The sequence below is a fragment of the Pseudobutyrivibrio ruminis AD2017 genome (assembly GCF_000424305.1).
GTDB classification, from domain to species: Bacteria; Bacillota; Clostridia; order Lachnospirales; family Lachnospiraceae; genus Pseudobutyrivibrio; species Pseudobutyrivibrio ruminis_B.
The window spans coordinates 634,387-678,684 of record NZ_KE384162.1; the positions used below are offsets into that span (position 1 = coordinate 634,387).

34 protein-coding genes, 2 pseudogenes, 1 riboswitch and 1 other annotated feature (1 of these 38 only partly in view) are annotated in these 44,298 nt (G+C 39.5%); of the genes and pseudogenes, 4 read left to right on the forward strand and 32 right to left on the reverse strand.

The window, feature by feature from the left end; translation table 11 throughout:
* From cobK to G611_RS0113245, 19 genes and pseudogenes are all read right to left on the reverse strand, one after another.
* A protein-coding gene (gene cobK / locus G611_RS0113155; RefSeq protein ID WP_028244022.1) for a precorrin-6A reductase crosses the window boundary here: on the reverse strand, positions 1-1,331 show its 5' portion. Its footprint begins 715 nt before the window's first position; the window shows 1,331 of its 2,046 coding nt (coding positions 1-1,331); the start codon lies at positions 1,329-1,331; its stop codon lies off the left edge, out of view.
* The gene (gene cobJ / locus G611_RS0113160; protein ID WP_028244023.1) at positions 1,328-2,083 is read right to left on the reverse strand and encodes a precorrin-3B C(17)-methyltransferase; all 756 of its coding nucleotides are present in this window, start codon (positions 2,081-2,083) and stop codon (positions 1,328-1,330) included. The genes cobK and cobJ overlap by 4 nt, the downstream gene beginning before the upstream one ends.
* Positions 2,071-3,084 carry a cobalt-precorrin 5A hydrolase gene (locus tag G611_RS14985; protein WP_051195266.1) on the reverse strand — a complete coding sequence of 338 codons (1,014 nt, stop codon included), beginning with the start codon at positions 3,082-3,084 and terminating at the stop codon, positions 2,071-2,073. Before G611_RS14985 ends, cobJ begins: the two co-directional genes overlap by 13 nt.
* 65 nt (positions 3,085-3,149) lie before the next feature.
* Entirely contained in the window at positions 3,150-3,905 is a 756-nt protein-coding gene (cobM, locus tag G611_RS0113170; protein WP_028244024.1) for a precorrin-4 C(11)-methyltransferase, read from the reverse strand.
* 71 nt (positions 3,906-3,976) lie between these two features.
* Complete coding sequence (locus G611_RS0113175) at positions 3,977-4,330, reverse strand: endonuclease domain-containing protein (RefSeq protein ID WP_028244025.1); 354 nt, start codon at positions 4,328-4,330, stop codon at positions 3,977-3,979.
* Positions 4,331-4,364: 34 nt separating this feature from the next.
* Positions 4,365-5,552, reverse strand: a complete 1,188-nt coding sequence (gene cbiD / locus G611_RS0113180) for a cobalt-precorrin-5B (C(1))-methyltransferase CbiD (RefSeq protein WP_051195278.1) — start codon at positions 5,550-5,552, stop codon at positions 4,365-4,367.
* A gap of 4 nt (positions 5,553-5,556) precedes the next feature.
* The gene (locus G611_RS0113185) at positions 5,557-5,916 is read right to left on the reverse strand and encodes an endonuclease domain-containing protein (RefSeq protein ID WP_028244027.1); all 360 of its coding nucleotides are present in this window, start codon (positions 5,914-5,916) and stop codon (positions 5,557-5,559) included.
* A gap of 95 nt (positions 5,917-6,011) precedes the next feature.
* Positions 6,012-6,638 carry a precorrin-8X methylmutase gene (locus tag G611_RS0113190; protein ID WP_036949248.1) on the reverse strand — a complete coding sequence of 209 codons (627 nt, stop codon included), beginning with the start codon at positions 6,636-6,638 and terminating at the stop codon, positions 6,012-6,014.
* A gap of 39 nt (positions 6,639-6,677) precedes the next feature.
* Positions 6,678-8,150, reverse strand: coding sequence for a cobyric acid synthase (locus G611_RS0113195; protein ID WP_028244029.1), 1,473 nt, complete (start codon positions 8,148-8,150; stop codon positions 6,678-6,680).
* Positions 8,151-8,209: 59 nt separating this feature from the next.
* Positions 8,210-9,001, reverse strand: a complete 792-nt coding sequence (locus tag G611_RS14990; RefSeq protein WP_051195267.1) for an ABC transporter ATP-binding protein — start codon at positions 8,999-9,001, stop codon at positions 8,210-8,212.
* Positions 8,994-10,010 (reverse strand): FecCD family ABC transporter permease, encoded by a 1,017-nt coding sequence (locus G611_RS0113205; protein WP_155942295.1) that lies wholly within the window; start codon positions 10,008-10,010, stop codon positions 8,994-8,996. Before G611_RS0113205 ends, G611_RS14990 begins: the two co-directional genes overlap by 8 nt.
* A 3-nt stretch (positions 10,011-10,013) precedes the next feature.
* Positions 10,014-11,534: an ABC transporter substrate-binding protein gene (locus tag G611_RS0113210; protein ID WP_028244031.1), complete on the reverse strand. Its 1,521-nt coding sequence runs from the start codon at positions 11,532-11,534 to the stop codon at positions 10,014-10,016.
* A gap of 496 nt (positions 11,535-12,030) precedes the next feature.
* Positions 12,031-13,212 (reverse strand): annotated as a pseudogene (locus G611_RS0113215) (sirohydrochlorin cobaltochelatase); the annotation flags it as partial.
* A 138-nt stretch (positions 13,213-13,350) separates the two neighbouring features.
* Positions 13,351-13,538: riboswitch (cobalamin riboswitch) on the reverse strand.
* A gap of 42 nt (positions 13,539-13,580) precedes the next feature.
* Positions 13,581-15,743, reverse strand: coding sequence for an EAL domain-containing protein (locus G611_RS14995; RefSeq protein WP_051195268.1), 2,163 nt, complete (start codon positions 15,741-15,743; stop codon positions 13,581-13,583).
* A 112-nt stretch (positions 15,744-15,855) separates the two neighbouring features.
* Positions 15,856-18,423, reverse strand: coding sequence for a translation factor GTPase family protein (locus G611_RS15000; protein WP_081657054.1), 2,568 nt, complete (start codon positions 18,421-18,423; stop codon positions 15,856-15,858).
* Positions 18,423-19,289: a YitT family protein gene (locus G611_RS0113230; protein ID WP_028244033.1), complete on the reverse strand. Its 867-nt coding sequence runs from the start codon at positions 19,287-19,289 to the stop codon at positions 18,423-18,425. Before G611_RS0113230 ends, G611_RS15000 begins: the two co-directional genes overlap by 1 nt.
* Positions 19,279-20,601 carry an RsmB/NOP family class I SAM-dependent RNA methyltransferase gene (locus tag G611_RS0113235; protein ID WP_028244034.1) on the reverse strand — a complete coding sequence of 441 codons (1,323 nt, stop codon included), beginning with the start codon at positions 20,599-20,601 and terminating at the stop codon, positions 19,279-19,281. Before G611_RS0113235 ends, G611_RS0113230 begins: the two co-directional genes overlap by 11 nt.
* Entirely contained in the window at positions 20,601-22,361 is a 1,761-nt protein-coding gene (gene argS, locus G611_RS0113240) for an arginine--tRNA ligase (RefSeq protein WP_028244035.1), read from the reverse strand. The genes G611_RS0113235 and argS overlap by 1 nt, the downstream gene beginning before the upstream one ends.
* A 13-nt stretch (positions 22,362-22,374) precedes the next feature.
* Positions 22,375-22,878, reverse strand: coding sequence for a QueT transporter family protein (locus G611_RS0113245; RefSeq protein ID WP_028244036.1), 504 nt, complete (start codon positions 22,876-22,878; stop codon positions 22,375-22,377).
* Between the two features lie 118 nt (positions 22,879-22,996).
* Here G611_RS0113245 and G611_RS0113250 point away from each other — a divergent pair, with 118 nt between their 5' ends.
* Positions 22,997-23,374, forward strand: a complete 378-nt coding sequence (locus G611_RS0113250; protein WP_028244037.1) for a thioesterase family protein — start codon at positions 22,997-22,999, stop codon at positions 23,372-23,374.
* 45 nt (positions 23,375-23,419) lie between these two features.
* On the opposite strand, the gene G611_RS0113255 is transcribed toward G611_RS0113250, so the two are convergent.
* The 3 genes from G611_RS0113255 to G611_RS0113265 are packed head-to-tail and all read right to left on the reverse strand — an operon-like array spanning position 23,420 to position 27,118.
* Positions 23,420-24,676 carry an ABC transporter permease gene (locus tag G611_RS0113255; RefSeq protein WP_051195269.1) on the reverse strand — a complete coding sequence of 419 codons (1,257 nt, stop codon included), beginning with the start codon at positions 24,674-24,676 and terminating at the stop codon, positions 23,420-23,422.
* Positions 24,676-25,404 carry an ABC transporter ATP-binding protein gene (locus tag G611_RS0113260; RefSeq protein WP_196801575.1) on the reverse strand — a complete coding sequence of 243 codons (729 nt, stop codon included), beginning with the start codon at positions 25,402-25,404 and terminating at the stop codon, positions 24,676-24,678. The genes G611_RS0113255 and G611_RS0113260 overlap by 1 nt, the downstream gene beginning before the upstream one ends.
* On the reverse strand, positions 25,382-27,118 hold the full coding sequence (locus G611_RS0113265; RefSeq protein ID WP_028244040.1) for an efflux RND transporter periplasmic adaptor subunit: 1,737 nt from the start codon (positions 27,116-27,118) through the stop codon (positions 25,382-25,384). The genes G611_RS0113260 and G611_RS0113265 overlap by 23 nt, the downstream gene beginning before the upstream one ends.
* Before the next feature lie 181 nt (positions 27,119-27,299).
* Between G611_RS0113265 and G611_RS0113270 the strand changes: the two genes are divergently transcribed.
* The gene (locus G611_RS0113270; RefSeq protein ID WP_028244041.1) at positions 27,300-28,010 is read left to right on the forward strand and encodes a response regulator transcription factor; all 711 of its coding nucleotides are present in this window, start codon (positions 27,300-27,302) and stop codon (positions 28,008-28,010) included.
* The gene (locus tag G611_RS0113275) at positions 28,007-29,359 is read left to right on the forward strand and encodes a sensor histidine kinase (RefSeq protein ID WP_028244042.1); all 1,353 of its coding nucleotides are present in this window, start codon (positions 28,007-28,009) and stop codon (positions 29,357-29,359) included. Before G611_RS0113270 ends, G611_RS0113275 begins: the two co-directional genes overlap by 4 nt.
* Here G611_RS0113275 and G611_RS0113280 read toward each other — a convergent pair.
* The 9 genes and pseudogenes from G611_RS0113280 to trpD form a co-directional block, all read right to left on the reverse strand.
* Positions 29,352-30,158, reverse strand: coding sequence for a hypothetical protein (locus tag G611_RS0113280; RefSeq protein WP_028244043.1), 807 nt, complete (start codon positions 30,156-30,158; stop codon positions 29,352-29,354). The two genes, G611_RS0113275 and G611_RS0113280, sit on opposite strands and share 8 nt — an antisense overlap.
* Positions 30,148-34,347 carry a S8 family serine peptidase gene (locus tag G611_RS0113285; protein ID WP_028244044.1) on the reverse strand — a complete coding sequence of 1,400 codons (4,200 nt, stop codon included), beginning with the start codon at positions 34,345-34,347 and terminating at the stop codon, positions 30,148-30,150. The genes G611_RS0113280 and G611_RS0113285 overlap by 11 nt, the downstream gene beginning before the upstream one ends.
* Positions 34,348-34,627: 280 nt before the next feature.
* Positions 34,628-35,194, reverse strand: a complete 567-nt coding sequence (locus G611_RS0113290) for an anthranilate synthase component II (RefSeq protein ID WP_028244045.1) — start codon at positions 35,192-35,194, stop codon at positions 34,628-34,630.
* Positions 35,191-36,720, reverse strand: coding sequence for an anthranilate synthase component I (gene trpE / locus G611_RS0113295; RefSeq protein ID WP_028244046.1), 1,530 nt, complete (start codon positions 36,718-36,720; stop codon positions 35,191-35,193). The genes G611_RS0113290 and trpE overlap by 4 nt, the downstream gene beginning before the upstream one ends.
* Entirely contained in the window at positions 36,710-37,486 is a 777-nt protein-coding gene (gene trpA, locus G611_RS0113300) for a tryptophan synthase subunit alpha (protein ID WP_028244047.1), read from the reverse strand. The genes trpE and trpA overlap by 11 nt, the downstream gene beginning before the upstream one ends.
* Positions 37,479-38,708, reverse strand: coding sequence for a tryptophan synthase subunit beta (gene trpB, locus G611_RS15005; RefSeq protein ID WP_051195279.1), 1,230 nt, complete (start codon positions 38,706-38,708; stop codon positions 37,479-37,481). Before trpB ends, trpA begins: the two co-directional genes overlap by 8 nt.
* Positions 38,703-39,272: pseudogene (locus tag G611_RS16055) on the reverse strand (phosphoribosylanthranilate isomerase); the annotation flags it as partial. The gene trpB and the pseudogene G611_RS16055, both read right to left, overlap by 6 nt.
* A gap of 1 nt (position 39,273) precedes the next feature.
* Positions 39,274-40,053, reverse strand: a complete 780-nt coding sequence (trpC, locus tag G611_RS0113310) for an indole-3-glycerol phosphate synthase TrpC (protein ID WP_028244048.1) — start codon at positions 40,051-40,053, stop codon at positions 39,274-39,276.
* A gap of 9 nt (positions 40,054-40,062) precedes the next feature.
* Positions 40,063-41,130: an anthranilate phosphoribosyltransferase gene (trpD, locus tag G611_RS0113315; RefSeq protein WP_028244049.1), complete on the reverse strand. Its 1,068-nt coding sequence runs from the start codon at positions 41,128-41,130 to the stop codon at positions 40,063-40,065.
* 72 nt (positions 41,131-41,202) lie between these two features.
* Positions 41,203-41,446, reverse strand: a binding site (T-box leader).
* A gap of 206 nt (positions 41,447-41,652) precedes the next feature.
* On the opposite strand from trpD, the gene G611_RS0113320 reads away from it, so the two are divergent.
* Positions 41,653-42,549 carry an Rpn family recombination-promoting nuclease/putative transposase gene (locus G611_RS0113320; RefSeq protein ID WP_028244050.1) on the forward strand — a complete coding sequence of 299 codons (897 nt, stop codon included), beginning with the start codon at positions 41,653-41,655 and terminating at the stop codon, positions 42,547-42,549.
* Between the two features lie 1,535 nt (positions 42,550-44,084).
* Here the strand turns inward: G611_RS0113320 and G611_RS15925 are convergent.
* Positions 44,085-44,298 (reverse strand): hypothetical protein (locus G611_RS15925; RefSeq protein WP_207636298.1); only part of this gene is annotated, 214 nt, incomplete at its 5' end.

Below are 44,298 nucleotides of genomic sequence, written 5' to 3' on the forward strand. Positions count from 1 at the left end.
TTATCTTCTAATTCATTTAGGATTTCTCCTATGATTCTTACGTCCTTTCCACCAGATGTAAGGGTGAAAATTTTATCAGAATACTTTGCAGCCTCTATTAGCTTTGGCCTCCAAGCCTCCTCTTTCACGCCGTGGGTGCTCATTATTACAGCATCCTCATAGCTTTCGCCGATTTTGGCTGCAAGAGCTGCCACCGATGAAATGCCAGGCATGATTGTAGTCTTAAATCTACCGTCGTTTTTCAAGGCTTCATATAGCTTTTTTGTGCCACTGTAAAATCCTGTATCTCCTGAAAATAATACAACTGCATTACAGGTTCCATGTGTGATTTCCTTTGCCTTTTTATCAAGAACAGGCAAGATATCATCTGCTAAATAATATGGATATTTTTTCGCAGATGTCTCTACGTAGGTAAGCATTCTGGCTGCTCCAAAAATCATATCCGCATTTGCGATACTTTCCTTAACCTCTTCTGTAATGGTTCCAAATCCCATTCCAAAAGCAGCAAGACTAACATTTATTTTTACATCTGGAGTGATTTCGCTAAATCCTTTTTTTGAAATGTTAGTAGTTAATATTCTATCTATTTCCATGGCAGCCTCATCAAAGGTTAGGCCCTCCATATTGTTTATTGGTCGATTAATAACAAAGCATTTAATGCCTTCTAATCTGGCAGCTTCAATTCTCTCGGCTTCACCACTGCCCTTGCCGCTATTTTTCAAAACAACGACAGAAGCTTTACATTCTCTAATTTGTGCTCTATTCATGGTAAGAGAAAATGGACCCTGCATAGCGATAATCTGCTTGCCACTAAGTCCACTTTCATTGCAAAGATTAAGGCTTTCCACACTTGGTATAACTCTTGCGATAATCCTTTTTCTAACCTCTTCGTTTTCACAAAATGTGGCAAGCTCCTTGCTTCCTGTGGTAAGGAATATATTTCCCGATGTATTCTGAAGGGCCTTTGCGCAGGATTTGGAATCATCGAAAAATGTGCAGTTGCTTAAATCTGCTTCAACTGATTGTCTGATGACTCTTACAAAAGGCACAGCACCAGCCTTAAACAATGCATTGTCGATTTCCTTCTTAACGATTTCAGCAAATGGATGAGTTGCATCGATAACAACATCAGGATTTTCCATGCCAAACAAATCTCTCATTTCGTCTGAATCCATTCGGCCAATCCTGACATCCAGCCCCTCTCTATCCTCAATAGGCTCCTTGCCATATTCTGTTGCAACGCAGTAGACTACCTTCACCTTCTGATCTAAAAGAAGGTCACTAAGCTTTCGTCCCTCTGTTGTTCCACCAAAAATAATTGCTTTTTTCAAATCTGATATCCTCGCTTTGTAACAAGCTTTCCCTTTATGATTTCACTTTTTGAATTTCCAATAAATACTGTGGTAAACATATTTACCTGGGCTTCTTTTAGCTCACCAAGTGTAAGTGTCACAGAATGTGTACCTGCTCTTCCTATATTTTCCACATAACCACAGGCTCTGTTTTCATCTGCCCCAGCCTCAAGCATTATCTCACAGGCCTTCCTTAAATAATCATGTCTTTTTTTGCTGGAAGGATTGTAAAGGGCAATGGCAAAATCTCCCATTATTGCAGCCTTAAGTCTCTTTTCTATTACCTCCCATGGAGTTAGCAAATCGCTAAGACTGATTACGCAAAAATCGTGATTAATAGGTGCTCCTAAAACTGCCGCTCCAGAAATTGCTGCTGTCACACCTGGAAGCACCACAATGTTATCCTCTGTTATATCAGAATCCGCATTTACGTATTCTGGCAGAAGCTCATACATTGGTGCAGCCATGCCATAAACCCCAGCATCTCCGCTGCAGATGAAGGCTACATTTTTGCCTTCCTTTGCAAAATCATAGCAGGCTCTGCAGCGCTCTACTTCCTGTCTCATTGGAGTGGTGAAAAACTCCTTTTCAGGGAAAAGATCTTTTACCAAATCCACATAAACTGTATAGCCTACGATAACATCTGCATTCTCCATAGCCTCAATTGCCTGGGCCGTCATCATACTTTTGTCCCCTGGCCCCATTCCAACTATATATATTATTCCTGCCATTTAATACTCCTTAAATCTCTGATTGCATACGCCTTTGTCATTCCATCACTTGCCTGCTTTTTAGCTATAAGCTTTGCTCCAATAGATACTGCTGCTCTCTCGCTTACATTTCCAGTTCCAACCTTTTCCTTTACAAAATCCGATTCTGTAAAATCTCCTTTTGCGGATTCTAACTCTTCTGCTGTAAATGTAATGAATTTGGTATGTAAATATGCACAAAGCTTCAGTAACCCTGGCTCATCTGCCTTTTTATCAATGGAGCAGATTGCATACAGATTATTCCTAAGCTCCTCTTCGTTATAATCCTTAAGAATAAATTCAAGCAGGTCCTCAAAGCTCTTTCCCCTTTTACAACCCATGCCCAGCACTAAGGTTTTAGGTGTTAAAATCAGGGCATCTGCATTTTCATTCTCGTTATTTGAAAATATAAAATCTGGCTTTACAGCTTCAGCCACTGCCTTTATATTTTTTGGCTCTTCATCTTCAAATGAAAGCTTTTCAATATCATTTTTGTAATAAACCATTTGGCCATTTAATAGCTTCATGGAAACATTTTTGATTTTTGATTTATCTAAAATTCGAAATCCATTTTTTGCTGCGAAGGAATCTATGGCATACACATTTTCTATATCAGTTGCTGTTGTAATGATGGCATTAGCATTAATCCTTTCGGCAATCATCTTTGCCAAATCATTTCCCATGCCATAATGCCCCGACAAAATAGGAATAACATTCATCCCTCTTTCATCAATGACGATCACAGGAATATCCGAAAGCTTGTTATCTATAAAGGGCGCAATAGTCCTTACAGCAATCCCCACAGCCCCAATAAAAATAAGCGGAATATGCCCCTCAAAGCATTCCTTTGCAAAGGCCTTTAAAGAAGTGTTGTCATCCTTCACTTCAAAGGTAGCATTGTCAAATGCCTTTACAAGCTTTGCGCAAACGCTCTTTCCTTCCTCCGTAAAATATGTAATTCTAATTAAATAGTTTTCAATCATACAAACTCCAAAGCCTTCCCCCTCTGGGGGAAGGTGTCAGCGCAGCTGACGGATGAGGGCGACCATCATCTACTCTTCCTAAACTCCGTCTCAAACTCCGCATCATATAACTTCGACAACGAATACCCCGACTTCGAAATCACGTCCCCTACAAGCACCACAGCCAAATTCTTTATGCCATGCGCCTCAGCCGTTTCAGCCAAAGTCCCAACAGTACAAATATATTTTTCCTCATCAGGCCAACTAGCCTTGTACACTATAGCTGCTGGCGTATCCTTGGAATAACCACCATTGTAAAGAGCTCTTGAAAGCTTCTCCATCATTCCACTGCTTAGATAGATTGCCATGGATGCATTGTGGGCTGCCAGCTTTTCAATAGATTCTTTTTCTGGCACTCCGGTGCGGCCCGCCATTCTTGTAATAATTAAGGTCTGGCTAATATCAGGAAGTGTGTATTCCAGATTAAGACTTGCTGCTGCCCCAAAGCATGCACTTACACCTGGGCAGCTTTCATAAGGCACTCCATTGGCCTCCAATATCTGCATCTGCTCTAACACTGCCCCATAAATACTTGGCTCGCCAGTATGAAGTCTTACAACCATCTTCCCCTGTCTTGCCGCCGCAATCACTACTATCATGACCTCTTCCAGTGTCATGGTAGCGCTATTGTGAATCTCACAATGCTTCTTGGCATAATTCAAAAGCTCCGGATTCACCAAAGAACCTGTATATACAATCACATCTGCCGCCTTCAGCAGATTCATACCTCTCACCGTAATCAAATCCGCCGCCCCACAGCCAGCTCCTACAAAATAAACCAAAGGCTTCTCCCTTTGGGAGAAGCTGTCACCGGAGGTGACTGATGAGGGTGTATGTAAATTATTATTCATAATTAAATCCTCTCTTTAATCTTGGCATCTATATCTTCACAAACTGCCACAAAATTATTGTTTATATCATAATTAGAATATCTTAAAATCTTTATTCCCAAATCAGCTAAATATTTATCTCTAACTAAATCAGCTTCATGTCCTTCTTTTTCATAATGCTGACTTCCATCTAGTTCTATTACTATTTTGGCCTTAGCGCAATAAAAATCTACTATATATTTTTCAAAGACTTTTTGTCTTTTGATTGTAATTGAATATGATTTTAAAAAGTCATACCAAAGATGTTTTTCCTCTTTAGTCATTTCTTTTCTTAAATTTCTAGAATACTTTTTAAGAGTTGAGTCTAGTCTTGGCATGGTGCGCCTTTCTGCCTTTAGGCTTAGCTTATATTTATAAGTTCATACCCTCATCAGTCAGCTGCGCTGACAGCTTCCCCCTACTAAGGGGGAAGCCTTTGGATTCTGCTAATAATCCAAATTCGTTAGAATATAATATGCACTCTATTTTTATTTTACCTTGAGCTCTAAAATCCAGGTAAAATAAAATTCTTTCTAAGACAATATCCATGGTAGGTCTAAGTAAGCCTGCATCTTCTATGTGATGAAGTGCTTCTTCAGTGTTTAGGCAGGCTAGAATCTTTCTAGCAAGCTCAGTGTCTGCCCCTGCTTTGATGGCGCAGGCTGAAAGGATTTCCATTCTGGCATCGGCCTCGTGTGAATGGGTATTCATGATGCCGCCAGCTACCTTAACAAGCTTTCCAATGTGGCCTGTGATGACAAGAGTTTCAAAGCCCATCTCACAAACCATGTCTACAGTCTCTCCTATGAAGTTAGAGCACTTTACACTTTTATCTAAATCATAGTCATAATTATCCTTCATAAATTTCAGGCCGTAGTTGCCTGGGGTTACGAAGGCTGTTTTAAATCCTAAGGCTTTCTTCTGGGAAAGCTCAACTCTTATTGTATCCACCAATGCTTTTGCACTCATTGGCTCAACGATACCTGTTGTTCCTAGTATGGAAATGCCTCCTACAATTCCAAGACGAGGATTGAAGGTGTGACTGGCAAGCTCCTCCCCCTCAGGTACAGAGATGATTACACTAAGCTTTCCGCAAAAATCAAAAAGCTTGCACACCTGTAGCACTTCCTTTTCAATCATTTCTCTTGGCACATGATTGATTGCAGCATTTCCCACAGGCTGATCCAGCCCTGGCAATGTTACCCTGCCTACACCAAAGCCCCCATCTATGATAATAGTACAATCTCCTGTATCACAGGATTCAACCATACTCACTGTTGCCACCACATGGCTTCCAGTAGTCACATCAGGGTCATCTCCGCCATCCTTTATAACAGCGCAGCTCACCTGTGACTCTTCTCGTTTAATATCTACAATATCCGCATTAAACATAATCCCTGCAGGAGTTTCTATTTCTATATTCAGTTTTTCCTTTCCTGACAAAAGCATGTAGGTCGCCGCCTTCGCAGCCGCCGCCCCACAGCTCCCCGTGGTAAAACCTTTTCTTTTGGCTTCCCCTTGAGGGGAAGCTGTCACCGCAGGTGACTGATGAGGTGTCATATTTTTATTCATTAGAACACTCCATATTTTTTAGAATATCCTCACATACAGCTATAAAATTTTTGTTTATATCATAATTTGAATATCTTAATACCTTTATTCCCAAATCAGATAAATACTTATCTCTAACTAAATCAGTCTCATGTCCTTCTTTTTCATAGTGCTGACTACCATCAAGTTCTATTACTATTTTTTTACTTGCACAGTAAAAATCTACAATATAGTTTCCTATGATTTGTTGTCGCTTTATTGTGTACTTTAATCCCTTCAAGAAATCAAACCACAAATGTCTTTCTTCTTTTGTCATGTTCTTTCTCAGTTTTTGAGAATTCTTTTTAAGATTAGGATTATATGTTTCATTCATAATAGAACACCTCATCAGTCAGCTTCGCTGACAGCTTCCCCTCAAGGGGAAGCCTTAATCAAAGTTTTCCAATGCCAATTGGAAAACTACCTTTTCTACATGCTGTAAAGTAACGCATTTACGATGGCGGCGGCGATGTTGCTGCCGCCTTTGCGGCCTTTGTTGATGATGTGTGGAACTGAGGAGTTAAGGAAAAGTTCCTTGGCTGCCTCTACGTTTACGAAGCCAACTGGTACGCCGATGACAAACTCTGGTGTGAATTTGCCTTGCTCCATCATTTCATAAAGGGAAATAAGGGCTGTTGGTGCGTTGCCTATGGCAAAAATTACTGGCATAGGCAGAGCTGCTGCTCGCTCCATGGATACAGTAGCCCTTGTAACCTGTCGTTCCTTTGCTTCCTTTGCTACGTCTTCATCTGCCATGAAGCAGTGTACCTGGCCACCGAAGGATGCCAATTTCTTTTTGTTGATGCCGGCTAATGCCATGTTAGTGTCAGTAACTATGTGAGCTCCGTTTTTTATTAATTCTTTCGCAAGGTTAATTGCACCTTGCGAATAACACATTGTCTTAGCATAATCGAAATCAGCGCTGGTGTGGATTACACGCTTGGTGATTGGAGCTTCTTCCTCGGGGATGGTGATTCCCATCGCCTCAAGCTCTGAGGTGATGATTTCGAAGCTTTTGTGTTCGATTTCGGTTGGTAGAATGTATTCTATGTTCATGTTCACCCTCATCAGTCAGCTTCGCTGACAGCTTCTCCCTCAAGGGAGAAGCCTCATTATTTCGTATATATAGTTCATATCTATGTTTGCTCGGACTATGGCGGCGAGTTTGTCGTATTCTTTTTCTTTCATGGCCATATAGTCCATGGTTTCTTCTGAAAGATTTAAGCCTTTTTTGGCTGCTAAGGACTTAGCAAGTTTTAGTGCTAAATCTCCATTATCAAAAACGCCATGTACATAGGTGCCAAATACGTTTCCTTTTTGGACGCTAGTAACGGAAGCGCCATCTATTATGGAATAGCCGTTGTGGATTTCGTAGCCTAAATATTTTTGACCGGTAAGACATTCATACACACCTGTCATATCATCAAAAATACCCTCGGTCTGACTTCTGTGTTTTGCAGGCTCCATCACTGTTTCCATAGGAAGCAAACCAAGTCCCTTTATCTGTTTAACACAATCTGACTCTACAGATTCAGGATCTGAGATTTTATCTCCTAGCATCTGAAAGCCACCACAAATTCCAACAACTGGACCACGGGCAGCAAATCTTTGGATAGCTGGTGCCATGCCCGATTCTAGTAGCCATTTCATATCTGCGATTGTATTTTTACTTCCTGGCAGTATTACAATATCCGCTCCTTCTATCTCTGATGGCTTTGTGATAAATCTAACTGCAACACCCTCTATATTTTCAAACGGAGCCACATCAGTGAAATTAGAAATCTTTGGAAGACGAACAACGGCAACATCAACGATGCTATCCTTGCCACCTTCCCCCTTATTATCAAGTCTTTCGCTAAGACTATCCTCATCATCAATTAAAAGATGAGCGTAAGGAACAGTTCCTACAACAGGAACTTGACCCCTTTCCTCTAACATATCGATTCCTGAATCTAAAAGAGATTTATCTCCTCTAAACTTGTTTATAATAAGGCCTTTAACTCTGGCTCTTTCATCCTCCTCTAACAGTTCAAGGGTACCTAAAAGCTGTGCGAAAACGCCGCCTCTATCTATATCTCCAACTAAAAGCACTGGGGCATCCACAAGCTTTGCCATTCCCATATTTACAATATCATCTGATTTAAGATTAATTTCTGCAGGACTTCCTGCCCCTTCGATAACAATAACATCTGCCCACTCAGAAAGCTTCTCGAAGGCAGCCTTTATATCTGGTATAAGATTTTTTTTGTAGGCAAAATATTCCCTTGCCTTCATATTGCCTACTACTTCACCGTTTACGATTACCTGTGAGCCCACATCATTTGTAGGCTTTAGTAATATAGGGTTCATGTAAACAGATGGCTTTACTCCTGCGCACTCTGCCTGCATTACCTGGGCTCGGCCCATTTCTAGTCCTTCTTCTGTTACAAAGGAATTGAGCGCCATGTTCTGTGATTTGAAGGGGGCCACCTTTAGGCCATCTTGTTTAAATATTCTACATAGGGCACCAACTAATAGACTTTTGCCTACGTTTGACATGGTGCCTTGGATCATGATTACTTTTGACATTGATTCATACCCTCATCCGCCCCTTCGGGACACCTTCCCCCAGAGGGGGAAGGCATAATTTAGAGAAGCCTCTTAATTGATGTTGAATAGTTCCAGAGGCCGCTGCATATTATTTCTCCGGTGCCGGAGGTCATTTTGTACATTGTTTCTAAGTTGGCTCCTGTTAGGACTTCTTCTGGGGAGCCTGTGACGTATACTTCATCACCAGCGATTCCGATTACTTTATCAGCTACGGCTGGGACAAATTCTAATTCGTGGATAGACATGAGAACTGCCACCTGCTTTGTAGCTGCAATCTTTTTTATTACCTTTAGAATATCAAGCTTGTACTGCAAATCTAAGAAAGATGTAGGCTCATCTAAAATCATTACATCTGCATCCTGACAGATTGCTCGTGCAAGCATGATGCGCTGCCTTTGACCATCGCTGATTTTGGAAAAATCCTTATCCTTTATCTTGCCTGCCCCTACCATATCGATGGCTTCATCAATAGCTGCTTTATCCTTTTCATCCAAAAATCCAAGCCTGCCTGTATATGGATATCTGCCAGTCGCCACCACATCAAAGCATGTCATCAGCTCTGGATGGATTCGTTCTGTCATCACCATGGAAACGACCTTCGCAACATCTTCTTCTGACATGTCATCCTTGTCGTTTCCATTTAGATAAACTGCCCCACCAAGCTTTTTAAGCTGGCCAACTATAGTCTTTAAAACTGTAGATTTGCCAGCGCCATTTGCTCCAATAAGACATACTATCTGCCCTTTTTCTATGGTAATATTTACATCATTTAATACTACAGTCTTACCGTAGCCCACATTCAATTCTGATAACTGGATACTTTTATCCACGAGCTGCCTCCTTTCTTGCAACCAAAAGATAAATCACAACTGGCGCAAGAAAAACCGAAGTGACTGCACTAATACTGATTTCTGTAGGTGCAAAGGCAGTACGGGCGATACCATCACAGAAAAGTGTAATAATAGCACCGCCTAAGAAACAGGCTGGAATCATAACAAGTGGTTTAGCTGTTTTCATAATTCCTCGCATGATATGAGGCACTGCGATACCTACAAATGATATAGGACCTGCAAAGGCTGTAACTGTTGCAGATAAAATACTAGATAAGAGAATCAAAACTATTCTAATGTGTTTGATATTTACGCCCATATTTCTGGCGTAGTTTTCTCCTAATTGAAAAGCTCCTATTGGCTTAGAAAAAATAACCGTAAATACGATAGCTATAATTACAATTACAGATGATACAACAACATGGTCCATGCTTATTCCTGAAAAGCTTCCCAAGGACCAGTTATGCAGATTTACAATATTTGTATCATCTGCAAATGTAACAACAAATTCTGTTATAGCTGAGCAGATATAACCAATCATGACGCCACAAACTACTAATAGCGACATATTCCTTACCTTCTGCGATAAGGACATGACGATGCCCATAGCTATAAGTGAACCTATAAAGGCTGAAACTACTAACACAAGTGAGCTAATGTTAACTCCTCTTCCAAGCAAAAATACCATAGAAAGAGCTACAAAAAGCTTAGCAGAAGAAGATATTCCAAGAACATAAGGTCCTGCAATAGGATTTCCAAAGAAAACCTGAAGCAAAAAGCCAGACACTGAAAGTGCTCCACCGAGCACTATAGCTCCAATGATTCTTGGAAGTCTAATTGAGATGATTATTTTTCCCATATAAACTTCACCTGGATTAACCAGTGATTTAATAATATCAATTACCGATATATCTGCACTGCCCACTCCAACGCTTACAAAAAAGAAAACTACAAGTAAAACAATCATTCCTATAAATGCAATTTTTATTCTTCTGCTAATTGAATCCATTATTTACTCCCTAAGCTTTATAAAACAACTGCCCTCTTTATAAGAGCCACTTAAAATTTCATTTAGCTCCTCTATAAATTCTGCCACATTTGTGCTCTTTTGGAAATATCCTTCTTTAAGACAATACACATTGCCCTCTTGAACTGCCTTGTAATCAGCCAAAGATTCCTCTTCCTTTACAAGCTCGGCAATAGAAAAAATCTCTCCTTCGATTGTACTATTGTAAATAAGTACATCTGCATCCACTGTTCTGATATAGAAATCTTCAGTGGTGATTTTCATTGTAGATAAAGCATTATCTTCTTCAGATGAAATATCATCCGGAACATATTTGCCACCTGCAAGTCCAATCATTGATGCTATATAATCCTTAGGCTTTCTAACAACTATCTGGCCATTTGAATTAATAGAAAAGAATGCAACAGTCTTTCCTGTATTTTCATGCTTTCCAATTTCATCAACTCTTGTCACCTGATTTTCAAAAACCTCATTTGCCTTATCTTCCTTGCCATATATGCAACCATAAAGCTTAATCCATTCAAGCCTTGCAAGAGGACTGCTTTCGTAGCTGGACATTTCCACAAGAACTGGAATTCCTAGCTCCTTAAGTTTCTCTAAGGTTTCTGGAGTATGATAAATCATGGTGTTTTCGATGGCAAAATTACAACCAGAAGATACCAGCAGTTCATAATCAGGAGCTGAGTATTTTCCAGCGTATGCCATTTCACCATTTTCCATGGCAGTTCTTGCATTCTTAATGTACCAATCCTTTGCCTTGGTTCCAGAAAAAGCTATATCATCTAAGGCACCAATTTTATCCATCAAATCCATAACTGATGTAGACACAAGGTAAGTCTTATCCGTATTTACGATAACAGAAACATTATCAGAAACACTGACACTGTCAGGCAATGCTTTTTGCGCCATCAAAAAATATTGATTGTCACCCTGTCCATTTATTCCAGAAATAGAAATAAACTTGTAACTATTACCTTCATCATCCTCATAATAATCAACACTAAAGCCCTTGGCATAATCAAGCTTAAGAGAATCTACCTGCTTTAATCCTGTAAGCTGATAAGAATCAGATGATGCTTCAGTCTCATCCTTTTCTACAGTCGTAGCCTCCGGCTGATGTCCTGGTGCATAAACTGTAATCTGATACTCTATCTCATGAGGTGTACTCATTGCAGTGGTATCGCCTATTACATTAAATGGCTTATCAAACTCCGCAAATGGTATCGTAAATACGGAGTTACTATCAGCATCAGCCTCGTTATCGTATCTCACATTATCTACTAGCATGTAGTCATAGTTAGAGCTGGACCAAACAAGCTTTACAGTGTTGCCCTCTTTAGAAATCTCTACCTCTGCAGGAGATTCTACAGTAGCTTTGCCGCTGCCACCTGTAAGTTCTACTTCGCAGGAATATGTGCCATATTCAATTTCTTCTTTATTAAAAAAGCTGCAGGCTGTTAGAAGTATAGCCAGCGCTGCAGCGATTGTGTATATTACTCTTTTCATCTACCCTCATCCGCCCCTTCGGGGCACCTTGTCTCGCCTCCCGGCTCGGTCGTTGCTAAACAGGCTCCACTGGAGCCTAGCAACCCATAGGGAGAAGGCTTTATAGTGTTACAGATACTACGTGGTCGTACCAAGTACCTTTTTCACCTAAAATTGCTAAATCAAAATCCTTATCAAGTGCCTCTACAGGAACATCAAATCCATTAACTGTTTCTGTTGTTCCATCAGAATATGTTACCTCATCCTTTGTAGGCTGAAGCCAGTTAGCCTTGTCTTTTTCAGCATCAGCAGCCTTACCAACATAAAGATTTACAATCTTGTCAGACACAAGTGAGATATGAATTGTCATCTTGCCATCTTTAACAGTAAGCTCACCCTTACCATTCTTTGCTTCGTTCACATGGAACATGCTGCTATCTGTTGTAAACTTTGCTTCGTAAGTTTCGCCTTCCTTAAGCTCATCTGTCTTTGCAGCTTCTACAGGCTTAACACCAGTGGCTTCTGATGTGTGTGCTACATAAATAGCCTGAACATCAGCGATTTCTCCAAGACCTGCAATCTGGCAATCAATTGAATCGAATGCGCCTGAAGCCTCAAACATTGACTTCCAAGAGTCCTCATCATCACCAGCCATATCGTTGTTAGCGTGGTCACCAGCAACAACCATAAGTGGACGAAGAATTACCTTCTTATATCCAGCTTCCTTAACAGCCTCAATGATGTTCTCACAAGCTGTCTCCTCTGGCTCACCTTCAACAGTACCGATGAATACGTTCTTGTAACCAAGCTTATCCATCTGTGTCTGCATCTGGCTGTATGTAACCTTTGCATTGTGGCTAGTACCATGACCCATAAATACAAAGGCTGTACCATCCTCTGCTGCCTTATCAATGCTTTCAAGTCCTGCATCAGAAACAGCCTCAGCTGTAATTGCCTTTGCAACTGTTTCCTTATCACGGTTAACTGCGCTAGCGTCTGCTCCAACTTCTCCAAGTAATGGCTCAGCGATCTTTACCGAATCAAACTTATCAGCATACTCATTTACCGCCTCTGTTAATTCATCGTACTCAGCACCATGCATTAAATGAGTTGGCTGAACTACCAAATTCTTCACCCCGTTTGCAACAGCTCTGTCTAAAGCCTGCTGCATGTTATCAATCTTCTCCTCATCACGAGCCTGGATATGATTGATAATAATCTGTGCTGTGAAAGCACGTCTAACTGACCAATCAGGATATGCAGCTGCAATGGCCTTTTCAACACCACCGATATCAGCAACACGGCTATCATTAAATGATGTACCAAAGCTTACTACAAGAATTTCGTTTTCGCCAATTTCGTCCTGATTTAAAGGATCATCCTTAGAAGCATCACCTGTATCTCTTCCGAAATAATCTGGATCAGCAAATTCACCTTCAACTAATTCCTTCTGTGCATCTGTAAGTGCATCCCAAGCTTCCTTGGCAGCCTTGCACTGCTCATCTGTTTTATCTGTTCTCTCCTGAACATAAATTGCATCGATTAATGCAGCACACTCATCTGCAAGTGCCTGATCATCAACTTCCTCTGTAGCCTCCACATTAGTCTCAGCTACATCTGCAGCCTGCTTTCCACAAGCTGTGAACATCATGGCAAAACCTAACAGTAATGCCATACTTGTAACTAATTTCTTCTTCATGTCAATCCTCCTAGAATTCATTTGGTAATTTTGACATGTGAAATAAAAAGACTGCTATTAAATAGCAGTCTCTAAAATCAAAGCTTGGCACATAAAAACCTAAAATGCGTTTTGCTAATCTGATTCGAGTTCCGCAAATCAAAATTACCTGATATAGGCAGGTCTCCTGACTTCGATCATCATTTGCACTCTCTTCCCAAGACTAGCTCAGTGATACGAGTACAAACTCCCTAACACAGTGACGGCTTCGCTCTGGATTCTCACCAGATTCCCTTTTCACCTATGCAAATAAATATTCCATAGGCACCTAAATCATGTTTTTAAATTTCGTAAAAGAACATACCACAATTATCAAATACTGTCAAACCTTAGCCCCCACTACTTACAGCCACAATAACAACTTCAAAGACTTCATATCCGTGTATAGGATTTTTTCCAATTTTTCTAATAAACAAATTCATTGTTAAGCCTTCTATCTTCAGGTTCTCAACAATTTCCCATTTATTTATTTTATTACATGTTTTTATTACATCCAAAAATCCCTTTTCAGGCGGACGTTTTTGTTTGATTAATTCATGCCCCAAATCAATCTCATCTAGATAGTTAACTTTCAGCATAAACTCAGCAAAGGTTCTGTTGTACCGCACTATATAAACATCTTCACCTCTAAATTCAAGCACACCTGTAGGAAGCTGTCCAAAGAATTCATCGGCTTTCCAATTGTAATCCTCGTTGACAAGTGGTTCTACTAAATTAGCCCTACTTATAGCTTCGTAATAGTCATTTTCGTTATAATCTTCAATTCTATTACCAACCTTAGCATTACAAATAACATACCATTCTGCAAGAGATATTGGCTTTGAAAAGAAAAAGCCTTGCATCTTACTACAGCCAACTTCTCTTAAGAATTTCACCTGCTCTATAGTCTCAACACCCTCAACAACTGTATCTAGTCCAAGCTTGGTAGTCATCTGAATTAACTCACGCAAAATGATATGATTCTTCTTTGACATATCAAATTCACGCATGAATTTCATGTCAAATTTAATCAAATCAAAATCAAACTTCTGTAAGGTATTAAGTGATGAATATCCACTTCCAAAATCATCCATCCACACCTTAAAGCCTGCTTCATGAAATCTGCGAATCTGAGTGGCAACAAAATCACTATCAAGGCTTGATACACTTTCTGTTATTTCAATGGTAATCATGTCAGGTGTAATGGTTGATGCCTTCACCCTCTTATCTATTTCTTCTACAATATCGCAAAGCTCAAAATCGTATTTTGATAGATTAATAGAAACCGGAACAATAGGTAAATTCCTTTCAGTCACTTCCTCTAAATCCCTTAATACGCAATCAAGGATATATAAATCAAGCTTATGTATAAGCTTTGAATCCTCTAATACATAGATAAAATGGTTTGGAGGTATTAATCCTCTGGTAGGGTCTATCCATCTGGCAAGAGCCTCTTCGTCGCACACTAATCCATTAACAGATCTTATCAGCTGTTGATAGTATGGCTGAATCCACCCCTCTTCCATTGCCTTTTCAAAATTATTAATTACATATTCAAAGTGAGTTGCTGCAGCATGAGTATTTTCATCATAATAGGCGAACTTAGAAACATAAGCCCCCTTTTCCTTATCGCTGACAATCTTTGCCCTATCACACGCACTAGAAGCTGTAACATCTTCAAACTCCATGGAATATATGCCCACATGTACTGGCAATGTTTTACCTTCATTGGCAAACTTAATATCTTCAAAAATTTCATGAAGAACATCTTCAATGCCTTCCATTTCTGTAAAAACTGCAAAATGGTCCTGTCCCATTCTTCCACAGTTTTCATTTGGAAAATACTTCTTTAAAATAATGGCAAAGGCAACAAGAAGATTATCACCTTCTTTAAGACCATATTTTTCATTAAAGAATTTCATACCTGTAAGGTCAAAAAATACTATACCAGGGGTACATCCCTTTTTATAAATAGCCTCTTTTCCAGCATCTGCAAGAGTCAGGAAATATGACATATTTGGTAATCCTGTTAAGGTATCGTAGAAATTATCTCTGATAAGACTTTCCTTTGTCATTAGCTCCTTGTAGTTAGAAGCTAAGCTTTCAACTAAAGGATTGTTGACATCCGCCCCCATTCCTTCAACCATGTATATTGTGGTGGAAAGCATAGTACCATTTTCAGTAAAGAAATGATTACCATGGGAATGCAGTATAACATATTCTCCTAACAAATGAGACATTGTTCTATAGACACAGTCAAAATTGTCCCCACCAGAAGCAAACTTCAAGGCCGCATCTGCAACCCTTGCCTTATCATCTGGATGAGTGTCACGATACATATCATTATCAAGATTATCAATAACATCTTCTCTGCTCATACCCATAAGATTGCACATACCATCTGTCACAAGAAGTGTCACAACTCTCTTGTCAATAAATTGATATATAGCCATTGGAATATTTAATTTTTCCAATATAGATCTTTCATTATCGTTAAATTCGTATCTGACCATATTTTCATCCTCCGTGAATGTTTTCAGGTCACCTAATGATGCGTCTATTTAACTATAATCAAAACCTATGAATTTTCTGTTAAAACCAAGGCTAATTTATTACAATAGGTAACTATTTTATATTATATTCTTCTCTTAACTGATTAGCTTTTCTTTCAACCTCTTCTATGAACTCTCTAGATGACAGCAGTCTTGCTCCTGCACCTCTTATGATAACCTGCTCCAAACCATCTGACGTAACTACTGTGATGTCATATTTTTTACCATGCTCATGAGTGAAACGCTCTATATAAGCATCAGCAGTTTGGGCCTCTGCTGTAAACACCTGATGGATGTTTAAATAATCCGATGTAGACACCTCATGCCCCTTCACCTTGTAGGCATCAAAAACAGCAATAACCTGATAGTCAGTCATGGCTTTGTAGTTACTAAGGATATCTAAAAGCTTGCCTCTGGCACCATCCAAATTAACATCTAAAACTGCCTTAAGCTCTGGCCAGGCATATATAAGATTGTACCCATCAACAAGCAGATATTTTTCCTTTGCCTTTATCTCCTTTGGAGCTTTGTAAACATAATCTGAATCCACTCTTCTTGGTCTGGAAGATTCACCATAGTGCCACCCTTTTTTGGGATTCTTACCATGATTACTGTGGGTAGCCTGTCTTAGAATATTATCGATTTCATCTGGGTCTAGCCACTCGTCTACTCCGTGGTTCATTCTTTTCATGTTAATAGGAGTATCATCTATTTCTTCATCTACCTTGTTTTCCAAGCATGGCACGTGACACTTTTCCTTTACCTGATTCCAAGGCACTATAACACCTGCACCATGTGAACAAAAAACTGAATCTGCTGGATTATCAATATCTGCCTCTGGATTATATCCCACAGCATCTATTACATCCTGAGGATTCTTGCAAATATCATAGTGTGCGTGACTTAAAGAGAGCTGTCCCATTCCCTTTGTAAAGGTTACAAGGGTAGCCTGATAATTTCTGATTCCTAAAGCTGGAGCAATACCTGTGATTCTAGATTCAATTCCTAAATCCTCTGGCACCTCAAAGCTTCCACCCATGTTTTCTATATCAGTCATAACTCTGCCAATCTGATTAGAAGGAAGTGTAATTTCAAAATCAAAATATGGCTCTAATATTTCAGTGCCAGCCTCCATTAAGCCTTGTCTTATAGCTCGATATGTGGCCTCTCTAAAATCCCCACCTTCAGTATGTTTAATATGGGCTCTACCGCCAACAATAGTAAATTTCACATCAGTTATTGGTGCTCCAATGGCTGTACCTACATGTTCCCTTTCAAGGATATGGGTCGTGATAAGTCTTTGCCAGTTAAGAGCTAGCTCATCTGTTGAAACATTACTTTCAACTTCTATTCCGCTACCAGTAGGAAGTGGTTCCATAAGAATATGTGCTTCTGCGTAATGACGAAGTGGTTCAAAATGTCCTACTCCCTCTACTGGCTCTTTAATAGTCTCTTTATATAAAACTCCTGCCTCTGTAAACTTCGCCTTTATTCCAAGCTCGGTTTCGATTCTGTTAAGCAGGATTTCTGTCTGTACCTCTCCCATCAGATTAAAGGTAATCTCTTCTAAGCTTTCATTCCATTTTACATTTAAGGATGCATCCTCATCGTTAAATGCCATTAGCTTTGGGTATGCTAACCTCGGGATAGTATCATCCAAAAATTCCAGCTTATATTTAAGTACAGGTGTAATGGTAAGCTCTGGTCTGTTTTCTACCACACCAAATCCTTCACCTGCAAATGTATTCTTAGGTCCAACAAAGGCTACTACATCACCGGCTTTTGCCTCGTCCACCTGAGTAAATTTATTACCAGAATATATTCTAATCTGGTCGATTTTCTCACCATTTGGAAGAAGGCCCTTTACCTTCATAGAACCTGCCGTAAGCTTTGTAAAGGTAAGACGGGAATCTCTTCCTAAGCTTTCAATTTTGTACACCTTTGCGCCAAAATCAGCATTTTTAAGTGCGCTGTTTTCATTGCTGTAGTACTCACTGATGCCCTTCATAAATGAAAGCAGCTCATCTACATTTTCATTTTTTAAAGCCGAGCCTGTAATAACAGGAAACAGCTTTCTGTTTAGAACCATATCGTATATACGATAATTAGAAAGGCAATCCTTATCCAGATATTCTTCCATGGCAGCTTCATCCTCCATGGCGATATCCTCTTGATTTGAAAGCAAATGACATGCTCGTGAAAGCTTTTCCTTTAAATCATTTATGACAAATTCCTGGTTAAACCCAGTCATATCTGCCTTGTTAATAAAGATGACTGTTGGAACATTATTCTTTTCAAGTAAAGAAAACAGTGTCTTCGTGTGAGCCTGCACCCCATCTGTTCCACTGATAAGAAGAATTGCAAAATCAAGAGCCCAAATAGCTCTTTCTGTTTCTGTTGCAAAGTCCACATGTCCTGGAGTATCAAGTAATGTAAGCTTCTGGCCCATGTATTCAAATACAGCCGGTTTTGAAAAGATTGTAATTCCCCTATTCTTTTCCTGCTCATCTGTATCTAAAAAGGCGGACCCCTTGTCTACTCGACCAAGGTCCGCCAAAACTCCAGCGTTATATAAAATTGCTTCTGATAGTGTAGTCTTGCCTGCATCTACGTGGGCAAGAATTCCCCATGCCTCATCCATTAATTGTATCCTCTAAAGCCTTTTCCTATAATTTCGCTACTGTTTGTAATCGCAATAAATGCTCCAGGCTGATTGCGTCTGATGTAATTCTTAAGCTCTACTGCCTGCTGACGCTTAAGGATTGTAAGGATAACAGTCTTTTCTGTGTGACCGTATGCTCCCTCAGCCTTATAAACTGTTGCACCCTTTCCTAAATCATTCATGATGAAATTTACGATTGGTTCAGGATTAGAGCAAATAATTGTAAAGTATTTTGCAAGGTTGATATTCTCGATAGTCTCATCAACAACAAGTGACTTTGCAAGAAGTCCAACAAGAGAGAACAAACCTGTTTCTACATTAAATACAAGACATGCCAAAACTACGATCATAACATCTGACATGAAAAGTGCTGTACCAATATCTACCTTTGTATATTTCTTAAGAATCATGGCAACAATATCTGTACCACCACTAGATGCACCAAGGTTGAAGAAAACAGCCGATGCAAATGCAGGAAGTGCTATAGCAAACATAAGCTCAAGCACTGGCTGGCTGGTAAGTGGTCCATCCATAGGTGCAATTTTTTCAAGAATACTAGGTCCAAAAGATACTAAAAGTGTAATATAGGTAGTCTTAATTCCAAAGGATTTACCTAAGGTGATAAAGCCTAAAACTAACAAAACAATATTGATAACAAGGTTGATATAACCTGGTGTACTTGGCAGAAGCTGAGCAAGCACAATAGAAAGACCGCTGACGCCACCAAATGAAAAATGATTTGGGAACTTAAAAAAGTATATTCCAATAACCATTACAGCTGATGCAATGGTAAACATAATATACTCGTAAATATCTTGTTTGTATCTGTAAATCTTATGAATCATATCGTCTAAGTCCCTTCGGGTAATGATTTTTAATTTGTCCTTTGACAGCCTTACCCCATCCTATAGAGTAGCCATCCACAGTAATAAGTGTCCAGCCGTCATTAAGGCCTTCTATTCTTAAGGATTGTCCCAAAAGATAATCCTTAATTTCTGTACTATCAGCAGAGAAATCCACTGAATTACATACCTCATCAGCCTTAAGTGCTAAAGCCAAGGCATGGCTTGGTTCGAATCTGTTCTTCTTAAGAGTTCCTAAGAACAGGCCTCCTCTAAGTACATGAAGTCCACTGAAATCAGGACATTCATCAGGTAGCCTGTAAAGCAGGTCGTTAATAAGAAGCAGATTGTTCTTCCATTCCTTTGGCTCCTTTAATGCCTCCTTTATGAAGGCATAATAATCCACTAACATTTTATCACTAGGACGCTTAATATCATAGTAATTTCTATCACTGTCAAATGTGCCGTCCTTTTCCAAAAGACATGCATAGTGTCCTTCACCCTTGTCCTTATGTGGCCAAAGCCTACGCTCCTCTACCACCTTCATATCTGGGTGTCTTTCTACAAACGCTGCTACTGCCTCTTCATCCTCCGCCTTTGCAAAGGTACAGGTGCTGTAGCACATTCTGCCACCAGGCACTAGCATTTCGTATGCTCTATCTAAAATCTCTGCCTGACGGTCGACACACATCTGAACTGAATCAAGAGACCATTCATTACATGCGTCATGATTCTTTCTAAACATACCTTCACCAGAGCATGGTGCATCCACCATAATCTTGTCAAAGTATTCTATAAACTTTTCAGCAAGCTTATCAGGATATTCTGATGTTACGATACAGTTTCTGATTCCAAGACGCTCTACATTTTCAGAAAGAATCTTGGCTCTGTTTTTCATAGGCTCATTTGAAACAAGAATGCCTTCGCCATTTAGATAGCCTGCTATCTGGGTGGATTTACCACCAGGTGCAGCACACAGGTCAAGGCAAATATCACCTGGCTTTGGAGAAAGCATTTCTACTGGAAGCTGTGCTGATGCATCCTGAATATAATATACTCCAGCAGCATGATATGGATGGATTCCGGGACGACTTTTTTCATCATCATAATAGTAGCCATTAGGACTCCACTTAACCTGCTCTTCAAGCATTGAAGCTATATTTTCTTTTGCCTTTTCGTCTGATTTTATAGGATTAAATCTAAGTGCTGATATTTTGCTTTCCTCGAAGGAACGCAAAAACGCATGGAAGTCAGGACCTAAGTCCTGCTCCATGCGATTAATAAAATCAATTGGTAAAAATGAATTATCAACCATTACATACGCTCCGGTGCATTAAAGCCAAGTAAGTCGATAGACTTTTCAAGTACGCTACGTGTAAGAACAAGAAGCTTTAAGTAGCTTGCCTTTGTAGCTTCGTCTTCCTCAGCTAAAATCTTTGTGTCATGATAGAATCTATTAAATGCGTTTGCTAAATCATAAATATATGCGCAAATCTTGTGAGGTGCCATATCCTCGTAAGCTGATGTAAGAGCTGCCATAAACTTAGTAAGTTCAAGCTGTAATCCACGTTCTGAATCAGAATGAGCTGGAAGGATAGCTCCTTCAATGCTTTCTACTCCTGCCTTAGCAAGAATTGACTTACATCTTACGATTGTGTAAAGGATGTATGGACCTGTGTTACCTTCTGCAGATGTGAATCTGTCGATATCGAAGATATAATCCTTTGAAGCCTGGTTTGATAAATCACCATATTTAACTGCTGAAAGACCAACAATCTTAGCTGTCTTTAAGGCATCCTCGTCATTCATAGTGCCGTTTTCTTTAATCTTCTCAAGCATCTTATCCTCTACTTCCTGAAGAAGATACTCAAGACGCATAACGCCACCCTGACGTGTCTTGAATGGCTTGCCATCCTTTCCATTCATAGTACCAAAGCCTACGAAGTAAAGGTTCTTGTCAGCTGGAACGATGCCAGTCTTTTTAGCGCAACGGAATACCTGTGTAAAGTAAAGCTCTTGACGCTTATCTACAACATAGATGATTGAATCTGGGTTGTAGTCCTTCATACGCCAAACCATTGTAGCAAGGTCTGTTGTATTGTAAAGTGAAGCACCATCAGATTTAAGAATCATACATGGTGGAACTTCCTTTGTATCTGTGTCTTCCTTAACATCAACAACTAAAGCACCCTCTGAAATGTAAGCAAAGCCGTCGTCCTTCATCTTCTGAACCATATCAGGGATGTAAGGCTGTGCATCACTTTCACCCTTCCAAAGATCAAATGTAACATCAAGCTTTTCGTAGTTTCTCTTAAGGTCTGTAACTGATACATTAAGAATATGTGAAAGAAGTGCCTGATAGCCCTTTCTTCCGTGCTGAAGCTCGTAAGTAGCTGTCATAGCAGCTTCCTTATAAGCAGGATCTTCCTTTGACTTTCCAGAAGCACAAGGATAAATCTCCTCAAGCTCTGAAATAGTAAATGGTGGCTCTGTTGGGTATTCTCCATCATAAGCTTCATCAAAATAGCAAAGCTCTGGCTTTCTGAGCTTTAATTCTGTAATGATAAGACCCATCTGAAGACCCCAGTCTCCAAGATGAACATCACCGATGACCTCGTCGCCCATAAAACGAGCTGTACGCTTAATAGACTCACCGATGATAGCAGAACGAAGATGGCCAACGTGAAGTGGCTTAGCAACATTAGGTCCGCCGTAATCAATCATGACCTTCTTAGGTTTGGCAACCTTATCTACACCAAAACGCTCTGTGTCAGCTGCCATGTTTGAAACGAATTCAGATATAAATTCATCTGAAAGGTTCATATTGATAAAGCCTGGAGGACATGCCTCGCACTTTGAAAACATTGCATTGTCTGCAAGCTTCTCTACTACTTCATTTGCAATAGCAATAGGGGCTTTTTTGTATTCTTTTGCTGCTGCCATAGCGCCATTGCACTGGAACTGGCATAAATCAGGTCTGTTTGAGAGTGTAACCATTGCATATTTTTCATCATAACCTGCAGCTGTAAAGCCCTTAATAACCTCTTCCTTAATCTGCTGAAGAATTTCTTTCATCTTGTCCTCCGAATTAATTGATTTCCTTTTGTGTATTTCTGAATATGAAATATCTCTGTGGCCCAATAACTGCCTTAAGAATCATACCGAGAATACAAACACTGATAATCTCTCCTACGCATACTGTTACAACTAAGAACCAATATGCATCGGGAATTCCATAAGCGAATCTAAGTACTAATGGAATTATAACACCATTTGCGATAACTGGTGGTAATGTAAATAAAAATTTAGTCTTTCTAAGGTAATATGTACCGATTGCACCAAGTAATGTAGCAAGACTTCCAAAAACGATATCATAGATAGCACATCCTGTAATGATGTTAGAAAGTACACAACCTACGAATAGTCCAGGAATTGCTGCTGGTGTAAAAATAGGTAAAATGCAAAGAGCCTCCGATATACGAATCTGAATTGCACCATTTGCAAGACCGAATGCATTGATAAATACTGTCAATACAACATAGATGGCTGCGATCATCGCACCCTGACATAATAATAATACTTTTTTATTCATTTTTATACATCTCCTAGTTTTGATTTAAGTGAGGATGGTTACGAACTCACGGTGTTGAATTATAGCACAAAAATGGCTATTATACAAACCATAGAACATACGAAAAGAGGAGAAACTAATGTTAGAAATTGGAATGAAGGGTAGCCTAAAAACTACAGTAACAGAACAAAACACTGCAAAAACATTCGGAAGTGGTGCATTAGATGTTTTTGCCACACCAGCAATGCTTGCTCTTATGGAAGAGACATGCTGGAAGATGGTTCAGCCAGAGCTTGGTGATGGTGAAGGAAGCGTTGGCACAAAGGTTGATATCAGCCATGACCGCGCATCAGCTATTGGTCACACCATTACATGTGAAGCTGTACTTACCGAAATCGACAGACGCCGACTTGTTTTCGAAGTAACCTGCTTTGATGGGGACAATGTAATCGGCAAGGGAACTCACGAACGTTTCATCATCAACAATGAAAAATTTATGGAAAAAGCCCTGGGTTAATCCAGGGCCTAGGGAGAATGAGTTTGCTCTAATATTACGTCCATTCTATTCGTAACGAAGAGCATCTATTGGATTCATATTGGCCGCGTGCTTGGCAGGGGAGTAACCAAAGAACACGCCAATGGCCATTGAGAACCCTACGGATAAATAGATACTTGCAAATGAAATATGTGGTGTATAGCCCATAAAATGGACTGCCACATTTCCTAGGACTAAACCTAGGACGATACCGATAACGCCACCGATTAGGCAGATGATAATTGCTTCGCTGATAAACTGAAGCATAATCATACTATCTGGTGCACCAAGGGCTTTTCTTGTACCGATTTCTCTGGTACGCTCTGTGATGGATACAGTCATAATATTCATTACTCCTATTCCACCTACGATTAATGCGATTGCGGCAATCATTGAAATTGCCATAGTCATCTGATTCATCGTCTTTGTATTTTCTTCAATCATCGACTGATTGCTGTAAGCATCCACCATGAATTTGTCACCTAAGGAACTAGAAAGTAGTGTAGTTAGGTATTCTTTTATTTCTGTCGAAAGAGCTGCGGCATCTTCGCCTTCTGCTGCAACAACTGTAGCATCAAATATTGTCTCATCATGGGTAAAGTTCCAGGCATTCTTAAGAGGAATGTATATGGTAGTACTAATATTTTTGTTGTTTCCTCTCATCATACTGCCTTCCTGCTTGAATTCGTAAATACCAATAACAGTTAAATGCATATATTCGTCATTGACGTTTACTTCTATCTCATTGCCTAGCAGATTTTCAGGCTTGAAGTTTTCGCCATATAGCTGCTCTACAAATTTGTTAGAAACGATGGCTGTGTTTTTACCCTGGGAATAATCAAATTCTGTAAATGTATTTCCATTAATAAGCTTTATATTGTTAGCTTTAAAATATCCGGCGCTTACTCCGTTAATATCAACATTTGCTTTATTGCTATCCTTTATTACAGTTCCTGAACCAGCCTGTGCTTCCACTGAAATAGCACTTATTCTTCCATCGAATTTTTCAGAAAGCTTATGCAGTGTCTCTGGCTTAAGGGCCATTGCCTGATAGTCCGCTTCGCTAAGCTCTGCATTGTAATCGATTGGGTTCATATATAATGTGATATTTTGAACACCGTAGCTTTCTAGCTGCTTTTTTACATCAGCTGTCATGGAATTACCTACTGTCATAATTGCAATAACAGCGCAAACACCGATGATGATACCAAGCATTGTAAGAAAGGCACGCATCTTGTTAGCCTTAATGCTTATAATAGCAAGCTTGCAATTTTCTTTAATCATTATGCTACACCTTCCTTATCATTTATTTTTTCTGAAATGATGTTGCCATCACTGATTGTTATGATTCTTGGAGTCTCTGCTGCAAGCTCGTTTGAATGAGTGATAAGCACAATAGTCTTACCCTGCTTTTCGTGAAGCTCATGGAAAATGTCCATTACAAGACGTCCGGTTTTTGAATCAAGAGCACCTGTAGGCTCATCAGCAAGAATGATATCTGGGTCATTTGCCATAGCACGTGCTATAGCAACACGCTGCTTTTGTCCACCTGAAAGCTCATCAGGTGTGTGATGCATTCTCTCACCCATGCCTACCATTTCAAGAAGCTCTATAGCCCTTTTTCTTCTTTCCTTTTCAGAAACTCCTGCGTAAAGAAGTGGCATTTCAACATTTGAAATAGCATCTGTTCTTGCGATTAGATTGTAGGTCTGAAATACAAAGCCGATGTGCTTATTACGTAAAGACGATAATGCCTTATTAGGTGCCTTTGATATATCTACGCCATCCAGAATGTATTCACCTGATGTTTGTCTATCAAGAATACCAAGTATGTTCATCAGAGTGCTTTTACCAGAACCTGACTGACCTACTATAGATACAAACTCACCTTTTCTAATATCAAGATCTATTCCATGAAGAATCTCCAGCTCGTTAGGTGTTCCTACATAGTAGCTTTTCTTAATATTTCTGGCCTGTAATAAAATATCATTACTCAAAATAGATTCCTCCATCTGCGCCCATTTCATCTAGTACTGCATCTGCACTTCCGTCAAGTCCAGCTTCAACGATTACATCACCCTCTTTGAGCTTGCCATCCTTAATCTCTGTATAGAAATCATCAGATATACCAGGTGTTACTGTCACATTTTTGGTAGAGCCATTTGCATTTTGAACAACTACATATTTGTTGCCTTCAGCATCTGTCTGTAAATCTGTTGTAGGTACTACAAGTGCATTCTTAGCATCTGCTGTAATGAATGTCATTTTTGCAGTCATACCAAGTCTTAAGTTTTCATTTAATGTATCTAAAGTCACGTCAACTCTATATGTAGCACGGCTTTTAGAAACTGATGCTGTAGATGATTCTCCTTCTGTTGTCTTAGTACTGTTCTTTGTCGCTGTGGGTGATACGAAGGATACTGTTCCCTCTAAGATTTCATCTCCTGTAGCATCTGTTTTAATCTGAACCTTTTGACCAACAGCTATCTGTGGAATCTGTGCTTCATCAATATCTGCTGTAGCCTTAAGACTAGTAACGTTGTCGATAACTACTGCATCTGTTCCAGAATATGTCTGTCCCTTAACGATGTTTACATTTGTTACTGTTCCATCCTGGCTGGCACAAACCACTGCCTTTGAAAGCTCTTCCTTTGATTTTGCTATCTCCTGCTGGCTGGATAATGTGTTAGCCTTAGATGAAAGCTCGTTTGTTCTTGCTGCCTGATACTGGCTAATAATATTGTTATTAGCAGTGTTTTGTGTATTAGCAGCTGATGCTGATGCAGAATCTAATGAGCGTGCTGCTGTTGCTGCGCCATCCTTAGCAGACTGTAGTGTCTGCTCTGCTGACTGTCTGTTGCTTACAGCAGAATCATAAGCTGATTTCTTACCATCTCTATCTGACATAGCACTATTTAAATCAGCCTTTGCTGCATCTAAGCTTTTCTTTAGCTCATCTACATTAGCGGTTTCATCTGCTGCATCTATTTGCTTTTGAATATCATTAACCTTACTTTGTATAGATGATACATTAGAATTAGCGTTATCATAAGCTTGCTTTGCATCACTTTCTGCGTTTCTTGCACTATCAAGCTGTGAGTTGCTGTTTGATTGCTGTCTATCTGCTGCTGCCTTATCCTGCTTTGCCTGTGCTAAGCTTCTATTAGCATCATTAACCTGAACAGCTCCTGCATCCTTGGCATCCTGTAATGCTTTATCAGCATTTTGCTGAGAGATGGCATTCTGCTGGTTTTGTAAATCAAGTGCCTGCTGCTGGAAGCTAAGTGTTTCTTCCATAGTAGACATATCTAATTTATAAAGAGGGTCACCTTTCTTTACCACATCGCCAACCTTTACATATACCTCTTCAACAGGATAGCTGCCTGTAACTGTTGCAAACTGTCCACTTTCTTCTGCAGAGATTATAGTGCCTGTTGCAGATAATGTCTTTTGTACATCCTGCTTTACTACTGATACTGTAGCAATGTTATTTGCCTCCTCATCGTTTTTAGCCATTACATTTTTCACACCTGTTACTCCTACAATGGCACTTATGATTAAGGCTGCTGCAACCATTGCCGCTACAATCTTTTTATTCAGCTTCTTAAAGAACTTTTTATCAGCATCAGAAGGTTCGCCTTCCAGGCTTTCATCTAAATCTTCATCTAAATACTCTTCTTCCTTATTCCAAAACTTAATCTTTTCAAGTACGTTTTTTAACTTCATTAATATTTTCCTCCATAGGTTTTGTTTTCAACCACAGTAGAAAGTATGAAGGAAAACTCTTAAGAAATACCTAAAGTAAATCTAAAGAAACCTTAAGAAACCGGATTTTCATATTTCTTCACAGATTTTGTGATACTATACAATCAGAATAGTAATTAAACTAATCATTTAAGAGGATTATATGGGAAATCAAAAGATATTAGTTGTAGATGACAATGAAGAAATCAGAAATATACTTCATATATTATTAGAAAGCGAAGGCTACATTATAATAGAAGCTCCTGATGGTGAGACAGCCCTTGCCCTAGTTGATGACAGCATCGATCTTATCATTTTAGATATTATGATGCCTGGCATCTCCGGCTTGGATGTTTGCAAAAGGATTCGCGAAAGCTATCAGATGCCTATACTGTTTCTTACTGCAAAGGGAACTGATTCAGATAAATCACTTGGTCTTCTGATAGGTGCCGACGATTATCTGTCAAAGCCTTTTTCTCACAGCGAGCTTACAGCCAGAGTTAAATCCATGCTTCGTCGCTACTATGTATATAAAGGAAAGGAAACTGCCACAAACGACAACTACTTTACCTACGATATATTTAAGGTAGCAAAAGACAGAAACGAGGTTTTCATCACATCATCTACTGGTGAAGAAACTGCGGTGGATTTATCGGAGCTTGAATACCAGATTCTACGCCTTCTTATAGAAAGTCCAGGAAGGGTATTTCCTGCTCAGCTTATATATGAAAGCATTTGGAACGAACCATATTTTTACAGCTCAAATGCAACCATCATGGTTCATATTAGAAACCTACGCACTAAGATTGAGGATGATCCATCAAAACCAACTCATCTTCTAACGGTCTGGGGAAAGGGATATAAATTACAATGAACAAAATCAAAAAACTCACATCAAAATCCTTATATATAGAGCTTTGGCTATCTATTGGTTTTGCCATTTTGACCGGAGTAATTTTTTATTTACTTGCACAGCAAATTAATGAATCTATCTATGCTTCTAGTTGGAGTTCAAAGGAATATGCTAAAAAACGTTTAGATGAAACCATAGAAGATTTTCAAGAATACACTATTGAAAATGATGTGCATGCTGATGACACTCTAGTTATTCAAGTATGGAGTAAGCAAAACCCTTATGTATATTTTTACATAGAAAAGGATGGTAAGCAAACCTACGACTCTTTGGTAGACTATTCATTTCCGGACTCAGATTCTATGATGACTGATGATGAATTAGCAGAAAGCTATGAACATAATCCTTATGCCAAGGTATATAAAATCAATTTTTCAGATGGTGAATATACCATGCATGTCTTTGAGGATTTTCAATATGATTTATACAACAAAATCCACATTATAAATCTATTTATAGCAGCCATAATAATCATCACTATTATCACAATCCTTGTTAGAAAAAAGATTCACTACATCAAAGAGGTTACCTCTGGCATCAACATCCTAGAGGGTGGAGACCTTAACTACGAGATTCCTGTAAAGGGCTACGACGAAATAGCCCATGTAGCTGAAAGCCTTAATTCCATGCGCGTAGCTGTAATCCAACAGATGGAAAATGAAAAGAAAGCGCTGCAGGCCAATAACAGCCTTGTCACTGCATTGTCCCACGACCTTCGTACTCCTCTTACAACACAGATGGGATATCTTGAAATCCTAAAGGAGCATCACTACAATTCACAGGAAGAATTAGATAAGTATTTAAACACTGCACTTACTACCTGCCATCAGATAAAGGAAATGTCTGATAGATTATTTGAATACTTCTTAGCCTTTGAGCCTAATCCTAAAAGAGCTGATGATGCCCTTGATGAATATGATGGAATGGAATTCTTCATGCAGATTATTTCTGAGCTCACCCCTCCTCTTATGGAGCAGGGCTTTAGATTTAATATTGCTGAGCCATATGAAAGCTTTACTATCAAAGTAAATGCAGATGACATTTTAAGAATCTTTAATAACGTATTTACGAATATAGATAAATATGCTGATGAAACAACACCTGTAGAAATTAGCTTTATTAAAGACAAGGATTACGCCAAGGTAACATTTACAAATATCATTAGAAATGAGCCTAGAAAAAACGAAAGTGCCAAAATCGGCCTTATTAGTATATCAAGTCTTATGAAAAGACAAGGAGGTTCTAGCTTAACTAGAACCTCCAATAATAAATTTACTTTAGAGTTAAAGTTTCCTGTTGCTCTTAGCTAAATAATCCAAAGAATTTTTTAACCTTGATTGATACAGGAGCTGACTCCTCAGAGTAAACTCTATTAGCACCACTACCCTGGTATGAAACAACCTTGTAGTAGTATGTCTTGTTGTTTGCAACTGCAATATCATACAAGCTGTTAAGTCCACTAATTGTAGCAAACTTTGTGTACTTGCCATTCTTTGATGTGCTCTTGTAAACAACATAGCCATCTGCGTTTGCGTCCTTAGTCCACTTTACATATACGCCAAGGATTGTCTGGCTAATGCCTGTAATCTTTGGTGTGCTAAGTGCAGGACGTCCTACAGATACAACATCTTCCAAATCCTGTGCTGCAACAACATCTGTAGCTTCATTGTTAAGGCCAAGAACCTTTGTCTTGATTGTAGTATCCTGTGTCTTAAGACCAGCCTTAACTGTAAACTGAACAGTCATAAGTGTTCCTGCTGCAGTCTTTGGAGCATCATTTACGAATGCATAAGCAATTCCCTTAGCTTCGTCATTTTCATAATTCTTATTTACATCAACGTCACTAAACTTAATTCCCTCAGAATCAGATTTAAGAACTAAAACATTTGGGTCATACTCTACAGCAACTCTACCATCAGAAACAGTAGTCTTATCAAGTGTAAGCTTGTATGTAATCTTCTGGCTGTCTGCCTTTCCAGTAGATGTAACTGCTGTATGAAGTGGTGTAACATTTGCAGCCTTAGCTACATTTGTGTAAGGAGTAGATGTAAATAGTGTTAGCGCTGCCATGCAAAGAACGGCTGCTCTCTTTATTGATTTATTCATCATCACTTTCTCCTCCTGTTGTTTCGTCATCAGAAGTAGTGTCGTCTTCTGCTGATGTATCTTCTTCAGTAGTCTCTTCAACTACCTCTTCTGCTTCTTCCTTATCCTGGTCTTCTGTTGCTTCTGACTTTATATCATCATTCTTTTCGTCATCCTTCTTCTCGTCTGACTCCTCATCTGACTTTTCTTCAGTCTTCTTAACAACCTTAACCTTTACTTCAGCTGTAAGATGCTTACCCTTCTTATCAGTTGCAAGTGTTGTTGCCTTAACTACTGTCTCACCTTCTGCAACTGCTGTGATAACACCGTTTGCTGAAACCTTTGCGATGCTTTCATCTTCGCTTGACCAATCAACAAGGTTATAGTTTTCTGCAAGCCACTTAGGACCAACTGTAGCCTTAACCTGTGCCTGCTTTCCTACTTCAAGCTCTACCTCATCCTTGTCAACTGTGATTTCTGATACAAACTTTGTATCAGCATGACCTGTGTTGTTGAATCTGTAAACTGTTCCGTTAAGAGCGTAATCATATACCTCTACATAGAATACATCTTCTGGAGCATCGATAAGGATTTCCATATCTGTATCTGCTTCTTCCTGGTTTACAGCGTACTTACCAAGAATAGTCTTCTTATCACTTCCAACTACAACTACAGATGCTGTGTAGCGGTTATCATAAGCTGTGATAGCGTACTTGCCATCTTCTGTCTTAACTGCATCTGTTACTACTGGTGCTGTGTTATCAATTGCCATTGGTGTCTTGATAAACATACCAGGAGCATTAAGTGTAGAAACATCCTCTACATCATTGTAGTAGCTTGGAATTGCCTGAAGTGAAATTTCAACCTCTGTTCCATCTGCAAGTGGGTTACCATTAGCATCTGTACCTGCCCAGTTAAGATCCTGTGCTGCAAGAGCTTCTTCCCAGCTACCTGTTCCAGAATAGTAGAACTCAGCGTACTGATCCTTTGCTACATGCTCAAAATACTTCTCTCCAGTGTTCTTATCTGTGATTGTAAGAATTAAACGACCTGCATTTCTCATTAATGAGTAATACTGAGCGCCAAGCATTGTTCCGTTCTCAGAGCTGATAGCATTTCTGTCTGCAATATATTTCGCATCATCAACAAAGAAATTAGGAATGTAGTACTGTTCGCTTGGAAGTCCAAGTGGGTAGATTGAAAGGAAGTTTGTTCTTGAAATACCAGAATATGTCATTGCATCATATTCAGGATTGTGAACGTACTCCTCAAAATCAAAGTCCTCAAACATTGGAGAATCCATCCAGCTTCCATAGAATGCAAGGAATGGAACTGATAAATCAACGCCACCCTTTACATAAACGAAACCGTCTACGTACATACCGTTTTCGAAGCCAGCTAAGTATTCTCTATCGCTGTCTGAAAGGTTGATTGCTACATTAACCTTTGTACTATCCTTTACCTCTACTACTTCAAGTGCAAGATCAGCTACTGCCTCACCGCCCTTGAGCTGCTTAGATAAAGCGTAAACATCCTTTGTATCTACAAGTCCGTCTTTGTTGAAATCATAGTAATCTGCGTTCTCATCAACGATAGCAACATCACGTGAGCCATTAACAACCTGAAGAAGAACCTTTCTATCCTTGTTGTTTACCTTGCCATCATCGTTAAGATCATATACAAGCTTTGTATCATCTGCTGTAAGAGTTACCTCTGGGTTAAGCTTGTGTGAGCTTCCTGCAAAGTAAGTTGTACCGTCGCTGTCATAAAGCTCTTCTGTAAGTACTGTTGAATCAAGTACGAAGTACTTAGCATCCTCGTCCATGTTATAAACATCAAATGAGAATGAGTAGTTACCTGACTTTGTAGGGTCATCACCAAGAACAGCCTTAACCTTACCGTCATTGCCTTCCTTGTCACCTACTAAGATGTAAGCTGGTGATGAAATAGCATCCTGAACATTTGCAAGACCAGCACCCTGTGAACGAGGAGAATACTCAAGACCTGTCTTATCGTTATCCTCGTAAAGTGGTGATGCAGTACTCATAATAAGTGACTGTGCAAGTGTTCTGATTGAAATGTCATTCTTTTCAGCAAGGTCATTTTCTTTGATGTACTGTTCTACAAGTGCAATCTGACCTGCAAGTGATGGAGCTGACATTGATGTACCAGACATCTGTCCATATGTACCATTGTCTCTTGTTGAGTAGATGTTTCCACCTGGGCCTGTGATTTCTGGCTTAAGATCAAGTGAACCTGGAACACCGTAAGATGAGAAGTCACTCATTGTGTATCCGCCTGGAACATCTCTTTCTGTAGCAACATCTGTGTTGATTTTGATTGTTCCTTCGTATACGCCTTCAGCTACTTCTTTACCTGATGCTGCAACTGCCTCACCTTCTGACTGCTTAATAGAAACTGCTGGAATAACTGCTGTGCTTCCCTGCATTGTCATTGAGATTGTACCTGGCTGGTTGTTAACAATAACAATTGCCTTTGCGCCTGCTGCCTCAGCATTCATCTGCTTCTGTCCGAATGTGATTGCACCTCTGTATACAAATACAATCTTATCCTTTACATCAACGCCTTCGTAATCAGCTGGCTCGCCCTTAGCGTTAAGGAATACAAATGGATACTCTGTTCCGCTCTTGTCCTCTGACACATCAAGTGTTAAGAACTGAGGAGCAAGTGTGTCATTTGCATCTGTATAGAAGATTGTCTTTCCATCTGAAAGGCTAAAGTTGTTAGCTGTCATACCGCTATTTACTGCTGATGCTACTGTAAATGCGTTTGTGTATGATCCTGGTGAACCTACTGTATCAAGGTTTACATCCTTTGAAAGGTTTACACCGTATGTTGAGCTATCAGACCAACGACCTGAGTTACCAGCTGAAATAGAAACAACTGTGCTTGTGCCTTCAAGCTTCTTGAAGATTTCATTTACATATTCTTCTTCATCTGATGAGTTACCAGCTGCTGATGAACCAAGACTTAAGTTGATTGCATCTGCCTTAAGAAGAAGTGCATCCTCGATAGCTGCCATGTAATCATCTGTGTAAGCACCACCGTTTGTACCGAATACCTTCATTGAGATAAGCTGTGCATCTGGTGCGATACCAACAACTCCTGCCTTCTCTCTGGCATAGCCAGTAGCTGAAGCTGCATTCTTTACATAGTAGTTTGCTGTAGCAATACCAGATACGTGTGTACCGTGGTCACCCTGCTCATCGTTGTCATGTGTGATGTCAAGGTTCTTGTCTACATAGTTAAATGCAAATGGAACTTTATCATTGTTGTAAAGCTCATCTGCTGTAAGTCCTTCATATTTCTTTGTAGCATTAAGATTTGGAAGAACATTTTCGATTTCATCTGCGTCAAGAAGTTCATAATCAGAAACGCTCTTGCTTGCTGCTTCTGCTGTCTCCTCTAAATGAGCGTCAAATGCATCTGCATCAAATGATGGATGGTCGATATCGATACCTGTATCGATAACTGCAATACGTGTACCTGCACCTGTGTAACCTGTAGCCCATGTGCTGTAGCTTCCTACCATATCACCAGATGTGATTGTGTTTGGCTCAGCCTCTACGCATGGCTCGTACTGAGATGCAACATATACTGCCTCTACTCCATCTACCTTTTCGATGGCTTCAATATCCTTAAATGCTACATCTGCTGATACAGCATTTGTAAGGAGTGAGAAATTAAAGTTAACATCTAAATCTTCACCGTCTAAAGCTTCGTTTGAAATTTTTTCAACCTGCTTTTCCTGCGCAGCTTCGATTTTGTCAGCGGCACGCATTGCTGATTTGTTATCAGCTAAATCCTCTGTGTCATATCCCTTATCGATGACACTGTCGCCTTCCATAACAATAATTACTCTAGTTTGTTCGTCTGGATCTACTGCCTCATTTGGTGTTTCAACATCCTCACCGTTAAGAACTTCTGTAGGATCCACAAGGCCCTCTTCCTTAGGGTCAACTTCCTCGAAGACTGGTAAATCTTCGGTTGCTTCTACTTCTTCTGATTCTGCTTTTGATTCTGTCTCTTCAGATTTAGTCTCATCAGCGGTCTCATTAGTTGCATCAATTACAACTTTTTCATCTACCTGTTCTTCTACTGGACTAGCTACTGCAGTGACTGTTGGCGACATAGCAAGTGCTGCTGCCATAATCACTGACAATACCTTCTTAGGTATCCAGCTTCTTCTCATGATTTTACCTCCCTTTAATAGAATTTATAAAAACTATCTATCTGAGAAAAAATAGATAGTCTATAGCGAAATTGGATGTGGGCTATACCCCAGATATTATTTAAAGCGTAATTTAATATATTGATTTAAAGCGTTAGCGCTTTTAAGTGCTAAAGTATTACGGTCAAAAAATAAATGCGCTAAACACGCATTCATCATTTCTAATGACAAAAGTATATGTTTAGCCGCATTTAAAGTCAAGATATAATTATTATTTATAACCATTTATTAAAAATATTTTTTACAGTGCCAGAAAATTAAAAAGCATCCTTTCTCCATCCATGGTCATTATTGATTCTGGGTGAAACTGTAAACCATACACTTCATATTCTTTATGTGCCACGGCCATAATCTCTCCATCATCTGTGGTGGCTAAAATCTTAAGATTTGTTGGCAAGCTCTTAGCCTCTGCTGCAAGGGAATGATATCTAGCAACTTTTATGTTCTCTGGCATCCCCTTGAAAAGCTTTGAGGAATTATCAATCTTTACATCAGACTGCTTTCCATGCATAAGCTCCTTAGCGTAAGTGATATTAGCTCCAAAGGTCTCACAGATAGCCTGATGACCTAGACATACCCCAAGAATAGGTATCTTTCCTGCAAAATGAGCTATCACATCCTCACATATACCTGCCTCATTTGGCCTGCCTGGGCCAGGAGATATGATTATATGGCTAGGATTTAGCTTTTCTATATCGCATATACGAAGCTCATCATTTCTCACGACCTTAATATCAGGATTAATTTCTCCCACAAGCTGATAGAGGTTATAGGAGAAACTGTCATAATTGTCTATTAATAATATCATTCTATTCCTCCCTCAGCCTGCTTAATGGCGTTTACCACAGCCTTTGCTTTATTTATGCATTCCACAGCTTCCTTTTCTGGCACAGAATCATATACTATGCCTGCGCCTGAGCGAATGTAAATGCTGTCATCCTTTTTATATACAAGCCTTATGGCAATGCATACATCTAAGTTTCCTGAGAAATCCAGGTATCCTATAGCTCCACCATAGATACCTCGCTTGCTTTGCTCTAGTTCCTCTATTATCTGACAAGCCCTAAACTTGGGTGCACCAGAAAGAGTACCTGCTGGAAGTATTGCATCCACTGCATCTATTGCATCCTTATCCTCAGAAAGCTCCCCCACCACAGTGGAGCCAATATGCATTACATGGGAGAATCGCTCTATATCCATATATTTATCAACAGCTACACTGCCGAGACGCGCGATTTTTCCTATGTCATTTCTGCCAAGGTCCACTAGCATGTTATGCTCTGCTCTTTCCTTTTCATCGGCAAGTAGCTCTGCCTCTAAAGCTTTGTCTTCCATAGCATCCTTGCCCCTTGGTCTGGTACCAGCCAGTGGAAATGTGCTCACCTTTTTATCCTCTACCTTAACCAGTGTCTCTGGTGATGCACCTGCAATCTCTATATCGGAGCTGTTAAAATAAAACATATATGGAGATGGATTGCTTGCCCGAAGTAACCTGTATGTATCAAACAAGCTTCCAGAAGCCTTGGCACTAAGCGGATTAGAAAGCACTACCTGAAAAATATCCCCTTCCTTAATATAGTGCTTTGCTTTTTCTACCATCTGACCATATTCTTCTGGTGTAAACTTTGGGGTAATTTCTGTCTTAAGTCTAATCGGTTCAAAATGCTTCTTTGTACCATTTTGTAATAGATACTTAATCTCAAGAAGCTTGTTGTAAGCCCTTTCGTACTTAATATTAAGCTCGTCAAATCCTTCATTAAAATCATCGGTATAAGGAATTTTTTCATCCAACATTACACCTGTAATCAAATAGATTTTCTGCCTGAAATTATCAAATGCAATAACATCATCAAAGAGCATCAAATCCATGTCTTTGAAATCATCATATCCATCACATTTTAATCCAAGCTTTGGCTCAGCATACTTAATATAATCGTAGGAAAAATATCCTACCAGGCCTCCCGTAAATGTAGGAAAGCCTTCAACCCTCGGAGTCTTATATTTGGCAAGTATTTCCCTCAAGGTCTCATTTGGATGCTTCACATTTCTTTCTTCTATTAAATCTTTGCTTCCTCCATTGTTTTCCTTGATTAACAGCTTGCCATCAGAACAGGTTATCTCCAGCTTAGGATTAAATCCTAAGAAAGTATATCGTCCCCATGTTTCTGATTGACTTGCGCTTTCCAATAGATAGCATTGATTACTTGTGTTTCTGATAATTCTCATAACCTCTATTGGGGTGTAGCCGTCGGAAAGCATTTCAATCATTACAGGGATTCTTTTGTAATCTTCCTTTTTAGATAAATTTCTTACCTCATCAATACTAGGATGCATGGTAAGCCTCCTTTATGTCCTTAACAAATCTGCCAACTTCCTTTGGTGAATCCTTACCATATTTTTCAATCATACGAACAATTGCCGAACCAACGATGGCGCCATCAGAAATACCTGCCATAGTAGCTGCTTGTTTCGGATTTGATATACCAAAGCCTACTGCACATGGTACATCAGTGTTCTTTCTAACTCGTTTTACCAAATCTTTAATATTGCTATTTATCTCAGCTCTTGTACCTGTAACACCAAGGCTGGATACTACATATATAAATCCCTTGGCTTCCTTTGCAATCATATCAATTCGCTCCTTTGAAGTTGGAGCAATCATGGATATAAAATCTACCCCAAAGCTTGATGCCACTTCTTCAAACTCCGCCTTCTCCTCAAATGGAACATCAGGAAGGATGATTCCGTCTATTCCTTTATCCTTGCAATTAGAAAAGAATCTTTCCATTCCGTATGAAAATACAACATTTGCATAGGTCATGAAAACAAGTGGAACCTTTACCTTGTTACACACTCTATCTACCATTTCAAAAACATCGTCAGTTGTTATTTTGTTTTTAAGTGCCCGGATGTTAGCACCCTGGATTACAGGACCTTCTGCTGTTGGGTCAGAAAATGGGATTCCAAGCTCAATTAAATCTGCTCCATTTTTTTCAAGCTCTACAATAATCTTTTCAGTGGTTTCTAAATCAGGATCTCCGCATGTGATAAATGGAATAAATGCCTTTTTATTATTGAATGCCTCTGCTATTTTACTCATGGATATCCTCCCCTCTGTAACGTGCGATTGCTGCACAATCCTTGTCGCCTCTTCCTGAAACTGTAACTATAATAATCTGGTCTTTTCTCATTGTTGGTGCTAACTTCTTCGCATATGCGATAGCATGGCTGGATTCGATTGCTGCAATGATTCCTTCAGTTTTTGCTATGTATTCAAAAGCATCTACTGCCTCGTCATCTGTAACAGGCACATATTTTGCTCTGCCTATATCGTGAAGATGTGCATGCTCAGGTCCAACTCCTGGGTAATCTAATCCAGCGGAGATTGAATAAACTGGAGCAATCTGGCCATATTCATCCTGGCAGAAATATGATTTCATACCGTGGAAGATTCCGATTCTTCCTGTGTTTACAGTTGCTGCTGTTTCAAATGTATCAATGCCTCGTCCTGCAGCCTCGCAGCCAATAAGCTGAACTCCGTCATCTTCAATATAATGATAGAAGGAACCAATGGCGTTACTTCCACCACCAACACAGGCAATAACTGCATCTGGAAGTCTTCCCTCTACCTCTAGAATTTGTCTTCTGCTTTCCTTTGAAATCACTGCCTGGAAATCTCTTACGATAGTTGGAAATGGATGTGGTCCCATTACAGAACCCAGACAATAATGTGTATCATCAATGCGAGTAGTCCATTCTCTCATAGCCTCTGAAACTGCATCCTTCAGTGTGGCTGTTCCTGATGTAACTGGGATAACATCTGCTCCAAGAAGCTTCATTCTATATACGTTGAGAGCCTGTCTTTCGGTGTCCTCTTTTCCCATAAATACAACACATTCCATTCCAAGAAGTGCTGCAGCTGTTGCTGTTGCAACACCGTGCTGGCCTGCTCCTGTCTCTGCAATAAGTCTGGTCTTTCCCATCTTTTTGGCAAGAAGTGCCTGGCCCAGTACATTGTTAATCTTGTGGCTTCCTGTGTGATTCAGATCTTCTCTTTTAAGATAGATTTTTGCGCCGCCTAAGTCCTCTGTCATCTTTTTAGCATAGTATAAAAGGCTTGGTCTTCCCGCGTAGTTGTTAAGTAAATCAGTAAGCTCCTTGTTAAATTCTGGGTCGTCCTTGTAATGGTTGTATGCCTCCTCAAGCTCATTTACTGCATTCATAAGTGTCTCTGGAATATACTGACCGCCATGAACACCAAAACGTCCTTTGCTCTTTGAACTTGTACCGTCTTTACGAACTGCGCTGACAAAGCTTATCATCTTTTCCTCATCCTTCAAATGATTTGTTTCGATTCCTGTGCTTACATCTACTCCAAATGGCTTTGTGATTTCTATTGCAGATGCCACGTTTTCCTGGTTCAATCCACCTGCGAGAATGAAAGGTCTATCGATAAATGTAAGAAGCTTTAAGTCCTTTATTGGAACTCCCTCACCATTTCCTGCATCAAGCATAATCATGTCTGCATTTGATTTTTCAGCCTTAATCAGTTCCTCTGGGGAATTAGCCTTGAAGGTTTTGATTACAGGAATGTTATTGTCCATAAGCTCTTTAATGTAATCTTCATCCTCGCTGCCATGAAGCTGAGCCACATCAATAATGTTCTCTTCGAATAGCTCTTCTACCTGGGAAGCTGGAGCATCTACAAAAACACCTACCGCCTTTATTTCAGGATTTAACATGCTCTTAAGCTGCTTTGCTTTTGCCTTAGTAACATTTCTTCTGCTTTTATCATAAAAAACAAATCCGATATATTCTGGCTTCAGCTTGTTTGCTGTTTTTATATCTTCTTCTCTTGTAAGTCCACATAGCTTAATGTTAGTCATTTTAAATCCTCCTTAGTTCCTTTAGCTTTGCTGTTTTGTCATCTGCCTTCATAAGTGTTTCGCCTATTAGAACTGCATCTACCTTGGCATCTCTTAATTCCTTTATATCTTCATTTGAACTGATTCCGCTTTCTGATACAAAAATAATGTCTCTTGGGATCATTTGCCTTAGGCGTTTGCTGTTAGCGGTATCCACTGAAAAGTCCTTTAGGTTACGATTGTTTACACCTATAATTCTTGCTCCTGCTTTAACCGCCATCTTTATTTCTGCCTCATCATGCGCTTCCACCAAAGCGCTTATTCCAAGCTCATCGCAAATATCAATGTAATGCTTTATTTGGCTTTGATTTAATATGGCACATATTAATAGGATGGCCTTTGCTCCTAATAGCTTTGCCTCGTAAATCATATATTCATCAACGGTGAAATCCTTTCTTATACAAGGAATATTTATCGTATTTGCGATTTCTTTAAGATAATCATCACTTCCTAAAAACCACTTTGGTTCTGTCAGCACCGATATACAATCAGCCCCAGCCTTTTCGTAATCCTTTGCTATTTGTAAATAGTCAAAGCTTTCTGCTATTACTCCTTTTGATGGGGAAGCCTTTTTGCACTCACAAATAAAAGCTATATCGTTTTTGCGAAGTGCCTTTTCAAATTCAAAATCTCCCCTTGGCATATTGCATGCTTCTTTTTTTATTTCTTCTAGTGACTTATTTTTCATTTTCTCAGCGACCCTTTGTTTTGCATGCGCTGCCAATTGCTCAAGTATATTCATTGCCTCTCCTTAACAAGCTCCACTTGCTGCATTTGCAATCTCATCTATCTTAGCTTCTGATATTTCGTTGCTAACTAGTATGAATTTCTCTAATGTTTCTAGTGCCTTGCCTGAATCTATTATTTTTTCCGCAAGCTTAACTCCGTCCTTAAAGCTATCTGCCTTGCCTCCGATGTAAAGAGCTGCTCCTGCATTTAAAAGCACAGCATTTCTTTTATGGCCCTTAGCTCCACTGAGAATATCTCTTGTGATTTTTGCGTTATTCTCTGGAGTGCCCCCCTTTAAATCATCCTTAGTACATCTTTCAAATCCAAAATCTTCAGGCTCAATAATGTATGTTTTGTACCATCCATCATTTATCTCGCAAATCTTTGTTGGAGCTGAAAGTGAAATCTCATCAAGCTTATCCTGTCCATACACAACCATTCCTCTTTTTACCCCTAGGCTTATAAGTACCTGAGCCAGTGGCTCCACCAAATACTCATCATATACCCCAAGAAGCTGCATACTTGGTGTAGCTGGATTTGTCAAAGGTCCTAAGATGTTAAATACTGTTCTAAATCCAAGCTCTTTTCTGATTGCTCCCACATACTTCATTGATGTGTGATACTTCTGAGCGAAAAAGAAGCACATGCCAACCTCTTTTAAAAGCTCAACACACTTTTCTGGGCTTTGGCTTATATTTACCCCAAGTGCCTCTAGACAATCTGCTGTTCCACAAAGTGAAGATGCTGCTCTATTACCATGCTTTGCCACCTTCATTCCTGCCGCCGCTGCTACCAAAGCTGATGTAGTAGAAATATTAAAGCTATGAGCATTATCTCCACCAGTTCCAACAATCTCAAAAACCTCCATGCCTGTTTCAACCTTTGTAGCATGCTCTCTCATTGCCGCTGCACAACCTGCGATTTCATCAGTAGTCTCAGCCCTTGCACTCTTTGTAGAAAGTGCTGCCAGAAATGCTGCATTCTGTGTTGGAGAGCTTTCACCACTCATGATTTCATTCATGACTGTGTATGCCTCCTCATAAGTTAAATCTCCCTTGTTTACAATTTTTTCGATTGCTTCTTTGATCATTCTCTTCTCCTTTCACTATCAGGGACTTTTTTGTAAAAAAAAATCCCTGATAGAAACCATTAATAAGTTTCTATCAAGGACGAAAATTCTTTTCCGCGGTGCCACCTTGAATTCATAGGGTAAACCCATGCTCTTAACAGGATACCATCATATCCCTGACTACTAACGTAAGCCTCACGTCGTGCAATACTTTGAACTTAATCATTTCCTCACGCCCTCAGGAGTCCATTCCCAAATCGCTATCATACCGCATCCCACCATCACGGCTCTCTCTCATGAATCACGAAGAGGTACTCCTCTCCCTCATCGGTTTAATACTTTATTGAGTTGAAGTAAATATACCATTTGGAATATTTGTTGTCAACAAGTTTTTTTCTGCGTGAGTTAGAAAAACTATACATATAATATATTGAATAGTTATATATTAACTGCTATAATGTTTTAGCTTCGGATTATGTAATTATAGCATCAGTTCCTTCCATCATTATTGGTAAATTCAAAAAATGATGAAAGGAAAACAAAATGAATACAAATTTTAGTATTCCAAAATCTGGGGAACTAGTTGTCCCTATGACTAATGACTATTTATTTAAAGCTCTACTGCAAGAGAATGAACATGTACTAAGAGGTTTGCTATGTTCTCTTCTTCATATGAATGAAGAAGACATCAAATCTACAGAAATAACTAATAGTATCAAGTTAGGTGAATCCTTCACTGAAAAAACTTTCATGCTGGATGTTATTATCAATCTAAACAATTCCAAGACCATTAATCTTGAAATGCAGGTCATCAATTATGACAATTGGACTGAGCGGTCACTAGCTTATCTTGGTAGAGAGTTTTCAAAAATACTTAAAGGTGCTGATTATGCGGATGCACCGCCTGTACAGCAAATTGGAATTCTCAATTTTACACTGTTTAAAAATTATCCTAAATTCTACTCTACATATATGATGCAGGAGTTAGAAAATCACAATATTTACAGTAGTAAATTTGCACTTTCCGTGTTAGACTTAACTCAGATAGATAATGCAACTGATATTGACAAGTCCTACAGATTAGATCATTGGGCTCGTCTATTCAGTGCAACAACATGGGAAGATTTGAACACTCTAGCAAAGGAGAATCCGATTATGGCTGAAGCTACAAACACCATTAATAAGCTAACTGAAGATGAACTGGTTCGTGAAGCCTGCTTCAGACGTAATGAACAGCTTGCCCATGAAGCCGTTATTGCCCGAAAGCTTGAACAGCTTACTGAGGAAAATGCGAAAATGAGCGCCGCCCTATCAGAAAAAGATGCCGCTCTTTCTGAAAAGGACGCTGCACTTTCCGAAAAAGACGCTACTTTGTCTGAAAAGGATATGATTATAATGGAATTGAAAAAGAAGTTAGCAGCTCTAACAAATGATGAATAAATAGTCTTTGAACCCTGCCTATGACAGGGTTCTTTTTTTATTGATTATAGAGGAAATGGCTGCACGGTGGCTATGCCTATTGTTTACTGTTCTCGAAGAGATGTTTATATGCATGGCTTGGCCATAGAATGGCGTTATTCTTAGTATAAGTATAAGATATAGTCGATTTTTCGATTTTATACTTATAACTGGGCAGATATGTGGTTCCCCCGTAGATAAAAGTATATAATCTGTTGAGATTTGCATGTCTTATACTTTTTTCGCCGGCAATACTATGTTTCAAAGCCCCAAAAAGTATAAGATTGCTAGTTAGCTTCTTCCTTATACTTTTTTTGTAGATTTCCCCATATAAAGTTCATTTTTAAGTATAAGATTAGAATTTGAGCTTATTCTTATACTTTTTATTAAACGGGACAGCCAGCGGGGAGGCGCGGTGGTTATACCTATTATTTACTTTGTCTATTGTGTTGTGCCGATTATGGGCGTGGGCTGTTGCGACATACCCATTTTGATTATTTTGTCTACTATATTCTGGCGCGTGAACTTTTGAGTATGACAAACATGGCTATATCGTAGAGTCATACTTTGTTTTGCTGCTGATGATGCCATTTTTCATTTTTAAGTATGACTTTTGCTTGATTTTGGACATTAGATACTCACTTCTGCCATTCTCACGCTATTGCACCTTGGTTTACAGTATGACAACCTTATTTTCCGCCTATAGTCATACTTAAAACTTGGATTCAGCGCCCTTGCACTGCGATTACAAGTATGACTGTGGCAAATATAGCAGTTTGTCATACTTCATTTTTATTTGCTTTGATTAAAAGGGGAACAACCAGCGGGGAGGCGCGGTGGTTATGCCTATTATTTACTGTTCTCGAAGAGATGTTTATATGCATGGCTTTGCCATAGAATGGCGTTATTCTTAGTATAAGTATAAGATATAGTCGATTTTCCGATTTTATACTTATAACTGGGCAGATATGTGGTTCACCCGTAGATAAAAGTATATAATCTGTTGGGATTTGCATGTCTTATACTTTTTTCGCCGGCAATGCTATGTTTCAAAGCCCCAAAAAGTATAAGATTGCTAGTTAGCTTCTTCCTTATACTTTTTTTGTAGATTTCCCCATATAAAGTTCATTTTTAAGTATAAGATTAGAATTCGAGCTTATTCTTATACTTTTTATTAAACTGGACAGCCAGCGGGTGAGACACGGTGGTTATGCCTATTATTTACTTTGTCTATTGTGCTGTGCCAACTGGACGACTTTGGGCACGCAGCGAAAACACTTTGGCTGCTGTGCGTGTTTAGCTGGGTGACTTTGGACACGCAGGAACACCTCTTTGGCTGCTGTGCGTGCTTGACTGGGCGACTTCGGACACGCAGGAACAACACTTCGACTCTGGTGCGTGCTTGACTGGGCGACTTCGGACACGCAGGAGCAACTCTTTGGCTCTGGTGCGTGCTTGACTGGACGACTTCAAACACGCAGGAGAAACACTTCGGCTCTGGTGCGTGTTTTGGGGACTTAAGAAATATGATTTACGATGGCAAAGGGACAGAGGAACGGATGCGCGGTGGTTATGCCTATTTCTGCACATGACAAGAGCACCCCGAAGGGTGCTCCGTTTATAAAGGAATTAGTATTGATATGAGATATTAGTTTATGGCTGATCTGTTGTTGGTTCTTCTGTTGATCCACCGCCTGGGTTCTCTGGGTCTGGATTCTCTGGATCTGGATT

Excerpts from the sequence above, each read along its gene's own strand:
- cobJ (WP_028244023.1), bottom strand. The coding sequence starts at position 2,083 with ATGGCAGGAATAATATATATAGTTGGAATGGGGCCAGGGGACAAAAGT.
- G611_RS14985 (WP_051195266.1), bottom strand. The coding sequence starts at position 3,084 with ATGATTGAAAACTATTTAATTAGAATTACATATTTTACGGAGGAAGGA.
- G611_RS0113175 (WP_028244025.1), bottom strand. The coding sequence starts at position 4,330 with ATGCCAAGACTAGACTCAACTCTTAAAAAGTATTCTAGAAATTTAAGA.
- cbiD (WP_051195278.1), bottom strand. The coding sequence starts at position 5,552 with ATGACACCTCATCAGTCACCTGCGGTGACAGCTTCCCCTCAAGGGGAA.
- G611_RS0113185 (WP_028244027.1), bottom strand. The coding sequence starts at position 5,916 with ATGAATGAAACATATAATCCTAATCTTAAAAAGAATTCTCAAAAACTG.
- G611_RS0113190 (WP_036949248.1), bottom strand. The coding sequence starts at position 6,638 with ATGAACATAGAATACATTCTACCAACCGAAATCGAACACAAAAGCTTC.
- G611_RS0113195 (WP_028244029.1), bottom strand. The coding sequence starts at position 8,150 with ATGTCAAAAGTAATCATGATCCAAGGCACCATGTCAAACGTAGGCAAA.
- G611_RS0113205 (WP_155942295.1), bottom strand. The coding sequence starts at position 10,010 with ATGGATTCAATTAGCAGAAGAATAAAAATTGCATTTATAGGAATGATT.
- G611_RS0113210 (WP_028244031.1), bottom strand. The coding sequence starts at position 11,534 with ATGAAAAGAGTAATATACACAATCGCTGCAGCGCTGGCTATACTTCTA.
- G611_RS14995 (WP_051195268.1), bottom strand. The coding sequence starts at position 15,743 with ATGGTCAGATACGAATTTAACGATAATGAAAGATCTATATTGGAAAAA.
- G611_RS15000 (WP_081657054.1), bottom strand. The coding sequence starts at position 18,423 with ATGGATGAGGCATGGGGAATTCTTGCCCACGTAGATGCAGGCAAGACT.
- G611_RS0113230 (WP_028244033.1), bottom strand. The coding sequence starts at position 19,289 with ATGATTCATAAGATTTACAGATACAAACAAGATATTTACGAGTATATT.
- G611_RS0113235 (WP_028244034.1), bottom strand. The coding sequence starts at position 20,601 with ATGGTTGATAATTCATTTTTACCAATTGATTTTATTAATCGCATGGAG.
- argS (WP_028244035.1), bottom strand. The coding sequence starts at position 22,361 with ATGAAAGAAATTCTTCAGCAGATTAAGGAAGAGGTTATTAAGGGCTTT.
- G611_RS0113245 (WP_028244036.1), bottom strand. The coding sequence starts at position 22,878 with ATGAATAAAAAAGTATTATTATTATGTCAGGGTGCGATGATCGCAGCC.
- G611_RS0113250 (WP_028244037.1), top strand. The coding sequence starts at position 22,997 with ATGTTAGAAATTGGAATGAAGGGTAGCCTAAAAACTACAGTAACAGAA.
- G611_RS0113255 (WP_051195269.1), bottom strand. The coding sequence starts at position 24,676 with ATGATTAAAGAAAATTGCAAGCTTGCTATTATAAGCATTAAGGCTAAC.
- G611_RS0113260 (WP_196801575.1), bottom strand. The coding sequence starts at position 25,404 with ATGGAGGAATCTATTTTGAGTAATGATATTTTATTACAGGCCAGAAAT.
- G611_RS0113265 (WP_028244040.1), bottom strand. The coding sequence starts at position 27,118 with ATGAAGTTAAAAAACGTACTTGAAAAGATTAAGTTTTGGAATAAGGAA.
- G611_RS0113270 (WP_028244041.1), top strand. The coding sequence starts at position 27,300 with ATGGGAAATCAAAAGATATTAGTTGTAGATGACAATGAAGAAATCAGA.
- G611_RS0113275 (WP_028244042.1), top strand. The coding sequence starts at position 28,007 with ATGAACAAAATCAAAAAACTCACATCAAAATCCTTATATATAGAGCTT.
- G611_RS0113280 (WP_028244043.1), bottom strand. The coding sequence starts at position 30,158 with ATGATGAATAAATCAATAAAGAGAGCAGCCGTTCTTTGCATGGCAGCG.
- G611_RS0113285 (WP_028244044.1), bottom strand. The coding sequence starts at position 34,347 with ATGAGAAGAAGCTGGATACCTAAGAAGGTATTGTCAGTGATTATGGCA.
- G611_RS0113290 (WP_028244045.1), bottom strand. The coding sequence starts at position 35,194 with ATGATATTATTAATAGACAATTATGACAGTTTCTCCTATAACCTCTAT.
- trpE (WP_028244046.1), bottom strand. The coding sequence starts at position 36,720 with ATGCATCCTAGTATTGATGAGGTAAGAAATTTATCTAAAAAGGAAGAT.
- trpA (WP_028244047.1), bottom strand. The coding sequence starts at position 37,486 with ATGAGTAAAATAGCAGAGGCATTCAATAATAAAAAGGCATTTATTCCA.
- trpB (WP_051195279.1), bottom strand. The coding sequence starts at position 38,708 with ATGATAAGCTTTGTCAGCGCAGTTCGTAAAGACGGTACAAGTTCAAAG.
- trpC (WP_028244048.1), bottom strand. The coding sequence starts at position 40,053 with ATGAATATACTTGAGCAATTGGCAGCGCATGCAAAACAAAGGGTCGCT.
- trpD (WP_028244049.1), bottom strand. The coding sequence starts at position 41,130 with ATGATCAAAGAAGCAATCGAAAAAATTGTAAACAAGGGAGATTTAACT.
- G611_RS0113320 (WP_028244050.1), top strand. The coding sequence starts at position 41,653 with ATGAATACAAATTTTAGTATTCCAAAATCTGGGGAACTAGTTGTCCCT.